This window comes from Tamlana sp. 2_MG-2023 (assembly GCF_030548465.1).
Classification (GTDB): Bacteria; Bacteroidota; Bacteroidia; order Flavobacteriales; family Flavobacteriaceae; genus Pseudotamlana.
This window is the reverse complement of sequence record NZ_JAUOSF010000016.1, coordinates 1-49,571: the sequence shown is the minus strand read 5'-3', so window position 1 is coordinate 49,571 and position 49,571 is coordinate 1. Positions and strand designations below refer to the sequence as shown.

Genomic DNA, 49,571 nt, shown 5'->3' with positions numbered 1-49,571 from the left:
ATAGAACAAGCTTTACAACAGAAAGCACAAGAACACTCAGAAGAAGGGTTTTGGAAGGCTTATGATCGCTTACGAGAGGAAGGTAATCTATGGAACCACAAACGCATGCATAGGGTCTATGTCTCGTTGGGACTTCCTTTGAGGAGAAAAATAAAGAAACGTTTACCTACACGAGTTAAAGAACCCTTGGAAGTGCCAAAAGAACTCAACCATACTTGGAGCATGGATTTTGTAACTGATGTATTAGAAAACAAAAGGCGATTCCGAGCCTTTAATATAATTGATGATTTTAACCGAGAAGCCCTTCATATAGAAATAGATTTTTCACTGACCAGTAATCGGTTAGTTTGGGTGCTTAACCACTTAATAAATAAGAAGGGAAAACCTCAGAAGATACGAATGGATAATGGTCCTGAATTTATCGCTAATATTACCAAAGAATGGAGTGAAATGCATGGAATAGACTTTAAATATATTCAACCAGGAAAACCAACTCAAAATGCTTTTATAGAACGCTTCAATGGAAGTTATAGACGAGGAGTACTAAACAAATACATATTCGAGGATCTTAATCAGGTTAGAGAACAAACCCAAATATGGATTGATGACTATAACAACCACAGGCCACATGATGCCCTAGGAAAAATTCCTCCAATTAAGTATGCAAAAATTAATTCTCTTGGGGCTAGCCCCAAGAGAATTAAAAACAGTAATTTTAAACTAGTTTTAGAAAATTAAGCAGTTCTAATATGGGGAAGCTCACATACCCTTATTACTTTCATAGATAAAGTCTTTTAGATTTTTACTCGTATAGCTTGAAAAATCGCCTACGATAATTAAAGGCATTTTATATTGAGTGAATTTTTGAAGTATATCTCCCGCTATCTTCGTTTTTAAATCAAAAAATGCTGGTGTCATATTTTTTTGATGTAAAATTATTTTATCAAAACCTTGATAATAGATGTTACCCATTAAATCCAAAGCATCTTCTGTGGTTTGGATTATAATTTCATTTGAAATGATTTCAGCAGTTTTTAATCCATTGATATTATGTTCTTCTATTTTCATCTTATTATCAATCATTGTTGACTAAGTGCCTTTGAAACGGCATAACTATCTTCAAGCAAACGATATTTTGTGATTAGGTTGTTTTCAACAATCATTACAATACAAAATAAAGAGCTTACAATCTTGCCTGTTTGCAGCATTTTAGTTGAAAACTCACCTGTAATTACTGCATTTTCATGATCAATAAGTATATTACTTATTTGTGCTGAAATAGGTTCTGTACTGCTCCATAATAAATCATAAAATTGCTCAACCTCTTTTCTACTGCTTCTTTTTCCAAGCCATGGTGCTTTAGTTTCGTCACCTGGTATAAACCAATCCACTTCATTAGAAAAAAGTTTGGTGATTTGGTTTAAGTTTCTTATTGAAAGAAATTTGAGAAAGTTTTCAATAGTTGCTTGTGTTTGTGATGTGAGTTCAGTCATAATTGAGTGTTGTGTGTTAAATCTCATTTAGTTTTGTCTGCTCTTTAGTGAGTAGTTTTATTTGAGCAGTTGGAACTTTTTGGTCAGACATTGTTTGCGGTACATTGTTTTTGAGTTTTAGCTATAATCATTTTTTTGAGCGTATTGCTTTTATTTTTTTCAAATTCTTGTCGGCAGTGTACTTTTCGTATTCAGGTGTTTCCATTCCATAAATTGCAATTTTCCCATTACTGTCAAAATGAATTCCGAAGCCATACCTTTTGGGTAAAGATGAAGCTCTTAAACAAGCTTGTCCCTTTGAGAAAAGTTGTTCCCTTGCTTGTTTATATTCAGCTTTAGTCAAATCATTTCGATCTGTAAAAACCTGAAACAATATATCGTCAGAAGTATATTTGTATGGATTTTTTACTATCAATTCATACTGCATTTCTGCAATAGTCTTCTTTTCTTTAGTTGGTGGTTTTGTCCCGCTGTCTGCTTTGGTGTCTTCTGCTACTTCGATAAAAGTGTCAAAATAATTTGTAGTATGAACCTTCATTATCCCAAATTGTAAAAGTGATTTTCCTGAATGATTTTACCTTCCTTCCATCTCTGAACCGACATTTGTTTGTAATCAAGTTTCCCAAATATTTTATTCGTAAAGACGTAGTGCCAATGAGCAACCGATAAATTTTCTTCAACAATAGTCGAAAGCAATTCGAGTTTTTCAACTTCTGAATTAGCAATAAAATTCTCAACCAATTTTCTAAAATTTTCTATGCCTTTTGTCGGTTCACTATTGTTGTCTGTTGAAATGATGTTTGGGTCGTAAAATTTGTCAACCGCTTCAATGAACTTGTTCTTTTGAATCAAAGAATAAAACTCTTCTACCGTGTCTTTGAAATTTTTCATTTTATTTGTTTTAGATTGATAATTTAGGTGTAAAAAATTGGTGTGGATTAATTAAAAGGATAATCCATATTCTTGTCAAAATTAGTTCTTGGATTCATTTAATTTAGCCTGTTCTTGAATCAGTTGCTTAAATTCTACTTCTGGAACTTCTTGATTAAACTTTATCTGAATGGTCTTTTTACCTGTTTTATATCCTTTTTCTTCTAAAATTTCACGCATTTCTTCGGTTAATGAATCGATACCAAAGCTCACGTGTTTTTTAGCTAAAGAAAAACCAGCAAGAATTCCGTTGTATTTATAAATGGGCACATTCCAACTTATTCCACTTTCTGCATTTGACGCTGTGGTTTCAATGAGCTTTTTGAGTTTGATCATTACTTCTTGTGCTTCCTCTGGAGACAAATCAATAAACTCATCTACAGTTTTTGGTTTTAAATCAGCCATATCTATTGTTTTTCTAATTTTCTGTTTGCAGGTCTAAAATACCAAGAAACAATTGTAAGAACTAAAAGTAAGGTAGGACCAAAAAGCGTTATTAATTCATCTCCAACTGCTACATGTGAAATAATAGCACCCGACATTACAAAGAAAAACCCTGCATACGCCCACTCTTTAAGTAATGGGAATTTAGGAATTAAGATGGTTATAACTCCCAGAATTTTCCATATCCCTAGAATACTTAGCAAATACATAGGATACCCTAATAGTTCCATACTTTGAATATTCTCTTCTAATTGTAACAATTGTACAATTCCGGTAGATAACATTCCTAAAGAAAGCCAAATGGTTGCAATCCAATAGATTATTTTGTTTCTTTTATTCGTTTTCATTTATTTTAAGCTTGTTAGTATTTGTTCTAATTTATCGTGAGCCATATTTAAACCATAAGCAAATGGTAATTTTAGTTGCTCAGCTCGGTGTTTTTCTGATTTATAGATTATCTGAATGGTTAATTTGCTTTTGTCTGCCGTAACTTTTTCAAAATTCAAAAACTCCAATTGTACACCTATGGGCATATTTTCCATTTCAAAAGTTCGTACTATTTCTTGGTTCGGAATAAGCTTGTGTATGGTTCCATTTGCCTTAAACATGACATTTCCTTCGTGTGAGGTTTCGAACTCATAACTCCCGTGATTTTTGTTTTCTAGCTTTAGTACGTTGGTCCCCATCCATTGTGCTATAAATTCAGCCTCGGTATAGGCTTTATATACCAATTCTACTGGAAGGTCAAAAGCTCTGGTAATGGTTAGCTCTTGCTTACCTTCTTGGGCATCAATTTTTGTTTTCTGTTCCATTGTTTATTTTGTATTTGATTGATGTTTTTTACTAATTTCTTATTCACTTTATTTTTTATTTTCGTGAATCTTCGATTTCATAACAGCTTCTAAGGTATTGAAACGGTCATCCCACATTTTTCTAAAAGGCTCGATAAAATCAGCTATTTCCTTCATTCCTTTTGGATTTAATTGATAGTAAATCTCTCTTCCTTTTTGTTCCTGTTCCAAAATTTCACATTCGGTAAGAATTTGAATGTGTTTGGAAATGGTTTGTCTGGAATAGTCGAAGTTTTCGGCAATAGCACTTGGTGTCATTGCACTTGCTGCGACCAATGTGATAATAGTTCTTCTTGTTGGGTCGGCTATGGCTTGAAAAACGTCTCTTCTTAATTTCATTACGCAGTTATTTGACTGTAAATATATATGCAGTTATTTGATTGCGCAAATTTTTTAAATAAAAATATGCTTTGAAAAAATGTATTCCATTAAATTAGATGACAAAAAAATGAATAGTGTTATGGAAATATTTTTGGAAGCGACTCCAGATGCAGGTAAACAGTTTTATCAAAATTTTAAAGGTAAAGGGGAAATTGTAATGCTTAATTTGTTAAAATTTAAAGAAATAGCTGACTATACCAATTTAGAACATCTAAGACCCGAACAAGAAATTAGTGGAGAAGAAGCTTATCAGTTATACCTTCATACTACTAAACCACAATTTCAAAAAGCAGGTAGTAAAATTGTATATTATGGAAAGGGAAGGGATTTTTTAATTGGTCCTGAAACTGAAAAATGGGATGCTGTTTTATTGGTTAAACATCAATCAGTTTTAAAATTTATGGAATTTGCACAAAGTGAGGATTATCTAAAAAATGCAGGTCACCGTAAGGCTGCTCTTAAAGATTCACGACTGTTACCAACTACAGAAATGAAAGACCAATTGTAGAATGGTGTAATCTTCCCCGAAAAAGGGGAAGCCTACAATCTCTTTTGCTAATTAATCTGTAAGTTCATTGTGATGTTTCTGAAAAAGTATTGTTAGAATTCTAGGAATATTCGTTCTATTGTCTTCATCAAAATACTCTTCCATCAACACAATTTTAAAACCGTTTGTTGATGCTGCATTGCAATAGTCAGAGAGGTGATGCGTAAAACAAGTTACCATTTGTACTCCACTTTCTGTCTCAAAGCGGGCTTTACTACCGCTATATTGTTTAAACGGGTGTAACTCACTCAAATACACATATCCATTGGGTGTAATAACTTTACTTAATTTTTCAAAGATACTATTCAAGTTTTCAATATGCTCTAGTACCAAACTAAACGTTGCTAGATCAAATTTTTCTTGATTTGCAAAATCCCAATTCTTGTTAATATCCGCTTGTATAAATTTTACTTTTTCAGAAAGAATTTTGCTTTTGGCTTTTGCTAACATAGCTTCAGAAAAATCCACTGACACTATATTGTTTCCTTTTGTATGCAACCATGTCGTATTTTTGCCTGTACCACAACCAATTTCCAGGCAATTTGTAAAACTGATATTAGAGAGAGTGTTTTTTAAAGCAACACCCTCAAGATCTCTTGTTTTGTTGTTATTACTGTCATATTGGCTTGCCCAAATATTGTATGCTTCTCTAACTTCCATTTTTCTAACGTTTTATTCTTTTATATTTTACCAAGGCATTTCTCCATCTGAATTCAAAAATTTCCCAGTTGGCCCATCATTTCCAGTAGTCGCATACTTTACAATAACTCCAGCTGTTTCTTCTGGATTTTTATCGCCTCTATGATTATTAAAATCGGTGGCTGTATGTCCTGGATTTACGGCATTTACTTTTATATTAGTTTCTTTAAGTCCGAAAGCCAACATAATCGTGTAACTGTTTAAAGCAGTTTTAGAAACGCTATATCCTGCGGATTTGAACGGATAATATTTCCAAGTCGGGTCATTATGAAGTGTCAGCGAAGCAAGGTCGCTCGTAACATTTACAATTCGTCCTGCTTCTGACTTTTGAAGCAATGGCAACAATTCTTGAGTAACTTCTATGGTACCGAAAAAATTGGTGTTGAATATGGTGCGGATTTCTTCCACATTTGTCGATACCGCAGGTTGTGGAACCGTTCCTAAAATTCCGGCATTGTTGACTAAAATATCGAGAAGTCCGAATTTTGATTCGATGGTGTTTTTTGCCTTTTTAATCGTCTTGGATTTTGTCAGGTCGATTTCTATTACCTCTGTGTTTTTAAGTCCATTTTTGTGAAGTTCGTTAACTGCTTTTTGACCTAAGTCTAAGTTGCGGCAACCTAAATAAACGTAATGCCCTAATTCGGCTAATTTTTTAGCCGTTTCAAATCCTATTCCTTTGTTTGCTCCTGTGACTAATGCGATTTTCATTGTCTTATTTTTATTTGTGAGCCACAAAGGTTGTCATTGGGTTTTCTATTGCGTTGGTCAAATCACTTTTATGACCCGACAAATCTTGAATATTTTCCACAAATTCGGTAATGCTTTTCCCTGTTTTCTTTTTAAAAAGTTTAGAAAAATAAGCAGGATCGGAAAACCCCAATTCAAAAGCTAATTCCTTTACCGAAGTTTCAGCGTAATACAATTTTCGTTGCGCTTCTAAAATCAATCGATTTGTAATAAATTCTTTAGGGGAAAGTCCTGAATACTTTTTTACAATGTTATAAAGGTAATTGCTTGTAACAGCTAATTTAACAGCAATACTCTGAATACTATTTTGTTCCGTCAATTCTGTTTCCACAATATGTTTGAACTCGATAAATTTTGAAATATTACTATTGGTAGAAATATCTTCTTTGGTGTTTATAAAATAGGAATGATTACATTCTGTAAGCAACGTATTTAGGTTTGCAAGAATTAATTGTGTGTTATTGTTTTCGGTTTGCAAGAGTTGAGCTAGCATTTCAAAAATCATTTTTACCCGTTGTATGGCATCTTTATCTAAAGTGATTACTTGTTGTTTATTTAGTGGATTGATTAAAAACAGCAAAGGTTTGGGAAGTAGTGACAGACAAGTATTATCAAAAGCAAGTTTAAAATATTCAATATCATTTTTCTTTGCAGGCAACAAGTGTATTTGGTGCGGTAAAATAAATAGAATTTGACCTGCCGCAATGGTTGTTTCTAGTAAATCAACGGAATGTGTTGACTGACCTTTTATGAGAAAAACAAAAAAATAATGCTGCTTACGGTGTGGTTTTAAAAGTTTCTGATAAACTTCCTTTGGTAATTGAACACTATTATTTGAGCTAACTCTTATGGTCAACTTGTCGTGCTGTGTTACATTTTCGAGTATGTCTTTTGTGTCAATCATTGTATTTTTACAAATCACTAATAGATTTATGGTCGATGGCGTTTTTTAAGTTGTCTAGCGTTACAAATTAATTCTGTGCTATTTCAATTATGTTTCCTTCAATGTCCGTGAAGTAAAAAAAGAGTCCGCCAAAAGGTGGTTCTGTGGGTTCTTTTAATATTTTTACTTTGTTTTTTAGTTGGTCATACAATTTTAAAACTTCTTCTTTACTATTTACATTGTAGCCAATTGTCACAGAACGAAAACCTTCTCCTTTATGGTCAATTCCAATAAAATCAGCAAGCATTTTCTTGTCGCAAATGCTCAATAAAAAACCATTGAGCTTATAAAATGCTATGTCTTTGTTTTCTGCAACTGTTGTCCAACCTAAAACTTTGCTATAAAAGTTTTTCATTGCGTTTAGGTCATCTGCTCCAATAGTTAATACACTTATTCTTTGTTCCATTTATTGATTTTGTAATTACTGTTTATATTAGGCTATTCATTGTTTTTCTTGAACTTTTTTCCTTTTACAATCGCAGAAGATATTTGTCCGCAATGATGCGTATTATGATTAAGTAGAATTGAAAATAGTTTTATTCGTGCTATTTTACCAAACCAAGTTGTCTCAATTTCTTCAAGCCATTCTTGGTCTGAGGTATTGGCAATTAATTTATCAAGCGTATTATAGCCATTTTCAAAATACATTCTACTAGTTTCAAGGTCAAACTCAGTTTCTGTATCTTTTTTCCCTATGGTTGTTCCTTCTATATCAGTATTGTGACCAAAGAATTGTCCAATTAAATTTGTTGTTTCACCGATATGTCTATAAATAAACCCTACAGAGGCTGTTTCCGCTGTTAAGCGATAAGCTGAGTTCTCAGTGTTTATATTTTTACAGAAATGAGAACAGTCCTTTTTGTTTTGTTCAAATAATTGTGATAGAATTTCGTTTTGCATTTCTAAGGTATTTTAGTCTTTTTTAGTATTTAAAATAGTTTCCAAATTTTGGAGTTTACTATTCCAAAATTCATCAAAATGGTTAATCCAAGCTTTTAGCTCATTAAATCCTTGCTGATTTAAAATACAATGTCTTTCCCTGCCTATTTCTTGAATTGATATAAAGCCTGCTGATTGCAATATTTTAATATGTTTTGATACGGCCGGTCTGCTCATTTCAAAATTTTCTGCTAAAGCATTTATATTATAGGTGTTTTTGGTAAGCATATCCAAAATTTGCCTACGGCTTGGGTCTGCAATTACCTGAAAGGCATCAAGAGTGGGTATTGACATATTAGTGCGGGGTTAAATTCGTAAACATTTTTTGAATGTTTTTGTCCCAACCATCAAACATGGCAGTAAGAATAGAGCTATTCTCTTCTTTAAATCCGCTGTGAACAAGGGTTAATTCAGTTCCATGATCTTTAGTTTCTAAAGTCCACTCCACAATGGTTTCAAGTGTTGGATTATTTTTGCTCAAACCACCGTTCCAACTATAAACAAGTTTTTTTAAAGGAACAATTTCTAAAACTTTGCAATAAAAGGTTCCGTCAAGGTTTAAGCTTGGAATTGGATTCGTTGTAAACTTAAATTCATATCCCAATTTTAGCTTAAAATCATTGGGCATCAACCATTTTTCTATTAACTCCGACTTTGTGAGATATTCCCAAATTTCTTCGGGAGATTGATTATAAAACCATTGGTGTTTAATTTCTGTTTTCATTGTTATGTAACTTTAAGGTTACGTAAATATATAAGTAACTTTCAGGTTACGCAATGTTTTTTTAGAAAAATTTTTATCTTCTCGATTTTAGGTGCCAGCAACCATTACGCTTATACAATGTTATGTGCATACTCTTTTTTGTTGATTTAGAAATATTTTTTTAATTTTGTCGCTATGAGAATGACCGTAATGCTATAATATTCCTTTCAAGCTTAGTCTTAAGCAATACGCTTTATTTATACAAAGCGTGGTTTTCTATTATTCACTCATTTTATTAAAAATCTTAAAACCAAGCCCTACTTGTTCACAGGATTTGTTTCTGTATGTGGTTGGTTTTTTAAACAAAAAAAATATGTCAGATATACTAAGTAAAAAGGAAATTGAGCATTTTATCCATAACGGTTTTATTCGTCTTGATAATTCATTTTCCAAGGAAACAGCAGATGCTGCTTTAGATATTCTATGGAATGACCTTCCTTGCGACAGGTCAAACCCTTCAACTTGGATTGAGCCTGTAATTCGTTTGGGAATGTACACAAATGAACCATTTGTTAATTCAGTAAATACTCCAAAGTTACATAACGCTTTTAATCAGTTAATAGGTAAAGACAAATGGATTCCTTGTCGGAACGTAGGAACATTCCCTGTCAGATTTCCATCTAGCCAACAACCTAATGATACTGGTAAACACGTAGATGCAAGTTTTCCGGGAAATGACCCGAATAATTTTCTTGAATGGCGTGTTAATGTCAAATCGAAAGGAAGAGCACTATTAATGTTGATTCTGTATTCAGATGTCAGCGAAAATGATGCTCCGACAATCATTTATGAGGGTTCGCATATTGATGTTGCAAGCGTATTATATAAAGAGGGAGATTCAGGTATTTCTTTTATGGAACTTGCAGGCAAGTTAGACGAGTTGCCCAAAAGAAAAGAAGTGTTTGCAACTGGTAAAGCGGGTACAGTTTACTTATGCCATCCGTTTTTGGTTCATTCAGGACAACCACACAGGGGAAGTACGCCTAAATTTATGGCACAACCACCTTTGTTGTTAAGGGGCGAATTGTCTATTTCAGATTCTGATATCGGATATTCCCCCGTTGAAAAGGCTATTCGCTTAGGAATAGATTAGCCATAAAAATAGTCATATTAAAAGAGGTTGTTTTTTAGCAACCTCTTTCTTTTTAAGGTTAGTATATCTTGAAAAGTAGGCGGTTGCGAAGTACAGAACTTTCCGAAAAGCACAAAGCTTGATAGAAGTAAAAACCCTTGAATTTAGTGATATTTCGCCTATTATTTATATATATATTTGTTAGCCGTTCGTTGCTTTATTCATCAAGTCTTATCATACAGGTTACAACTTCTTTGTCAGTTGCATACTGCTCTACGCAATACCCTTTTGGGTCAAGATTCGGTTTTTTAAGCAGTTGTTGAAATGCCCTGTCTATACTCATTACATCTTTTCTAAAATCATTCCAAAACTCATACAAACAGACATTACGATTGAGACGGTAAGATTAATACAAAATTTAGCTTGACGTTCAGTTAGTTTCATTATCCAAAAAATTAGATATTTCGGTAAACAAACTCTTTGTTGACTTCGAATTAATATCGGTTAAAGGCCAAACGTGTGTAACATTTTCAAATTCCAATAGAAAAGATTTTGACTGAACATTTTTTAATTTTTTATTAAAATCTTTACTGTCTTGCAACAAAACTTCATTTTTTCCAACTGCAACCAAATTTGGTGGAAAACTTGGAAAAGATAAATTTGAAGGACTTACATTCTTTAAATCTGAATTTCCGATATATAAGTTGGCATATTTAACCAACTCTTCTTTCTTTATAATGGGGTCATTTTCTTTGTTAAAAAAATAGCTTTCTGAATTGCAATAAAGATTTAACCAAGGTGAAATAAAAATCACACCATTAGGCTTCTGAATTTTCTTGTTTTGTAGTTTGCCCATAGATGAAAGAATGATACCACATCCAGCACTATCGCCACAGACAAATATTTTTTTATTTTCATTTTTAGATTTTAGTCCCTTATAAACTTCAAAAAAATCATTGACACCATTAGGAAAAGGATTTTCAGGAGCTAATGCATATTCGACAAAGATAATTTTTGTTTGGGTAGTTTTAGCTAAATGTGTCATCATTGCTTTATGCGACTCAATTCCACCAAGAGCGAAAGAACCACCATGAGCATATAACACTAACCTTTTATTATTAATATTTGGAGGAGTAAAAGAATAACATACTATTCCAGAAATGATTTCTTGACCTTGTTGAACTTCAACATCAGGTTTATAAATTTTACCCAATCCATTAAAAAATTCTCGTGTACTTTTAAGTTCTTCTGTAGAAATAATTTTATCCATTTTCTTTGTTTTCTTAACTGCACAACTCACAGTTGTTATGATTATAATTAGTAAAATTAATTTTTTCATATTTTTGTTTGTAAAATAAATATATTAACTTCATATTTACAAGTAGTTATAATTTTATGAATTAGTAACATAATATGTAGTTTTATTGATTATCAATTATATATGTAATGAAAAAAAATAAAATAATTTGTCCAGTTGACTATTCTATTGATTTGCTGTCTAAAAAATGGACGTTACCAATTATTTATGCTTTGGTACAAAAAAGCCCTAAAAGATTTAAGGAATTGGAACGTGAAATAATCGGAATTTCGCCTAATATACTTTCAACAAGACTTAAAGAATTGGAACACAATTATCTTATTACAAGAGAAGTTTTTCCAACTATTCCACCAACAGTTGAATATGGACTGACTAAACACGCAGATGGACTAAAGCCTGTAATTAACGAACTTGAAAATTTTGGATTATACCATCAGAAAATAAAGAAATAACTACTACCAACACCAGCTAAACTTAATGCGAGTTACTAAGTCGCAAAATCTTGTTGATTTGGCTTTGTGAAAACCAAAGAAACAAAACCAAACAAAAAGCTTCGGCTTAGTCCGTGTTCGAAAAAATAGCTAACAAAGAAATAGAAATCAAGGTTTATCTCTTCCAATAAAACGTTCCTTACCTAACAAAAAGTTGATAGCTCTTGTTATGTTATAATCAACACTTTTTTCTGTTTTCAGATATGCAATATACCTTACTATTTCTTTTCGTAGGGAAGGAGATATTTTATCAAATTTAATTTTAGCTTCTTTATTCTTATTTAGAGCTTCTATCAATTTTGGATGGGGAACAATGGTTCTATCTACTGGGTCATATTCAATAGTCAAGGCAATAGTTTCACCAATACGTTTTGGAGAATCTTTAAGCATTGTTGTATTGATGTAGAGTCGCCACAAACCACTGTATTTTAGCAAGGTTTGAGTGTACGGTTGTTTATTAACAGTTCCTTTGATTGGAATGTGTCCTTTGTTTTTACCCGCTTGCACAAAAATTTGTTGTAAAATAGTTTCAGGGATTTGTACATAAGGATTGATTCCTATGATTTCTATAATTGCTGTAAAAGAATGACTTTTCATTTTATATTAGAATATTAGTTGTTAGTATCCTTATGTGAATAATTTTCGGGTAAACTAACTATGGTTTTCCATCTTTCATTTCCATTTCCTAATCTCTTTTTTTCAAAGTTTCTAAATAGTGTTTATTGGTCATGATTCCGAGAACGTTTCCAAATGGGTCGATTACAGAAGTGGTTACAAAAACCATTTTTCCACCACTTCTGTCAATAATTGGTTCAAATAATTTAGCTCCTTTAGAAATCAGTAAATCGAGTGTTTTTTCTAATTCGTCAACGTGCCAATAGGCGATTGCTCCACCAACTTCTTTCGTTGAATTCTTCGGTGCATATTTACCGTCAATAATTCCGAGTTCGTGCTGATCATCTCCAAGTCGAAATTCCGAATAGCCTGGTACATTAAAATAAGGTTCCATTCCCAAAATTTCGCTGTACCATTTTTTTGCTTCTTCGTGGTTGTCTGCATAAAAACTGATGGTGGCAAGTCCTCGTAATTTGATATTTTCCATTCCTATTTTTTTATGAATTAATTCTGGTTATTCATTTATTTTCGGTTTACTCAATTATTATTCGCAGCAAATTCTATTTCAATTTTTGTTAGCCTGTCAGACCAATTCTTTAGTATGTTTTTTCTTTCTTCTTCAGTTAATCGTTCTGTTGAATATATGACTTCTGGTTTTAAAGCTTTAAAACCAAGAAATTCAAAAATACCACGATGTATAGGAAATAAAATTGAATTTATATCTCCATATTTATCGGCTGTATAATTATTTCTAGGTCCGCCAGTTGTTAAGGACATAAGGGCTCTTTTTCCAACCGAATAGCCATTTTCATAAATTCTTCCATTGTCATAAAATTTTCCCATCGTGAAAACTTTATCAACCCAACCTTTTAATATTGCTGGGACTGAAAACCAATATAATGGAAAATGCCAAATCATTATGTCGCACCATTCTACTTTTTCTTGTTCTAACACAATATCATCTAAAAAAGTATTATTCTTTACGGCAAATAACTCTTCTGTTTGTTGTTTAAAGAAATTAGGGTTTTCCAATTTACTAAAGTTATCTTTTCCGCTCACAGGCTGAAAATTCATTTTATACAAATCAGAGGACTTTACTTCATGACCAACGTTTTCTAATGTATTAATTGTTGTATTAAACAAGGATGCGTTGAAACTTTTTTCTTCGGGATGTGCAAGAATTACAAGAATTTTCATTTTTATACTATATTTATTTTAGTTACAAAACTAATTTTAGTAATTTTCTTCTGCAATACCTATCAATATGGATAGGTTTAAATAAGTTAAAAATGAATACAGAATGTATTGGTGATTGTGTAAAATTAAAAGGAAAAGTGTATCCCTGTACCATTAGTCTTACCTTAGATTTGGTGGGTGGAAAATGGAAAGCCGTAATACTTTACCATTTAAAAGATGAAGCAAAAAGATATAATGAACTTCGTAAGGAAATGCCTATTATTACAGAAATGACGTTAAGTTTACAGCTAAAAAAATTAGAGAAAGACGGCTTGGTATCAAGGAAGGTTTATGGAAAAAAGCCGCCTATAAAAGTTATTTACAGTTTAACCGATTTAGGAAAAAGTTTCGTTCCGGTTTTAGTAGCAATTACGGAATGGGGGAATCAGGTTGTTAGTGAAAATGGGGAATTTTTGAATAATTTGTCATAGAGATAGCTTTATTACTATCTGTTTTTCCCAATAAAGAATGATAGTAATTATTTTTTGATAATTTTAGTTTCTATCCTAAAGACTACTTGCTCTTCATTATTGAGACAATACTTTCTAAGTCATTTTTTCGGCTTATTGCTATCGATTTGTGTAAGGCGAGTAAGTGTGCTTTGTGGTGTCATAGTTAACCAAAACTTTATTATACTAACTATAGTTTTCTTTGTAATTCATTCTTCCCCATTTTGATAATTCATTCAGGATATTTTCTAGTGATTTACCTTTTTCTGAAAGTTTATATTCGACCCTTGGTGGCACTTCAGGATATGCAATTCTTTCTACTAGGTTATCAGCTTGTAATTCTTTTAGTTGAGAAATCAGCATTCTTTCAGAAATCCCTTCGATTTTTCGCTTTAACTCACCATATCTCAGTTTTTTATTAGCCAATAGATACCCTATTATACTTAATTTCCATCTCCCGCTAAGTATGGCTATGGCGTAAGCCATTCCGCAGCTTGATTCTAAATTTTCTTTATTTAGCGTATTTGTTGAATTTTCTTTTCTCATTTCTTACTTTAATGTTAGTACATACAATTTTGTAGGTACTTGCTCAATTCAAAAGTACTGAGTTTCTTTGTAAAAGAAAATTTAAAACATAAAAAATAATGAGAAAAATATTTATTACAAGAGAGTATCTTGATAATTACAGTTCAAAGGGAATATTGATATTAAGGTTGGTTGCAGGCTTTACTTTATTTATGCACGGCTTTCCAAAGGTTTTTTTCCCAACATCCTGGATGGGTGATTCCATTCCGGGGTTACTTCAACTATGTGCTGTGTTTTTTGAGGTAATTGGTGGTTTGGTACTTATTTTTGGTTTTTTTGTTCCTATTGCTTCTTTAGGTATTGGAATTACAATGGCAGTTGCTGTTGTTTTTCATATTACATCTTCAGATCCGTTATTAAGATTGACTGTTAGAGGTACTTCCGAAGGAATTGGTTCTAAATATTTATTTTTCCCTGAATGGTTCGTTTTAGCTGATGGCAGAAGTGCTTTTGGTTCAGGTTCTTCCGAACTCGCTTTGTTATTTCTGACTATCTCAGCTTGTCTATTTTTTACTGGGGCTGGAAAATATTCTTTAGATTATTATTCTGGTAGAGTTAGAAAAATCACTCTCTAAGACATTATACCTAATAACAGGTGTTTAGAAGGAACTTTAAACTAAAATGACGGCACACAAAGCCGTCATTTTTTACTATGCAAAACATAATTCCTTATTAAATAAGTATGAAATTATATTTACCTTTCTCCCACCCAATGCGGATAAATTAGTTGTTGTTTAGAAATTTCGTTAAGTTGTTTTATATGCTCTTCTGATAAATGCCATCCTACAGAATCCAAGTTTGAGAGTAGCTGTTTTTCATTTCTTGCTCCAATAACTATATTAGAAACACTTTTATTTTGAAGTACCCAATTGATCGCAATTTGTGGTATAGATTTTCCAATTTCATTACTAATTTTTTCCAAAACATCCACTACATTAAATAAGAATTCATCATCAACTGGTGGAGCCCCAATATCTCCACCAGACTTTATCCTACCACTTTTCATTTCCATTCCTCTTTTTATTTTCCCTGTCAATCTTCCCCAACCTAATGGACTCCACGCCATCAATCCCATATTTTGGTCTTCCAAAAGGGGCATTAATTCTTGTTCGTAATCCCTACCGATTAGCGAATAATAGCCTTGATAAACAATATATTTTTCCAAATTTAACTTCTCTGAAATAGAAAGTGATTTCATCAATTGCCAAGAAGCAAAATTTGAGCATCCTATATATCTTACTTTTCCACTTTTTACCATATTATCAAGAGTTCTTAATGTTTCTTCAATAGGTGTGTTTTGGTCGAAACCATGCATTAAAAACAAATCGATATAATCTGTATTCAATCGTTTTAAACTATCGTCAAGCGCATTCATTAAGTGATATCGAGACGAGCCTTTTTCATTGGGATGCTCGCCCATTTGAAAAGTAGCCTTGGTAGAAATGATTGTTTTATCTCTTTTGGCTTTCAATGCTTTACCTAAAACAATTTCTGAGTCGCCATTAGAATAGACATTGGCTGTATCAAAAAAGTTGACTCCTCTTTCAATACAAATGTCAATAAGTCTAGTAGCTTCTTTTACATCTGTTTGACCCCAACGCTGAAAAAATTCGTTGGTTCCTCCAAAAGTACCTGTTCCAAGGCTTAATATAGGTACTTTTAATCCTGAATTTCCTAAATTTCTGTATTCCATTATTTCTATTGTTTTTCTATTCAGCAAAGTTGAAATATGAAAAGCTCAAATCACAGGAGGATTATCACAGATATGATGTGAGAAATGTCACACTAAGCATGCAGGAGACGACTAAGTGTTTCTCTAGAAACGCCTAAGTATGAAGCAATCATAGTTTTAGGAATGCGCTGAATCAAATCAGGATATTGTTCCAATAAATAATGATACCGGTCGCTTGCTTTACTGCTGATCAGGCACATTATCCTTCTTTGTAAGGCGATGTATCCAGCAGTTGTTTTCTTACGAAAGAAGTATTCCATTTTTTGCAAATCACGACACATTCTTTCCTTATTCTCAAGTGTTAGAGCAAAAACACTAGTGTCTTCTAAGCAATCTATAGACATGCTTGCTTTAGTACTATTATGAAAAGCTTCGGAATCGGTGATCCACCAGTTTTCCATGGCAAAATGCATGATGTGCTCTTTACCTTCATGAGTGATCTGAGCGGCCTTCATCAATCCTTTGGCCACAAAGTACTCCTCTCGTACATCATCTCCTTGTTGAATAATGAGATGATGTTTTTTAAACACCTTTGGTTTGAAATATAATAGTACGTGTTCAAACTCGTCATCAGTGAGCGTGATGGTTTGTTCTATGTGATACCTAAGTTTTATTTCCAATCTCATAACTGATAAATTTACGTTTAGACCGATTAAAGTTATTTAATTTTGAGGAGTATATTAATTGATTTTACATTTTTCAGTATCAGGAAATATGAAAAGCGGTTCGATTTCTTACCAAACCGCTTTGATTTAATATTTGTATTCTATCAACATTCAAAGAAGGTAGTATTGAATTAGTCGTAGAATTTTTTGCTCCTTTTGTATCATACTTTTTCTACAGGAATACAAAATTCTATGATAAAACTTCCATCTTTTGGTGCCTCTGGATAATTTTGATAAGGAATTTGGTCAATAGGGTGATAACCTGCTGAAGGAATTCCTTCGCCATATATCCAATTCCAGGCCTGACCGATTTCTTGAGGTTTAATCTTAAACTTAGCAATATAATACTTCCCTCCTGAAATTACAGTTTTCCCAATTTCACCATCTGTTTTGGTGTTTTCTGGAATGGTAATACAAACACTCATTCTTTGTTTTTCGTCAGGTGTCACATCCGGGTCATCATGATGAATTACTATTGATTCAGGATTATGTTTTAGTAAATCATTTTTGCCCGCCCATTCAAATAATTGACCAAATAGTTTTTCGTAAACTCCTGCACTTTGCTTATAAGAGCCCACGTGCTTTATATAAGCAATAGCTTTTTCTGGCATTGATTTAATGTTTGCTTCTACTAATTGTTCCATTTTGTTATATTTTTTAAGTTCAGAACAAAAGTATTTAGCTTTGAAAAAATTGTTTGACTAATATTGCTCTTTTGTATTTTCTGCTTTCTAAATGCAGTTGGTGAGGTTTTAAAATGATATGTAAATTGACGTGAAAAAACGGATAAATCATTAAAACCACTTTCATAAGCGATTTCAGTTATCGTTAGATTTGGTTTTAACCTTAATAAGATATTTGCTCTCTCTAGTTTTATTCTTTGAATAAATTCAAAAGGTGTTTCACCAACCATAGCATTAAATACTCTGGAAAAATGAAATTTTGAGAAATTAGAGGTTTTTGATAAATCGTCAAGATTAAACTCTGATTCAATGTTTTCGTCTATGTAGTCAAATACTTTATTAAGACGCTCTATATAGTGATTTCTATTTTTATCAATAGTACTACTCATCTAAGTTAAAATGTCTGCTGTCAACTAGATTATCTGTATAAGTTTCTTTCCATTTGCCTTTTTCTTTAGCAATTTCTATAAATTTTAGTCCGTTCTCAGTCATCAACCCTTGCTCAATCATTCGTTCAGCACGTTCAATATTCCTATCGCTCCAATTGCTCCTCTTTATATTTCGAGGCGTGAATGTCAAGTAATAACTTTCTTCATCACGTTTCTTGCAAAGGCTATCAATCCAACCGAAGCATACCGCTTCTTCAGTAGCTTCAATTAAATTTACACACTCTTTTTTACTATTCTTTTTATGAAGAATTAGCCAAACTGTTTTTTCTGTTTCACAGTTTTCACTTAACCACTTTCGCCACTCTTTTCTTGTTTTACAGTATATGGCTGGTTTTCCATCTTTCATTTCCATTTCCTATTCTCTTTTTTTTAAAGTTTCTAAATAGTGTTTATTGGTCATGATACCAAGAACGTTTCCAAATGGGTCGATTACAGAAGCTGTTACAAAAGCCATTTTTCCACCACTTCTGTCGATAATTGGTTCAAATAATTTAGCTCCTTTAGAAACCAGTAAATCGAGTGTTTTTTCTAATTCGTCAACGTGCCAATAGGCGATTGCTCCACCAACTTCTTTCGTTGAATTTTTCGGTGCATATTTACCGTCAATAATTCCAAGTTCGTGCTGATCATCTCCAAGTCGAAATTCCGAATAGCCTGGTACATTAAAATAAGGTTCCATTCCCAAAATTTCGCTGTACCATTTTTTTGCTACTTCGTGGTTGTCTGCATAAAAACTGATGGTGGCAAGTCCTCGTAATTTGATATTTTCCATTCCTATTTTTTTATAAATTAATTCTGGTTATTCAATTATTTTCGGTTTACTCAACTATCAATAGCGTCCTAAATGTTTTAATTTAATGTTTAAGTAAATCTTGTGAAGAAGCAACTAACTGCATTACTTCAATTTGCGGTAAAACTTCCAAACCGCTCTCATCCCGATGTTTTTGGAAAGAAAGAAATGAGGGAATCTGAAGCAAATGCTTTTGAATTCCCTCATTTTTATAATGTGATAGATGGACAAAGGTTTTTCCGTCTCCACATAAATAGGATACATATTGAAAGTCGTTTGTACTCAATTTTTTAAAATCAACCATAAACAAATTAATGTTTTCTTGGTTTTTCTGAACGAATTCAGGTTTTACGGTGTAAGTTACTTTTACGGTTATCATTTTGTTTGTTTTAAATCAATAGGTTCCTAAACGTTTTGATTTTGTGTGAGTTTTTTCTTACTCAAAAAGTGAATTATAAAATCATCATCGGCAAATAATTAATTCACTTAATCTTCATATTTTTATTTATTAGCCTCTGCGTATCAAGAGTCAATTTCCGAAACTTAATTGATAAAAACACTACCGAGTTATCCAAGGGTTTGTTTTCATTTTTACGAAACTCAACTTTTGTGTGTGCATTTATAACTGTTTTGTAATTTTCTTTTATAATGTTAGGATGATTGTATATTTTTTCGAAAAGGGATCTGAAATTATTTTTTTGTTTAAAAAACATAAAATATTGAGTTTCTATTATCTTAAAATTGGAGTGGGTAAACATTACACTTTATTGTAAAAAAGGTCTCTAAGTTCTTTAGTAAACAATTCAGGAACATCAAGAGCTGCAAAGTGACTACCTTGATCCAAAATATTAAATCGTTTAACATTTACTTTTCTTTCTACCCATTCTTTAGGAAAAGGAGCTTCTCCGGGAAACAAAGTTACGCCAGTAGGAACTTCAACTTTTTGTTCAGACTTTAAACCTTCTTGCCAAGAGGCATGACTTTCTTCCACATAGGTACGAATAGAGGAATTGATTGTTTGCGTAATCCAATAGATCATCACATTGGTGATGAGTTCGTCTTTAGAATAATGTTCGTCAAGGTTTTTGGGTTGTCCAGACCAAGCATGAAATTTTTCTACTATCCAAGCCGCTAAACCTACTGGAGAATCATTCAATCCATAACCTAAAGTTTGGGGTTTTGTAGATTGTATCATGTTGAAAGCACCTTCTCTAAAAAACCACTGTTGTATAAATTGTCCAAATTCCTGTTCTTCGGATGACATGGAAGCCCAATCTTCTTTGCCATTTGGGTAGCCCACATCAGTTAAATGAATTGCAGAAATTAAGGATGGATATTGGTTTGCTAAAGATTTGCTAATCGTTGAACCTATATCTCCACCAGCGGCAAAAAAAGTTTGGTAGCCTAAAACTTCTGTCATCAATTTCATCCATAACGTTGCCGTTTTATCACTGCTCTGTGGTTTTTTATCGGAGAAACCAAATCCAGGTATTGAAGGAACTATTACATCAAATGATTCGTTTTCATTTCCGCCATAACTCAACGGATCGGTGAGCATTGGAATTACCTTATGAAATCGATAAAAGCTATCTGGCCAACCGTGTGTTAGTAAAAGGGGTTTAGGATTTTTACCTTTTCCTTTCACATAAATAAAGTGGATAGATACGCCATCTATTTCCACCGTATACTGTGGCAATTCGTTAAGTATGGTTTCGTGTTTTCTCCAATCGTATTCATTTTGCCAATAAGAAACTAATTCTCTTAGATAAGTAGGATTGATTCCATAATTCCAATCGGCACTTTGGGGTTCATCAGTCCATCTAGTTTGTTTTAATCGTGTTGAAAGATCATTCAACACGTCTTGAGGTACTGCAATTTTGAAAGGTTTCATATATTTTCTATTTAATTTGTTTGATACAAAATTCAAACTATTACGATTCTTTTCATTGTAAAAAATTTACCTTTTAGTTTTAATATCAAAAAATCAGATAATTAATTGTAGGTCTTGTGGTTGTAATATCATATCGGGAACCAAACTATTTTCTTCTAATAGGATTTGAGATTTCTGATAATCGGTTGGTTTTGAACCTGAAAAATGACTAAAATCTTTGATTAAATGAGCTTGATCATGATAACCAAATTTTTCGACCAAAAAAAACCAGTCAATTTTTCCTTTTTGTATCTGAATTGCTTGTGTTAATTGGTTAAATCGGTCGATCCTTTGTAAATATTTTGGCGCAAAACCAGTTTGTTTTTTTAATACTTGAATAATATGCTTCTGTGAATAACCAGATTTATGCACTAACCAATTGATGTTTTTCTCTAAATTTTTTATTACAAAAGGAACAATATTATTTTCTCTGCTTTGACTAATAGTATACTTTTCAAAATATGTTTCCAGCACCAAAAATTTATTAAAGATTATTTTTGTATTTAAAAGCTGTTGGTACAAATCTCTAAATGAATTTCCTAAAACGGTTTCCGCTTCAATGCCATTTTGTTTTATTAACGATATTGGAATACCGGTAAGTTGGTAGAACCCACCAATAGTAAAACGAATACTTATAATTACAGAATTTGGATTGTTTTCATAAAGAATGGCCTGCTTTTGCATTCCTGAAATCCAAGCATGTTTTATTGCTTTTTTGTTCTTTAAGTTGGAATCCTCATAAATGGTGTTTGTTGTGTTTTCATTGAGCTCAATCACTAAATTTGTACTACCTTCTGGTAGTTCTTTAATGTAAGAATTAGAAGAATTCCCTCTTATATATACCATATGTTTGATAAAGCTATTTAGAGGTTCTTGAGGTATATAATGTTGTATATTGATCATTACTCCAACTTTTTTTTCCAATAAATGTACTTTTTCCTAACAAATATGTAATGGCTCTTTCTATTATTCTATCTCTACTTTCTTCGGTCTTCAATGAGGTAATGTAACGCACCATCTCTTTTTTCGCAGATGGAGACAAATTATCAAATTTTGATTTTGCTTCTAGGTTATTTTTTAATGCTTCTAAAAACTTAGGGTGTGGTGCTATTGTTCTATCTGAGGGATCAAACTCAATAGTAATATTAATTTCTTCTCCGATGCGTTTTGGTGAATTTTTTAGCATTGTTGTATTGATATAAAGTCGCCATAGCCCACTGTATTTTAGCAAGGTTTGAGTGTAGAGTTGTTTATTAACAGTTCCTTTGATTGGGATATGTCCTTTTGTTTTACCCGCTTGCACAAAAATTTCTTTTAAAATAGTTTCAGGGATTTGTACATATGGATTGATTCCTATCATTTCTATAATTGCTGTAAAGGAATGACTTTTCATTTTATATTAGAATATTAGTTGTTAGTATCCTTATGTGAATAATTTTCAGCTAAATATTTTTTCCGTTGGATTTCACCATATTCCTCCATTGTCATTTTGTGTGGAGTAAAATTTTCGGGTAAACTAATAATGGTTTTGATTCTATCTATTCTAAAGTTTCTAAATTCATTTCTCAATCTACACCAAGCTACTACAATCCAATCTTCTGAAAAACTATGGTAAATAGCAAAAGGTTCTATGTCTCGAGGAATGGGTTCTAAGTCAGTTTCTTTTTTATAGGTAATTTTTAAAACATTAAAATTTGTTAACCCACGTTGTACTACAGAAAGAAAATTACTTGTTTTTTCATTTTGCCAATTCTTTCCTATAAACGTTCTATTGGCTAAAAAATCGGCTTTTGATTTCTCTTCACTTCGCAATACTGCTTTTACTTTATCTATGGCATTATTAAATTCATTTATCAGAGATTCGTCTTTGGTTTTTGCCATCATCTTTTGGGCAAAAATGAGTGCATTTGCTTCCGTTTCGGTAAACATTACAGGAGGAATTTTGTATCCATCCATTAATGTATACCCTTTCCCCTCTACAGCCACAATAGGGACATTGGCTTGTTCTAAAGCCAATAAATCTCTATAAACAGTTCGTTTGCTAATATTAAACTCTTTAGATAATTGTGCTACAGATACGTATAAATTGGATTGTAATTTTAAATGAATGGCTGTTAAGCGGGAAAGTCTTGAAATATTGTCTGTATATGCCATTACAATAGTATTTTAAACGCTTAATATAGCAATTTCATCCGTTAGAATTTCAATTTCAAAATCCTGTTTTTGAACGATTTTTATAATAGCATCATTTTCTAATGCTTCGTTAAAAGTTTCGATTCTTAAAATATGATCACAATCCTCAAGATCAAAATTAACACCGTAATTAGGAAACTTATTTTTTATTTGTTTCTTTATAGCCTTTGCTTGTTTCTTTTTTAAGATATTAGTTTTATATACTTCTATCATTTTATAACCATTATTAATTTTATACAACAAAGAAAACTAGGAGTTGTGACAACCCTTTGACAGCCTTTTTTAATTATTTTTTAAAAAAATTAAACACAATGTGACAATAAATTGATTGTAGCTCCATTGGGATCTTTTACAAAAAATCGTCTTACGCCCCAACTTTCATTGGTTATTGGATATACGATTTCAATTTTATGCTTTTTGGCACGTTCAAGCCAGTTGTCTATGTCCGAAACTTCCATTGATAAAAATATTGCCGAGTTATCTAAAGGTTTGTTTTCGTTATTGCTGAAAATTGAAATTTGCGCAGTTGTGTTTTCTTTTGACACGAAAGTCAAGACCCAACCCAAATCCATCGCTAAGTCCATTCCTAAAAACTCAGTATAGAACTGCTTACTTTTCTCTATGTCGTTTGAATAAATATTTGGAACAATTCTTCGCATGATTACTTTGTTTTTCGTTGTATGAATTTGATTTTAGTGTTTTTTAAAATCTGATTAAGTTCAAACCCCAAATTGTCTTAAATGATGGTCTGTATGTTTGTAAACTAATATTCCTATTTGCTTTTTGGTCATTTTGCCAAAGAAATCGTGAATAAAATTTGGGTTATTATAATTTTCATAATTACCTAGCAAATCAATCCATTTCAATTTTTCCGACTCTAAATCGCCAACTTTGGCTTGTGGTTTAAATTGATCTGAGGTAGGGATATTTTTGTCAAATGGTTTGTCGTCTTTTATCATTCTTTTCATCGCTATTTTGCCGAATATTTTACCCATAAAAGCTTGCTTGTAAGTATGGTCTTCTGTTCCAAGTATCCATCCATTCCAATACGTATTGTGTTTTAGCATTTGGTAAACATTCATTTTACCCCATTGCCCTTTGTTTTCATTGTTTAGTTTCTCAATTCGACCGATTAACTGCGCTCTTGTATTTATATCAAAAATGGTTTTCATATTTATAATTTAATACAGTATGACGTTATTGCTTTTATTTTTTCGCCCTTTGCTCTTTGAAAGACATAAAAATCTGAAAATGCGTAATGCTCTCCGTTTACCATTACCATCATTCCATTGGCAGCTCCTTCTTTACCATGAGTTAGGATTTGGTCAATTCTCAATTCAGATGCTTTTACGGATTGCATTTTTTCTAATTCAGCCGTGAAAGCTTTTATTCCTTCAATTTTTTTATCCCCGATGACATTCCATACTATGTCGTCAGTTACTCCTTCGGTTAAGAACTCAACATTCCCTTCTGCAAAAGCGATATTAAATTGTTTTAAAAATTCCATTTTGGGTGAGTTACCGCAATTGGGACTAGCTATTATTTTGGTCATCTTTATCGTTTTTAAACTCACATATTATCATTATACAATAGGTTAAACTTATGCCCGTCTGGGTCGGTAAAAACACAAACATAAAAGCCATTATCATCATAAAAAGCTTTCCTGTCTTTATTAGAGTCGAATAAAATTTCACCGCCTGCCTTATTTATTTCAGTAACCCAATGGTTGTATTCTTCTTTGCTTTCTGCTGCCATAGAAAACATCACTTCATTGCCGTTTTTTAAATCAGCAGATTGACCTTCCAAACTTGATTCTAACTTTTCTTTTTTGAAGAAGTGAATCACAAAATTATCAGGGCCAAAAAAGAAACTGACCAAATCATCTGATGGACTTCCATTTAGCTGAAAGCCCAATGATTTAAAAAAATTTTTAGTTCGCTCTATGTTTTCTACACCAAGGTTTGCCCAAATTTGTTTTGTTTTCATACTATTTTATTTATCTACTACAGTTTAACCGTTAAAACTTTTCTCTAACAAATCTTTAGGAATTAAACCTAACTGCTGAAAAAACATCAACTTATCAGGCATTGCAATACTATTTATTACTTTACCATTCTTCAACAGATAAACACTTACCCCTTTAACTTTAATATTGTTTCCTGTAGATGCAATGTTCTTATAACCCCTTTTATGTGTTCCCGTCCAATTATAAAAAGTAACGATATTATCATTGTCTCCGTATATATTTTCTATTTCAAATAAAATATCTGGGAATGATTCAAAGAGTGTTTTATTTGCATCATTAAATTTTGAAAGATATTCATTATCGATATATTTGTTAGCTTTTCCTTTTTCCTTTCTGTTCAGAATTACATCATACATCTCCTTGATTATTTCTTTATTTTGTAATTGTTTCATCTCTTTGATTTGAATGAGTTATAAAAGTTAAATATTTTGTTTTTAACTACACCCACAGTCCGAACTTGTTACCTTTTCTTTGTTTAGGTATTGAAGAATGTATGTTGACATCTCCTTTTTTTCTAACTCTTTTTTTGGCTCAAAATATCCTTTTAACAAAACCTCTATCAACATTTCTTTTGTGGGTTCAGATGTTGTTAAGCCATTCCAAGTCCATTCTCGTTTTTCAGATTTATCGGTTGCGTGATTAGGGTAAAAATCAAGGTTACCCACTCTTATCGTTGGAGAAGCTACGATTTGTACTTTTTCAGCTTCCTCAATCGTCTTCACTGATGTTGATTTGAAAAAGATTTCGCAATCCAAATTATCAAATAGTTTTTGTACTTCCAGAATTGCAGAAACTAATTTGCCTTGAACTGTATCGCAAGCTGAACAAGAATTATTATCATTGCTAGGCATCTCTACTTGAATGAATTCTACTTTTAATACCTTTTTTGTTTCCATTTTCTTTTTGATTTAAATTAATATTTACCTCTAAGACTTTAGAAACATCAAAAAGACGCAATAATTTGTTTTTTATTTTAAACAACAGGTTTTGGTTATATGGTATGACAATAACTGATGCTCTGATGCTTCAATCTTACCACACTCTTCAAACTTTTCTTTTAACATTTTTCTTGCCCTTTGAATTCTTGACTTGGTTGCTGTTAAAGTTAAACCCAATTGTGCTGCGACTTCTTTTTGAGGTAATTCTTTAATATCCGAAAGGTATAATGGCAAAGCATATTTCTTTGGTAGTCTGTTCATAAAATTATGCAGCCATACAAAAATATTTTCATCATACGCTTGGTGATTAAGTAAGTCTAGACTCTCAAAGCTCACTTTTGATGTTGTTTGATTCGACTTTTTATAATAGTCAATAATGGTATTTTGAGTGATTTTGTAAAGCCAAGCTTTTATGTGTGTAACATTGTTTTTATGCGTACAATAGTTGGTTACTTTTATAAGTACCGATTGTACAATGTCATTAGCATCTTCTGTATTTGACACACGTTTTTGTACATAAGCTTTTAAATCCTTTTGGTAGGTTTCCCAAATGGTATAAATATCACATTTCATATTGTTTTTTTTATTTTAAATCTATCCCAAATTCAATTGCCAAGAAACCCCGAATCTATCCTCTACAAATGCAAATTGTTTGCTAAACCCATAATTATCTAAAGGCATTTTTACCTCTCCATTTTCTGAAAGTTTTGAGTGGAAATACTCAATTTCTTCTTGGGTTTCACATTCCACCCAGTTAGATACCGCTGGCGTAAAACCCCATTCGTGTTGAATAAAACTGTCGCTACAAATAAACTGTTTACCATTCAGTTCAAAAATGGCTTTTATAACTGTTCCTTCTTTACCAGGCCCCTCTTTTCCGTAGCGTTGTATTTCAATCACTTTTGAACTATCGAACAAGTCGATATAAAAATTCATCGCTTCTTCAGCGTTGTTTTTTTGAAATGTTAGAAAAGTGGTAATTTGTTGTTTCATAGACTTATCATTATAAATTGATTTAGTTTTCGCAATAATTTTTCAATCGAAATAAAAACATAGCCCAATTGTAATTACACCATCTGTAAAAGTCGGTTCTTTCTCGCCAATTAAAGTGTTTAAGAATAACAGTTGTTTTATTATCTTTCTCAGTAAGTTCAAAAGACACTTTGGTACCTACCCATTCTTCATCTGAAGCGATGCATTCCCAAACGATTTTACTGTTTTCTACAAGTTTAAGAATCTTAAATTTCGTAATATAGCCTTCATCAAATTCAAATTCATTGATAAAATCAACTTCAGGTTTCACTTTAAGCTTTTTTGTCCAAACGTTTCCTAACCCTTTTTCAGTAGTTAAAGTATTATAAACAACACCGATTGGAGCTTTGATGTAGTTGACATGTTCTATGCTTTCCATAATCATCAATTTAATTCAACGAATGAAAACCTATTGAGTTCCCTTCTGTATCTTTGATAATGGAAATAAAACCGTGTTCTCCTATAGCCATTTTTGGTTGAATAGTTTCAGCTCCATTTTCAACAGCTCTATTTTCTAATACTTTACAATCCTCACAACCAAAATAAACAAGACTACCGTTAGTAGAAGGTTTAACCGCTTTCATTTTCACTAAAGCACCAGCTGCACCATAATTTTCCATATCGCTTGGAAAACATTTCATTTGAATAGAATTATTTGTTGGATCGCCCATATCTTCCAATGTTGTTTGAAGTACTTTTTCGTAAAAAGTTGTAGCTCTATCCATATCGTTTACATAGATTTCGAACCATACCACAGGATTATTTTTTTTCATCTTTTGAATCTTTTAAAGAGTTAGTTTAACAAAAGTGAAAAAAGTAAAGCAATAAAATCTTGTCTTATGGCAAGTTCTCGGTTTAAATTAGGACTTGTTTCTCAATCTATTTAAAGTAGGTCGGCAATTACTTTAGTTTTGTGTTATGATTCTATTGCTCTTAAATGTTTCCGTAATACACCTTAACATTAATAATTCTCCCACCTAAGATTTTAAAATATTCTGCATTTTCAATTTCACGTTTATCATACAATATTGCTTTATAGCTTAGAAAAGCTTCATTCGTATTTTCTATGAACTTCAAGATTTGATACTGTTCAACACTTTTGTTAAATCCCCAACACTTTTCCAAATATGAAGATTTATCCAATTTGTTGTCATGAGGACTACTGATTTCAAATCTGTTATCAAGAATGTTTTCTAATGTTTCTTTATCACTTTTTTCATAACAAGAAAAATAAGTTTGAATTATATCTTGAATTTTCATTTCGATTGTACCTCTTTAATAGTATTTAACCCGATTATATTCTCTAATTGATAAACGTGTCTTTGGGTGTGATAGATATTGAACCAAATCCATTCAAACCTTGTGAATTCGCCATATTCTGGAATTGAAAAATCAATACAGGTTGCAGATAAATCTTTGATTTTTATAACTTCTTTAATTTGCCCAATTCTATCTTCTAAGTCCTTGATTAAATCTTTTTTGATGATTTTTTCCGTAAATGGCAAAATTTCCTGTGGCGAATCCATTTTGATAGAATTATCCAAAAACAGGGTTTTAATAGGTTCTAATTTTTGGTCAATTGGTCGATTTGTTTTTCTTGTTTTGCCCTTCAATGTCTCAACAGAAGCATACGATTTTAAAAGGTGTTCTCCTAATTGACCTGCTGACCATCCTTTTTTTGGATAAATGTTTATTTGCTCTTCTGATAAGGTGATAAGTGTTTTTAATAACCTTAAAGTTGTTTTATCAAATTCATTAAATGTTTTTTGTTTAATATCAGTCATATCTCCTTCTAAATAAGTGTTATTAACAAATTTCCAAAAAAGAAGTCAATAAAATCTTATCTTATGGCAAGTTCTCGGTTTGAGATAATATTTCTTTTCTTATCCTACTTAAAGAGGTATCCGTAATTCCTAAATAAGTAGCAATGTATTTTAAGGGGATTTCTTTGATTATTTGTGGGTTCTGATTCATTAGTTCTAAATAACGTTGGGAAGCACTTTGTGTATGCATAGTAACGGCACGGTGTTTTGCCATAAAAAGTTGATGAGACATCCAGCTGCGACCCCATTCTGTAAAACCATCTATAGTGCTATACAGGTTTTGAAAATTATTAAAATCAATTTTATAGACTTCGCAATCCGTTAAAGCTTGGATGTTTTCTTTTGAAGGTGTACGAAGAAATAATGAAGCTACTTCGATTAAAATCTCGTTGGGTCCAAAAAAATCAGTAGTAATTTCATGACCTTTATAATCGATAACATACGAGCGAAACAAGCCTTTTTTAATCAAATAATATTCATTGCTTATTTTACCTTCTTTAAGGATGGTGTCATTTTTACGAAACTCAACTTTAGTATGTGCATCTATAATCGTTTTATAGTCTTCTTTTTTAATATTAGGATGATTGTATATTTTTTCGAAAAAGGAATCTGACATTGTTCTTTATTTTGTATAAAGCTAAGCAAAAAGAGGAACATAAATGCCTAAACGACGAGCTGTTAAATCTTCGGATTCTGTGAAAGTTACATTGTTCATGTCAATTCCATTTGGGGCGATACAAAATGTCTGTCCCCTAATCTTTATTTATTATTTCAACTTCATACGATGCCCTTTTCAAGTCATGTTGAAATTAAGAGTATCAGACCAATTAATAAAAGTCCAAAATTTCTTTGTAAAATCAAAGATCAACTCAATATTTATGAGAGTAATAATAAAATTGAAGACTCTCTAGTGCAAAAATTATATTGATTGGAAGTATATCTATCATTGTTGGAAAAATATCCATGGTTCCAGTTGCTGTTTTTTTGGGTAATTAGTAACATTCCACCATGTGTCGCAACCTACGCTACTAAAGATTTAAAATAATAAATTACGAAGTATAAAAATAATATTAGAATTTTAAATCTAGGAAAATAGTAAAACTCATTTTTTTATAAAGATTTCTTAACCTAAGGTTGATAGCCCATTATTATTGCGCATATACCTTTGTTGGTTTATAAAATTAAATGAATGTTTAAATCTATAGGGTTTTTAAGAATTTTTATGGTAACGGGTGGTGTTATACTCCTTGGAATTCTTCTTTCGTTCAATTCTCAAAAGGATGAGCTCTTGCAAAGTGATGATTTTGTTAGGAACGAACTGCTTAAAACCTATAAGGTTTTCTCTGAAATGGAGGCTATTTCAGAAATGTATTTAAGCGGAACTGTTACTATTGAAGATTTGAAAAAAGCTGTCTCTAAGTCGAGATTACAGTACAAAAGGATTGAGTTCTATTTAGCATATCACTATCCTGAATATATTAAAAAACACATTAACGGTGCGCCATTATTACGTTTAGAGTTTGAAAATTCTACTTCAATATTAGAGCCCGAAGGGCTACAAGTTTTGGATGAATTAGTCTATTCAGAGGAGGTTTTAAAAAATGTCCCTTTAATTTATGACCTTAACAAACGATTAAAAAGTAAATATTTAACATTATTTGATCGCCTCTATAACGACCCCATTAAAAAAAAGAACAGCATAGATGTTATGCGTTTGCAATTGGTAAGGCTTTACACGCTAGGGCTTACAGGTTTTGATACACCAGGGTCTCTAAATGCTATAGAAGAAACAAAAGCTTCATTAGAGGCTATGCAGTCTTATTTTAAAAGTTTGTATTTGCCTCAACAATCAGTAGATAACTATATCACATGTATAACGCTTTTTAGTTCATCCATCAAATTCTTAAATGGTAAGAACGATTTTGAAAATTTTGACAGATTACAATTTCTAAAAGACTATATGGATCCTTTATATAAGGAGTTGAAATATTTTCAGGCAGAAAATTTAGACAAAAATTTAGAACAGATAAGTGGGTGGAATAGATCCAGTGAATCTATTTTTGATGTTAACTTTTTAAACCCTTACAGTTATACAGAACTGACAAAGAGTGAAGATAGTGAAGCATTAAAAAATCTTGGAGAAAAACTTTTTTATGATGCAGGTATTAGTGGCCAAAATAATATGAGTTGTGCGAGTTGCCATCAGCCTGATAAAGCATTTACGGATGGGCTTCCAAAATCATTGAGTAGTATTCAAGGAAAAACAGTTTTAAGAAATTCACCAACACTACTAAATGCCGTTTATGCCGATCGCTATTTTTATGATTTAAGAGCTTATTCCTTAGAGCAACAAGCTGAGCATGTTATTTTTAACCCTTCAGAATTCAATACGGGGTATAGTTCTATTTTAGAGAAATTGAAAACAGAAGACAATGGATATCAAAAAGATTTTGAAAATATTTTTGGAAAAAAAGGTATTACACGTCAAAATCTTTCTAAAGCATTGGCATCGTATATAGTGTCCTTAAGTGCTTTTAATAGTGAATTCGATAAATATATTAGAGGTGAAACTGAAAATATATCAGAAAGAGTTAAGCAAGGCTTTAATTTATTTATGGGGAAAGCCAATTGTGCTACTTGTCATTTTGCACCAACATTTTCTGGTCTTGTACCACCTTTTTATAATGAAAATGAAAGTGAAATTCTTGGTGTCTTAATTGAAGAAAACGTGCCTGAAAAGGGTGTCGATACCGATAGAGGTAGGGTTCTTAACGGCATTTATAAGGAAGAAGCTTGGATTTATGAGAAATCCTTTAAAACAACTACAGTTAGAAACACTATGTACACAGCGCCATTTTTTCACAATGGTGCCTATACTTCATTAGAAGAGGTTGTAGAATTTTATAATCAAGGAGGAGGTGCTGGATTGGGACTAGAGGTAGTAAATCAGACCTTGCCATCGGCTCCTTTGTTGTTAACAGATCAAGAAAAAGAAAATTTAGTGCTATTTATGAAGGCATTGAGTGATAATCCTGCTGCTTTAAAATAAAAGATGAAGTTCTCTTTTAAAATGTTGCAAAAACCGCTTTGTTTCCTAATTATACTAGGAGGTATAGGTTTTGGACTGCTTGGGTATGCTGATGAAGGGTATAACACCGATGAAGTAAATGATTCCGATCCTTATTACAAGGCTTTTATCGATTCGGAATTAAAAAAAATAGAACAGCAAATTGATGTTTTAAATGCAGCTGCTATAAACTTAGAGGCATCTAAGGAATCAATTAATAACGTTCGAGAGCAAATCCTTAGCACTAGAAAAGCCTTTAAACGGGTAGAGGGCGTCTTGACGTATTATTTCCCTGAACATATTAACGCGTATATCAACGGAGCCCCATTAGATCATGTGTCTCCGCTATCCACGAGTCGGGATTTTGAAAGAGGAAATTACTATCTGGGATCTATAGAAAATTATAAAACTTCTTTACCACTAGATATGTTAGAAGCAGGGCACTACAGTGGTGAGAAATTCAGCATATTGGCACCTGTTGGTTTGCAACGTATTGACGAATTACTGTTTTCAGAAGAAGCATTTACAGCTAAAGAGGAATTATTAAAACTCACTTCACAACTTAAAACTACTTTTAAAATATTAAAACAAACAATCACATTAAGAAAGTATTATTTTAATTTCGAAATTATTGAGGCCTCTAGATTAGAACTAATTCGAGTATTAAGTAGAGGTATTACAGGTTTTGATACCCCAGGTTCTCTAAATGCCATAGAGGAAGCCTCTTTTTCTTTATTTGGGGTAGAAGAAATATTATATCCCTTAATTAATTCAAGTAACAGGCATAAGGTGTCTATTGAAAAATTATTTAAAGACGCACAACGATTTCTTAACAAACATCAGGATTTTGAAACATTCGACAGATTGGTTTTTATAAAATCGTATTTAAATCCAATTTATAAAGAACTATTATTTCTGCAACAGGAATTAGATATACCGACTTCTGCAGAAAAATTTAATGAGACACCATCGTGGAATGCTTTAAGTGAAAATATTTTTTCTAACGATTTTTTGAATCCTTATTATTATAGTCTTCTAAAAAAAGAAGAAGATAGTCCTGAATTAAGACGGTTAGGAGAAAAATTATTTTTTGATAAAACCTTAAGTAATAATAATAGAATAAGTTGTGCATCTTGTCATGTTCCAAGCCTTGCCTATGCAGACGGCGAAAAAACATCCAAATCAGGTATTGTTGGGCAATGGTTAGACAGAAACTCGCCAACTTTAATAAATGCTGTTTTTTCAGATAGATATTTTTATGATTTAAGAGCATTTGATTTGGAAAACCAAGCAGAGCATGTTATTGATAATCATTTAGAGTTTAATACCAGCATTACAGATATTGTAAATAAATTAAATGCAGATAAAGTATATCGAGATGGATTTAAAGATATTTATAATTCAGAATTCATAAATAGATATCAATTTTCATCAGCTTTAGCGTCCTACGTTATATCCTTAAGGTCTTTTAATAGTGATTTTGATAAATATATACGTGGTGAAAGTTCTAATCTTAATGACGATGCAAAAAGAGGTTTTAACTTGTTTATGGGTAAGGCAAACTGTGCAACCTGCCATTTTGCTCCAACCTTTAGTGGGTTAATTCCTCCATTATATCAAGAAAATGAAAGTGAAGTATTAGGTGTTTTACAAGACCCTGGAACCTTTATTGTGGATTCAGATTCTGGGCGATTAGAGAATGGTTTAAGTAGAGATCGTTATCAAATTTTTAACAAATCATTTAAAACAACTACAATTCGAAATGCGGCATTAACTGCTCCATATTTTCACAATGGCGCTTATAATACATTAGAAGAGGTGTTAGAGTTTTATAACCTGGGTGGTGCGCAGGGCATAGGTCTAGCTTATGAGGTTCCAAATCAAACATTATCGCCAGATCCATTGAATTTAACTCAAGATGAAATACAAGATGTTATAGCTTTTATTAATTCTTTAAATGATGTTCCTCAAGAAGGAGCTTACTAATTGTTTTATTGTAAATTAATCATTAAGAGAACTTAAATCTACCTTAATCTAGTCTTTATGTTTTTTAATTAGGCGGAAGTGTAAGTTGTTGTTTCATAGTTGTTTGTAGTTTTTGTCTACTTTGTTCTTCTTATGATATCCTCTTTTTTTTTGTATTCGCAATATTTAACTATTAAGTAACTGTTAAGTAGACGGTTATCTTTAACAATCAAATTACGTTTACTTAAAATTCAAAGAGTCCCTTCAATATACTTTTGAGCAAAAATTCAAAAATTCAAAAAAATTAACACAACCAAAATGAAAAAAAGTTTACTATTTATTTTACTGTTTTTTTCTCTCTGTATGAGTTTTGAGCTTAAAGCGCAAACAGTCATACCTGGAGATTCTTTAGTATTTGGTCCTATGTTTAGTCCTGTTTATGAAAATAAGGTTAGAGTATGGGTGCTTACTAAGGGTAACACAGGATCTGGAGATGCCCTGTCTTTAACTATGACGGGTTCTCAAGCTCAAGCGACAGAGCTAAGTGGCTCAGTTTTTAATTCAGATGACAGGTTAGGATATTACCTTAGGTCTTATGAATTTAATAATTTAACGGAAGGTGAAACATATACTGCTAGTTTACAAATTAACGGAAATGTATCGTCAAGAACATCCTCTATTACAAATGACCAAAATGTTATTGACAATTTTGAGTTTTTGGCAGGTGGATGCGGAAGAATATATGATACGTCACGTTGTGTTGATACACCAGAATCGTTAACGCATATTAATGGTAATCCAGAACTATTTAATCATATGGCTGCAGAAGATGCAGATTTAATGGTTTGGTTAGGGGATGCCACTTACCTATTAGGATTACAACATGCAAATGGAGAATGTCCTGATGCTATAGATGATTGGGCAAATAAAGATATGGCGTTTGATCGATACATGTTTTATAGACAGTTTCATGATCAGTTAACCATGGCTATGCCACAATTAGCAATAACAGATAACCATGACACTGGACCAAATGAGTTCGATAAAACAATGGCTACGTTACCAGAAATGCGTGATATATTTAAGGATTGGTGGCCAAATCCTGAATATTTGGACACGGTAGAAGGAGAGGGTATGCATTCTTCCTATGTATATAAAGATGTAGAGTTTTTCTTAACAGATAACAGAAGCTACAGAGATGGTACAGCAGACCATTTTGGTGATGAACAATTAGAGTGGTTAAAACAAGGTTTACTTAATTCTAAAGCAACGTTTAAGGTTATTATTAATGGTACTCCAACCTTTAGAGAAGTTGGTGGTAGAAACTTTAGTGTCAGTAATCAAGCTGATGAATTTTTACAATTTATCCAAAACAATAATATAAACGGCGTTGTATCTTATTGTGCCGATATACACGACCAACGTTTTATGGTACGTGAAAGCGATACAAAATATCCGATGTACGATATTATGTCTGGAAATATTAATTCTGATATTGGTGGAAATGGTGAAGTAGGGAATTATAATGTAAATTATAGCGCTTCCAATGATATTCTTACGGGTGTGAAGCATGGTTATGTACGAACAAATGTGTATGGAGAAGAAGGAGATAGAAGAATAAAGTTCGAATATGTAGGTTTTGATGGGACCACATTTTTTGAAGAAGTGGTTCACCAAGATATGTTAACGAGTCAAAATTCTGATGCGCATAATTTATCTTTAGATTTCACAAATGCCGTTGTGGATAATTCTGACTATAGCCATATATTAGAAGCCTCTAACTATAGCTTGGGTGCAGATAAAGATGATAATGTTAATAGTGCTTTAGTATTTTCTAAAAATACAACTCTTACTATTCCTGTTTCTACAGCATTAAACTTTTATGATAAAGCATATAGCTTAAGTTTTTGGATTAACCCAAGTAGTTTACCTTCTAATGGATCAACAATAGTTTCTGATGCTACTGCGACTACAGGAGTTTCTTTTGGGATTTCAAAGAATGGGAACTTAAATTATAAAGATCACGCTACAGGTGTAACTCATGAGAGCAACTATAGCGTTTTAGAAAATGACTGGTCATATATCACTTGGAAATATGACAACGTAAGAAAAAAATTAACGTTATACTATAATGGATTTTTAATTCAAACATGGAATAATGTGTCATCTCCTACAGCGTCTACCTCAGATTTTAGAATAGGAAATAATATTGAAGGTAAACAGTTTTTAGGAAGTATCGATAATTTAGAGTTATATGCGAGGTTAATTTCTGATAACGATATTTTAGAAAATGCTCAGGTAGAATCTAATCGTGGAGATATGTTAACCTTATCTGGCGCTCAGCAAACCGCAATTCCATCTGATATTTCTAATGCTTTATTTTCAGATAATTTTACAGTTCAATTTTGGGCAAAATTAAATGCAGATCCTGCAAGTAATGCTTCTATTTTTTCTACTCACGGTAGAGTTAACAACAATTCTACAGGACTTTCTTTTGAGTTTTCATCAGAAAATAAATTAAATGTAGTCGTAGGAACTAATGGCTCTGGATGGAATAAAATTGATAATAAAGGCGATGCTTGGACTATTGGAGAATGGAATCATATAACCATTTCGGCAGAAGTAGGAGGGAGTATTAAATATTATCTTAATGGAGAGTATGTTACAGAAATGGCATATAACGGATATTCCCCTAATACGTTTGGGTTAGGATTAGGATACAGTCCTAATTATGGAAGTGCGATTCAAGGTGATATCGATGATATGCGAATTTGGAGTAAAGTTTTATCTGCCGATGAAATTTCAAGGTCTTTACATTACTCATTAGCAGGAGATGAAACAGATTTAGCATTGTATTACAACTTTGCACCAACATCTGAAACGGCAACAACTATTACTAGTTCTGGTAGTATAAATTATGAAATGGATATTACTTCTGCTGCATTAACATCAGCAACTTCCCCTTTAGGGAATATTCCTATGACATATAGAGATTTTGTTTCAGGGAAATGGAGTAAGAACAATAGCAGTCTTAATCATGGTTTAAGTTTTTCTAACGATATAGCCTTATTTACAAGTAATATTATTGCAGGTAAAATAAATGATACAGATATTTCAGAAACACCAAACATGTCTGGTGTTCAATATTTACAAGGTGGTTGGAAAATAGATCCTTTAAATACACCATTTGCCACCTTCAAATTTAATTTGGAAGCTACCGTTGGTGCAGCCGCCAGTTCTATTTCTGCAGCTGCAGGGCATTATTATTTACTGAATAAAAATGAAGGAGAAACAGACTTCTCTATGGTAGATGAAGGGACGTTCGACGGTACAAGCATTAGTTTTTATAATGTAAATATTGAAGAATCTGTATACTACTTAGCATGGGAAGAAGGCGAATTTGTTCCAGGAAGAGGAGGGGCTTTAGCCTTGGTAAATGATCATGATGTTAAAATTCCATATACTTCAACTGAAAATATTTTAGAAGGCGCTCATACATTGGAGCTTTGGCTAAATTTACCAGATGATCCTAGTGATAAAACAATACTTTCTAATCATGGAAGAATAGATGGGAACTCTACAGGATTTACTTTAGAGTTGGAAAGTAATAACACCTTAAGTGTGGTTTATGGAACAAATGGTGATGGTTGGACGAAAGTCATTTCAACAACAGCTCTTCAGATTGGTGAATGGAATCATGTTGCTATAAGTACCACACCAGAAAGTGAGGTTCAACTTTATATTAACGGACAATTAGAAGGAAGTACAGCATTCTCAGCTTATGCGCCAAATAGTACTTGGGATTTTGCTTTTGGACGTAGTTTGAATTATGGAGGTCAAGTCCTTTTTGTAGTCGATGAATTTCGCTTCTGGTCGGAAGCACGAACTCAAGAAGAAATTGTTTCGGGTATGCATAGTGTATTAGATATTACTGATGAAAATCTGCAGTTTTATTATGCGTTTGATCAAGAAGATAATGGACTGTTAGGTAATAATGGCATTCAAGTAGATGATGTTAATTATACCAACGCATCTATTATTGCTGCTTCGACTCCTGTTGCAGAATCTGTAGTAGGTTTTGATGATATTATATCAGGAAGTTGGAGTTACTCAGCTGAGAACTCTAGTGGTATGTATGTAGAAGGAACCATCAGTAGTTTTATAGAAAATATCGTGTTTGGTAGAGACAATAATAAAACAATATTAGATTTACCTAATGCAGAAGAAGAAGAAGAAGATATGTATTATATAGCAGGGGGATGGAATGTTAATACCATGAATATTACCACCACTGATATTACAATTGAATTATCTTCTATTTTTGAAAATGTAGGAATGACAGCTGCAACTGTTGGAGAGTACATCTTAATTAAAGGAGATCCACAAGTAGCTTATGAAGTTGTGGCTTCTGCAACAACAGCAACAGACAATGTAGTCACTTTTAATGATGTTGAGATTGGTAACGGTATTTATTTTATTGCTTACCTGGAGGATAATACAGCTGCAATTCTTGCTCAAGGCGGAGCTTTTAATCTTGAAGGAGGTCATCAGGTACAAATACCTTCTAATACAATTGAATCTATTTTAGCAGGAGATTTTACAATAGAGTTGTGGGCTAAATTAACGTCAGATCCAGGAGAGAATGTACCTTTATTATCTAACCACGGTAGAGTCGATGGTAATTCTACTGGTTTTTCATTAGAATTCCCTAATAATAATTCTGTTAATGCTGTGTTTGGTAATAATGGTTCTGGATGGAATAAAGCAGAGTCAAGAGATGCATTAACAATTGGAGAATGGAATCATATTGCGGTTACTGTGTCTCTAATAGACCATGAATTAAAGCTGTATGTTAATGGTGAATTAAAAGCGACAAATGCTTTCGATGGTTATGCATCTAATAGTACTTGGGATTTTGCCTTAGGTAGAACCATAAATTATAATGGTCAATCAAATTCAATAATGGATGAATTAAGAATTTGGACTAAAGCTAAAACTCAAGAAGAGATTATTGCAGATATGCACCAAACACTTCTTGATACAGATGGAGATTTAGCATTCAATTATACTTTTAATCAAGATGATAGTGGGTACCTCGTTAATTCTGGTAACACAGTTCTGGAAGTCGCTTACACGAATGCTGATATTGTTCCAGCTACAAGTCCAGTACGTATTATTGAAGCTCCTTTTAATAATCAAGTTGTAGGAAGCTGGAGTCTCAAAAATGATAACTCTAATGGAATGTATTATGCAGAGGATATCGCTGATTTCAATAGTAATATTATATTTTCAAAGGAACCTGGAGATGAGGTGTTGCCTACTGCAGACGCTTCAGAAACAAATGTTTTATACTTAAATAGCCGATGGAAAATAGATCCTTTGTTTATTAATTCGGGATCAGTTATGGTAGATGTTTCAAAAATATTTGAAAACTTAAATCAAGTTGAACTTATCGCTAATGAGTATTATTTATTATCTGGAGAACCTTCAACAGCTGTTGAAATAGCAGCATCGGGATTAAAGGAAAACAATATTATTAGCTTTACTAATTTAGACTTTAATGAAGAAGAGCCACTGTATTTAGCTTGGAAAAACATTAACGAATATCCCACAGGAAGCTTTCCGATTGTATCGGGTGGATTATGGAAATACAATGACTTAGGGCAAGATTTAGGAACCGACTGGAAAGAGTCAGCTTTTGACGATAGTTCTTGGCTGTTTGGAAATGCAATACTCGGTTATGGAGATGGAAAAGAAAGTACAACTTTAAATTTCGGTACCGATGCTTCTACTAAATATCCAACCTATTATTTCCGTCATATTTTCAATGTAGAAGATGTCGCTGCAATTGGTAATTTACTTTTCAATGTAATTTATGATGATGGTGTTATTGTTTATGTGAACGGTAGCGAAGCTTTTAGGTTAAATATGCCTGAAGGTGAAGTAACTTATGATATGTACGCTGTAGAAGAAGTAAGTGGAGATGCTGAAAGTGTTTGGACAACCATTAAAACGGCTAATTTGCTTCAAAATGGCGAAAATGTTATCGCGGTAGAATTACATCAAAATAACGGAACGAGTTCAGATGTTCAGTTTGATATGGAAGTAAATTATGAATTACCTCCCCTTGAAGTTACAAAATACCCTATCCTTAAAGATGAGCAGTGGTATGTTTTAGATCAAGGTACTGATATGGGAACAGATTGGCTAGCTTTAGACTATAATGTGATTCCATGGAATAGAGGTTTTGCGCCATTTGGCTATGGGGATCCTGTTAATACAGAAGTGTCTTACGGTTCTGATTCGAATAATAAATACATTACCACATATTACATAAAAGATATTGAAGTGTCTTTAAGTGAATTAACTGATATGGTAGAATTAGGTCTACGAAGAGATGACGGTGCTATTATTTATATTAATGGTGTAGAAGCGCTGCGTAGTAATATGCCAACAGGAACGATAGATTACCAAACCCCTGCTATTAATGCTGTTGACGGTATTAATGAAAATATTTACTTTACCTCTACGGTTGCAAAAGGTATGTTTGTAGAAGGTATCAACCGTATTGCTGTTGAGATTCATCAAGCCAATGTGTCAAGTTCAGATACACGATTCGATTTGTATATTCAGAATACACAAGATTTAGCGATAGATTGTGAGGGTGAGCATATTGGTTGTTTGACATCTATTACGCCTACGTCACAAACAAGTAATTTAATTTTGTCTCCAGAGTATGATTTTCAAGTTGTTATGAAAGAAGGAGAGTCGTATTCTTTAGGAGGAGGAAATATGCCTGGAACAAATGACTTTACGGCTTATGTGGCTATTGAGGGTAGTAGTGAAGAAGGCTATTTGTCAGTAAATCATGAAAACACTCCAGGAGGTGTATCTATTTTAGATATTCGTTTAAATACCACAACACAACTTTGGGAAGTTGAAGAAAGTCAGGCTGTAGATTTATACAGTACAGATTTAGTAACAACAACACGTAATTGTTCTGGAGGTATTACACCTTGGGGAACCGTAGTGACAGCAGAAGAAAGTACAAATTCTGGAGATGTTAATGGAGACGGTTATCAAGATGTAGGATGGTTTGTAGAAATTGACCCAGTTACTGCAACTGTTTTGGATTATGATAACGATGGTAAAAAGGATAAATTATGGGCAATGGGAAGAATGAATCATGAAAATGTTGTCATTTCAGATGACGGAACAACAGCCTATTACGGAGAAGATGGAGGAACTCATTGTTTATATAAATATGTCATGGATACACCTGGCGATCTTACAGAAGGTACGGTATACGTTTTGAAAATGGATATAGCATTATCAGGAAACGACCCGAGTTCTTCTAAAGGGACTTGGATTGAAGTTCCTAACGACTCACAATCGGATAGAAACAACTTAAATGTTATTGCTAGTAGTCTTGGAGGTACAGCCTTTAATGGTGTAGAAGATGTTGAAATTAATCCAATTACTGGTAAAATTTATTTTGCTGCAAAAGGTTTAAGTCGTGTATATAGATTCAGAGATAATGAAGAGACTGTAAGTGATTTTGAAACCTTTGTGGGTGGAATGAATTACGACATTTCCTCAGAAACAGGAACACAATCAGAAGCATGGGCTAATGGTAATGATAATTTAACATTTGACGATAAAGGAAACCTTTGGGTACTTCAAGATGGAGGTAAAAACTATATTTGGATAGTGCGTCCAGATCACACACAAAGTAATCCAAACGTAGAGCTATTTGCATCAATGCCGTCTGGGGCCGAGCCTACGGGGTTAACCTTTACTCCAGACTATAAATATGGTTTCTTTTCTGTGCAACATCCAAGCGGAAGTAATACATCTCAAGTAGATGCTAGTGGAAATGAGGTTACGTTTAATGCTTCCACAACTATAGTATTCGCATTAGATGATAATATTGGAGAAAAGACATTAGGTATTATTGATCAACAATTAATTAAGGGTGTTAGATTATATCCTAATCCTACAGATGGAAATATAACGCTACAATTTAGTGGTTCTATTAAGAATAAGGAAGTTTCTGTAGTGGTTAATGATATTTTAGGACGAAATTTGGTTAACTATAATAATTTGAAACTAGATGGAAACCAAAACTTATCATTAGATTTAGGAGAATTTAAAGGACAAAATCAAATACTTTTATTAACAGTTGAAGTGAATGATGAGAAGCAGCAATTTAAAGTGCTGATGAATTAAAATAAAATCAAACACATTAATAATTATAGAAGCAGACAATTTTGTCTGCTTCTATTTCTTTATACAAAACCATGATACGTTGTACGTTTTTAATTGCAGTCTTTAGTTTTTTCTTTGGTGTTCACGCCCAAAACGCTAATCCTAAAAAAATTAGAGTTTTTAATTCTATTGATTTAGCCAAGGAGCAACCAAGTAGTGTTAAACAACTAAGTTTTAGAGATCAGCATCTATTTAATATGCCTAAAGAGATAGGAGATTTTGAAGTACTTGTTTTTTTGAATATGATGGGTAATAGTTTAGAATCATGGAATTACGACATATTTAAGTTAAAGCAATTGGAAGTATTAATTGTAAAACAAAATGATTTAAAATATATTCCAAATGAAATTTCAAAATTTAAAAAACTCGTAAGATTTAATATATCAGCAAATAAAATTACAGCAGTACCAAAATCAATTGATCAGCTGCTTAATCTTCGGTTTTTACATATGTCGTTTAATGATATCACTTCCTTGCCAAATAACATAAGTGGTTGTGAAAATTTAGAAGTCCTTGAATTGGATCATAATCAATTGAGATTCCTGCCGAAAGAACTTTCTAGTTTAAAGAAATTGAATACGCTTAATTTAGGCTACAATCAGTTTTACGAATTTAATTCGGGTTGGTTGTTACTTAATAATTTAAAGACGCTTAATTTGGAGCATAATAGTCTTAAAGTTCTTCCAGTAGAATTACATAAGCTATCCAATTTAGAAACCCTAATTATAAATGATAATAACCTTACAGAATTACCTACAAGCATTGTTTCTCTTTCAAACTTAGAGTTATTAATTCTATCTAATAATGAGCTTAAAAGATTACCTAATGATATTTCAAAACTAGAACATCTAAAAACCTTAATCTTAAAAGGGAACCGGTTCTCTATAGAGGAAATAGAAAAAATAAAAAAAAAGCTACCTAGGTGTAAGGTGTATTATTAAAAATATTCACCAAGTTCTATATTGTAGTGTGGATAAATTTCAGTGTCTATAAGATAAATATTTAGAAAAGTAGGGCTTTTCAGTATTCAGACTCACAATAAGAGACAATACCGTCCTTTTTTGACGTCAAAAATACCAGAGCTCAGCGTTGAACGCCAGTAAATCAGGTTCATAATTCCGATTTTTTGTTTCGTGTTATTTCATCTGAATATGGTTAGACTTATAATCCTAATCCAATTCTTGCCAATTTTTTTTAAATTATATTTGTTTTGGTCATATCATAGGACAGCTCTTGATCTATTTTTTTGCTCTGTATTCGGTTAAACAGTTTTTAAAGACTGGAAATAATTTATGGGTTTGATTTTTACTTGGCATTTTTAAGATCTCAATATATTCTGATTGTGTAAATTCCAATTGAATTTTTTCGGTTGAGCATTTGCAGTACTCTTTAATCAGTTCAGGATTCAACATTTCTTTTGATTCAGAAATACATTTATCTAATAAAATTTTTGCGCTTTCTGCCGTCCATCTTTCGTTTTTATCTTTTATTATAATATAAATTCCATATCCAGAAATCAAAATTATTAAAATATTCAGCAAATGTTTTCCATACATTTTATTCTTTTTTATAGGTCTTGACATGTATCGCATAGATGTTTTTTAGCCTCTATCTTATATCGCATTGATTCTGTAAGTTTCACTGGGTTGTACGGAACACTTTGGGAGTTCTTATTTATCAATTTTTTTTCAGTATGTTTATGAGTCTAAGTGTTTTTTTGATAATTATAAAGATAACTCTCTGTAGTATAGTATGCAATACTCTTTCACAATGATGTTCTAAATATTTACATCAAATTTTCACGCTGTTCGCGTAATTTCAGAGACTGCCTTTTTCTAAATATGGCTACATTAAAAATAAATTTAAGCTGTAATTCATTTTTTATTTTTGTTACTATAAAGTCTAAAAATAAATGTAATCTGACGTCGTTCCCTTAAAAACAAGAAACATCTAGCCCCATGTTATTAGTGTTTTTTTTCGTGTTATTATTCGATTTTACCTTTGAATGTCGCATAGATGGCCATTGCATGTCCGTGTCCTAATTCGAATTCTTCTTTTAGCCAATTCGTGATTTCAGAAGCTTTTATTTCAGGTAAAAGGTTTCCGTTACTCAAAAAAACTTTTTCTTCTGCGAGTTTTTTAAAATCGTCAGGTGTCTTACCTGTTTTCTCTTGAATGTTGTCGATGTAAGCTTGAAAAAACATAATATTTTAACTTTTGTTAGAATTTAATCTATGATGATAGATATAGGAAACGATTAAAACCCCTAAAATAGCTAAAGGGAAAAATGTTTGTCCATTTATTCCGTTCACGGCTGCGTGACTTATTGCAGCGAAAATAAAATTGAAGGTAAAACCAGCATAAGCCCATTCTTTTACTCGTTTAGGAACTTTTGGAATTACCAATGCTAAAACACCTAAAACTTTAAAGACAACTAAAGCTTTTCCAAAATATTCGGGATAACCCAAATGCCTAATTCCTTCTTTTGCTAATTCCGTTTGAGATGTTAATATAGGCATTACTCCTTCAAATAATGCGATTATTATAGTCGCAGTCCAAAATATAATTTTACTCTTTTTCATTTTTCAGTTGATTGTTTTTGTTATAATTTAAAATCCAATTGTTTCCAAATTTATCGATTAAGCTCCCCAATAAGGTACCCCAAAATGTGGGTTCGATGAGCTGATAAACTTTTCCATTTACAGAAAGTTTATCAAAAATATCCCTGATTTCAACTTCACTTGTACAGTTAATCATTATTGAAATTGAATTGCCTTTTACAAGTCCTGTTTCAGGTGTCATATCTGTACCCATTAATACAAAGCTTTGTGTTGTCAATGTAGCATGTAAAATACATTCTTTCATTTCCGTAGGCATCTTGCATGCCATTGGCGAATCCTCAATTGGTTGCAGCATTAAGTTACCACCAAGGCACTCTTTGTAGAATGTCATTGCCTCATGGCAATTGCCATTGAATGTGAGATAAGGATTGATTTTCATTTAATGGTTTTCTGTATAATTCTTGAAATTTGTTAATATTGCTTGCCAACCCTCTTGTTGCATTTCTATAGGATTTTCTTCTTCAGGGTCAAATGTTATTATGACTTCTGTTTGTCCTCCCATGTCATTAAATTCTACGGTAGCAGTTCTTCCTCCAAACTCATAAGTAAAGCTTTTGCCTTTTGAAATTTCTGTAAAAACTGCTTCAAAGTCAAAACCAAAACTACCATCTTTGGCTTCCATTCTGGCTTTATAAGTACCACCTACACTCAAATTGTTTTCTGCCGATGAGCAATGCCAACTTGGGTCGGCAAAGTTCCAGTTTACAATATGATTGGGTTCGTTGTAATAGGTCCAAACTTTTTCTACTTCTGCGTCAATGAATTCTTGAATCCTAATTTGTGAATTGCACATAATATTTTTTTTAAAATTGATATTACAAAGATGCACAGATACATAGTTAGGATTGATGTCTAAAAATGACAACAAAAGGGGGATTTACGACAAAATAAAATTTATCTTTATTTTTTACTTAAAATGGATTGAATATGAAGAAAGTCAGTATTCTTGTTCCTGAAAATTCTGTTATGCAGGCCATAGCAGATCCACAATATTTGTTTTCGGCAGTCAATCAATTTATGGCTGTTAGTGGCAGAAAGCCATTGTTTGATGTGCAATTGGTTGGTTTAAAAAGGGAAGTTAAATTAAACGAAGGTTTGTTTTCTGTAAACACTTCCCAACTTCTAAAGGATGTTGAAACAACAGATTTAATAATAATCCCTGCCCTGTTCGGCGATATGAAAACTGCTATTACATCAAATAGCAACCTTTTACCTTGGATAAAGGACCATTACAAAAAAGGTTCAGAAGTTGCCTCGTTATGCGTGGGTGCATTTCTATTGGCTTCCACGGGTTTGCTAAACGGTAAAAAATGTTCAACACATTGGGGTTTTCAAAATGAGTTTCGTGAAATGTTTCCGGAAGTTGAAGTTGTAGAAGGGCATATTATCACTGAAGAAAATCGACTTTACTCAAGTGGCGGTGCAAATTCCTATTGGAACCTATTACTTTACTTGACAGAAAAATACACGGATAGAGAAACGGCCATATTGGCTTCAAAATATTTTGCGATAGATATTGATAGGGATAGCCAAGCCACTTTTGCAATGTTTCAGGGGCAAAAAAACCATACTGATGAATTAATTAAACGAGTACAAGAATTTATTGAAAATAATACTCAAGAAAAAATAACGGTTGACGAATTGGCCGATTTGGTGTCATTGGGCAGGCGAAGTTTTGAAAGAAGATTCAAAATGGCCACTAACAATTCTGTATTGCAATATATTAATAGAGTTAAGATTGAAACTGCCAAACGGTTTTTTGAAACCAGTCGCAAAAATATTAATGAAGTAATGTATGATGTCGGTTATACTGACACAAAAGCATTTCGTACTATTTTTAAGAAAATTACTGGGCTAACACCGATTGCGTATAGGAATAAATATAATAAAATGTACGTCTAATAAAGTTTCTGCTGGTATACACAAAAAACCAATATAAGACTTCTCATTAACGACTTCCAAAAGGATTAGTAGGGAAGAAGATTGACTGATTTCGAATACGCATAAGCCGCAACTTTTTGCTTGATTAAGTCATGTCAGTAAAATTTGAGAACTTAGTTAATATGGACAATATAATGAACAAGGACCAAACTTACATTAAATTTAGCTGTTGCTGTGTTTTCTTTTTTCTATTCTGAATCCAATTATTAATCGCAATAACATAGATAGAATAGAAGGTAGGTTCCAAATGCATTTAGCGAAATTTGGAACTGTAAATTTGGCAAATTATACCAACATTAATGTGAATGAAATTATTCCAAACTAGCTAACATTTGAGGAATATTAAAAAAACAGCTTTTGCTGTATTGAAATTAAAATTACCTTAGACACGATCCTAAAAACTATGTATTGTATTTAACTTCGTTAGGCTTTTAACTAAGTTCTTTGTTGTTAAAACTTTAAAACTGTTCTATCCTTTGGTAGATTTTCTTTTTAGAGCTCTCAAATATTTTGCCACCAAATTCTTCATTATCCAATGAGACTATAGAAATGTCATTTATTCCCATAATTCCAAAAACGAATTTCAAGTAGGTTGTTTGAAAATTCATATGTTCGTTTTTCTCACTTTTTCCATAACCTGTGTCACCACGACTTGAAAGAATGAACATTTTTTTGTTTTCTAGAAGTCCAACATAGTCTCCATCTGGTTCGCCTGAGCGGAATTTCCAAGTTTCGTTAATTCTCATAAGGTGGTCGATGTAAGACTTGAGTCCGCTTGGTATTGACCAGTTGTACATTGGTGTTCCCAAAACATAGATATTATGCTCCTTAAATTCTTTTACCAATTCGTCACTAAATTTAACACTCGACTGGTTTTCATTTGTTCTTTCACTTGGTATGATAAATGCACTAGCAATCCACTTATCATTTATGGGTGGGATTTCTTCTAATCCAACTTCTCGATAAGTGAAAATATCGTTGGGATTTTTCTTTATCCAATTATCTTCAAAAAGTTGAGTTAGTTTTCTACTGTGAGATTTTTCATTTCTTACACTTGCATTGATAATTAATACTTTATTCATATTCATAAATTTTGATTATGAAACAAAGTTCCGAATTGTGAGGGCTAAAAAAATTGATGTAGTTTAAGATAATTTGATTTTTTTACGTATTCTACTCAAAAATTCGGCAGTAATTCCTAAATAAGAAGCAATTAGATAGTTGGGGGCTTTCTCTGAAATTTTTGGATAATTTTCTAAGAAATCTGAATACCGTTGTTCTGCGTCAAGAATGTTGTTTAAGATTATTCGTTTTTGTAAACTGCCAAGGTAATTTTCAAGGATGATTCTGAAAAAACGTTCAAGCTTTGGAATTTGCTTTAGCATTTCTTGAAAAGAGTCGTGATGGATTTGTAATAGTGAAGTATTTTCAATGGCTTGAATGTTGTAAATCGAAGGTTTTTGTTTTTGAAAGCTCTCAATATCCGAAGCCCACCAATTTTCTATAGCAAAATATAATATTTCTTCTTTACCTGTTTTGGAGTTAATGTAAAAAGCCTTTAAAATTCCATTAATTACGAAATTATCAGTTCGGCAAGTTTCCCCGTTTCTCAAAAGATAATCTCCTTTTTCAAGGGTTTTCTCTGTCCAAAAAGCCTTAATTAAGTTTTTTTCTTCGGGACTTAATTTAATGTGTCTTGAAATGGAGTTAATTAGTTGTTCTTTCATTCAAAATTGTTGCCAACGTGTATATAAGGTTAGTTGCTTATTTCAGCACCTAATTTAGTAAATACATACCGAATGGAAATCTGAGAGGCTTTCGTATGTAGACTTGCACTAACAATTAATTTTATACAGCGGCTCGTTCTTATGTATTTTTATTTTTTAGTTGCATTTTTCGTTCCCCATTTAGACATTTCTATTAAAATACTTTCTAATGACTTACCTTTTTTGGAAAGTTCATATTCTACTCTTGGTGGAACTTCGGGATGAGAAATCCGATTTATCAAGTCGTCCGCTTGTAATTCTTTAAGTTTTACTATTAGCATTCTTTCCGAAATTCCGGTTAATCTATTTCTTAATTCACTATACCTTAATTTTTTTTCATCCAATAAGAATGCTAAAATACTAAGTTTCCATCGACCGCTTAAGATTGAGTTTGTATATGCAATTCCACAATTTGCTTCTAATTGCTCCTTATTAATTGTATTTGTAGATGCTGTCTTTCTCATATCTTACTTTTTTATTAGTATCCTACAATTTTGTATGTACTTTCAATTTGTAAATATAACTATTACTTTTGAACAAAATTATAATAGATATGAAGATTTTAGTACAAGTAGTCCATTGGATTTCATATGGGTATTTAATTTATGCATTTGGTTATGCAAGTCTTTTCAAAGTTTTTCAAAAGGAAAGTATGATGGAAAATATGAGCAATTTTGGTTTTGGGAAAATATGGACTCTATTAATTGGTTATGGTGAATTGGTGGGTGTAATTGGTTTAGTTGTTGGGTTCTGGTTGCACCAAGTTAAAAACATTTCAACTTTATGGCTATTACCATTCGCAATTGGTGCATTAATGGTTCATTTCGCACATAATGATTATAAATACTTTTACACAGCTTTGTATTGTTGTATTGCTGGTATTATTTTACTTGTTACGGATAAAAATTTCAAAGCAATATTATAATGATTTAAACTCCGAAATTTTGAATGAACGTACGATTTTAATTCTGACTAACGTAAAAATATGTTGCTAAAAATCAGTCATTTAAAAATATTCAAATTTCTCATATCCTCTTAAGTTTTGAAACTCAATTTTACGTTAGCCTACGTACTGAGGAGTTTTGGGTTTCTATGGGGGATGTCTCGTCCTGAAATATGGCTACAGGTTAAAATTGAAATTAAGCTGTTAATTTATATACCATTTCAGGTGTTTTA

The 49,571-nt window shown here is 32.3% G+C and carries 65 protein-coding genes; 12 read left to right on the top strand and 53 right to left on the bottom strand.

Going from position 1 to position 49,571, the window contains the following annotated elements; translation table 11 throughout:
• The coding region (locus Q4566_RS16095; RefSeq protein WP_303423419.1) for an IS3 family transposase at window positions 1-738 on the top strand (738 nt) is incomplete at its 5' end.
• A 21-nt stretch (window positions 739-759) separates the two neighbouring features.
• Here the strand turns inward: Q4566_RS16095 and Q4566_RS16090 are convergent.
• The 8 genes from Q4566_RS16090 to Q4566_RS16055 form a co-directional block, all read right to left on the bottom strand.
• Window positions 760-1,068, bottom strand: a complete 309-nt coding sequence (locus tag Q4566_RS16090; RefSeq protein WP_303423417.1) for a DUF4180 domain-containing protein — start codon at window positions 1,066-1,068, stop codon at window positions 760-762.
• An 11-nt stretch (window positions 1,069-1,079) separates the two neighbouring features.
• Complete coding sequence (locus Q4566_RS16085; RefSeq protein ID WP_303423415.1) at window positions 1,080-1,493, bottom strand: nuclear transport factor 2 family protein; 414 nt, start codon at window positions 1,491-1,493, stop codon at window positions 1,080-1,082.
• Window positions 1,494-1,620: 127 nt separating this feature from the next.
• Entirely contained in the window at window positions 1,621-2,031 is a 411-nt protein-coding gene (locus Q4566_RS16080; protein WP_303423413.1) for a DUF6157 family protein, read from the bottom strand.
• Window positions 2,031-2,384: a nuclear transport factor 2 family protein gene (locus Q4566_RS16075; protein WP_303423411.1), complete on the bottom strand. Its 354-nt coding sequence runs from the start codon at window positions 2,382-2,384 to the stop codon at window positions 2,031-2,033. The genes Q4566_RS16080 and Q4566_RS16075 overlap by 1 nt, the downstream gene beginning before the upstream one ends.
• A gap of 81 nt (window positions 2,385-2,465) precedes the next feature.
• A complete protein-coding gene (locus tag Q4566_RS16070; protein ID WP_303423409.1) occupies window positions 2,466-2,828 on the bottom strand; it encodes an iron chaperone in 363 nt (120 codons plus the stop codon).
• A 2-nt stretch (window positions 2,829-2,830) separates the two neighbouring features.
• Complete coding sequence (locus Q4566_RS16065; protein ID WP_303423408.1) at window positions 2,831-3,214, bottom strand: DoxX family protein; 384 nt, start codon at window positions 3,212-3,214, stop codon at window positions 2,831-2,833.
• Window positions 3,215-3,679, bottom strand: coding sequence for an SRPBCC domain-containing protein (locus Q4566_RS16060; protein ID WP_303423406.1), 465 nt, complete (start codon window positions 3,677-3,679; stop codon window positions 3,215-3,217).
• 48 nt (window positions 3,680-3,727) lie between these two features.
• Window positions 3,728-4,057 carry a helix-turn-helix transcriptional regulator gene (locus tag Q4566_RS16055; RefSeq protein WP_303423404.1) on the bottom strand — a complete coding sequence of 110 codons (330 nt, stop codon included), beginning with the start codon at window positions 4,055-4,057 and terminating at the stop codon, window positions 3,728-3,730.
• Window positions 4,058-4,136: 79 nt separating this feature from the next.
• Here Q4566_RS16055 and Q4566_RS16050 point away from each other — a divergent pair, with 79 nt between their 5' ends.
• Window positions 4,137-4,607, top strand: coding sequence for a DUF1330 domain-containing protein (locus Q4566_RS16050; protein ID WP_303423402.1), 471 nt, complete (start codon window positions 4,137-4,139; stop codon window positions 4,605-4,607).
• 51 nt (window positions 4,608-4,658) lie between these two features.
• On the opposite strand, the gene Q4566_RS16045 is transcribed toward Q4566_RS16050, so the two are convergent.
• The 7 genes from Q4566_RS16045 to Q4566_RS16015 all read right to left on the bottom strand — a co-directional run bounded on the left by Q4566_RS16045 (window position 4,659) and on the right by Q4566_RS16015 (window position 8,701).
• Window positions 4,659-5,306 (bottom strand): bifunctional 2-polyprenyl-6-hydroxyphenol methylase/3-demethylubiquinol 3-O-methyltransferase UbiG, encoded by a 648-nt coding sequence (locus Q4566_RS16045; protein ID WP_303423400.1) that lies wholly within the window; start codon window positions 5,304-5,306, stop codon window positions 4,659-4,661.
• A gap of 27 nt (window positions 5,307-5,333) precedes the next feature.
• On the bottom strand, window positions 5,334-6,056 hold the full coding sequence (locus Q4566_RS16040) for an SDR family oxidoreductase (protein WP_303423398.1): 723 nt from the start codon (window positions 6,054-6,056) through the stop codon (window positions 5,334-5,336).
• A 10-nt stretch (window positions 6,057-6,066) separates the two neighbouring features.
• Window positions 6,067-6,999 (bottom strand): helix-turn-helix domain-containing protein, encoded by a 933-nt coding sequence (locus Q4566_RS16035; RefSeq protein WP_303423397.1) that lies wholly within the window; start codon window positions 6,997-6,999, stop codon window positions 6,067-6,069.
• Between the two features lie 67 nt (window positions 7,000-7,066).
• Window positions 7,067-7,444, bottom strand: coding sequence for a VOC family protein (locus Q4566_RS16030; protein ID WP_303423396.1), 378 nt, complete (start codon window positions 7,442-7,444; stop codon window positions 7,067-7,069).
• A gap of 32 nt (window positions 7,445-7,476) precedes the next feature.
• Entirely contained in the window at window positions 7,477-7,938 is a 462-nt protein-coding gene (locus tag Q4566_RS16025) for a DinB family protein (RefSeq protein WP_303423395.1), read from the bottom strand.
• Window positions 7,939-7,950: 12 nt separating this feature from the next.
• Window positions 7,951-8,271, bottom strand: a complete 321-nt coding sequence (locus Q4566_RS16020) for a helix-turn-helix transcriptional regulator (protein WP_303423393.1) — start codon at window positions 8,269-8,271, stop codon at window positions 7,951-7,953.
• A gap of 1 nt (window position 8,272) precedes the next feature.
• Window positions 8,273-8,701 (bottom strand): SRPBCC domain-containing protein, encoded by a 429-nt coding sequence (locus Q4566_RS16015; RefSeq protein WP_303423391.1) that lies wholly within the window; start codon window positions 8,699-8,701, stop codon window positions 8,273-8,275.
• A gap of 352 nt (window positions 8,702-9,053) precedes the next feature.
• Here Q4566_RS16015 and Q4566_RS16010 point away from each other — a divergent pair, with 352 nt between their 5' ends.
• Window positions 9,054-9,833: a hypothetical protein gene (locus Q4566_RS16010; protein WP_303423389.1), complete on the top strand. Its 780-nt coding sequence runs from the start codon at window positions 9,054-9,056 to the stop codon at window positions 9,831-9,833.
• A 409-nt stretch (window positions 9,834-10,242) separates the two neighbouring features.
• On the opposite strand, the gene Q4566_RS16005 is transcribed toward Q4566_RS16010, so the two are convergent.
• Complete coding sequence (locus Q4566_RS16005) at window positions 10,243-11,151, bottom strand: alpha/beta hydrolase fold domain-containing protein (RefSeq protein ID WP_303423387.1); 909 nt, start codon at window positions 11,149-11,151, stop codon at window positions 10,243-10,245.
• Between the two features lie 107 nt (window positions 11,152-11,258).
• Between Q4566_RS16005 and Q4566_RS16000 the strand changes: the two genes are divergently transcribed.
• On the top strand, window positions 11,259-11,582 hold the full coding sequence (locus Q4566_RS16000; RefSeq protein ID WP_303423385.1) for a helix-turn-helix domain-containing protein: 324 nt from the start codon (window positions 11,259-11,261) through the stop codon (window positions 11,580-11,582).
• A gap of 147 nt (window positions 11,583-11,729) precedes the next feature.
• Here the strand turns inward: Q4566_RS16000 and Q4566_RS15995 are convergent, their stop codons facing one another.
• The 3 genes from Q4566_RS15995 to Q4566_RS15985 all read right to left on the bottom strand — a co-directional run bounded on the left by Q4566_RS15995 (window position 11,730) and on the right by Q4566_RS15985 (window position 13,433).
• Entirely contained in the window at window positions 11,730-12,218 is a 489-nt protein-coding gene (locus Q4566_RS15995) for a YdeI/OmpD-associated family protein (RefSeq protein ID WP_303423382.1), read from the bottom strand.
• 88 nt (window positions 12,219-12,306) lie between these two features.
• Window positions 12,307-12,723 carry a VOC family protein gene (locus tag Q4566_RS15990; RefSeq protein ID WP_303423380.1) on the bottom strand — a complete coding sequence of 139 codons (417 nt, stop codon included), beginning with the start codon at window positions 12,721-12,723 and terminating at the stop codon, window positions 12,307-12,309.
• A 50-nt stretch (window positions 12,724-12,773) separates the two neighbouring features.
• On the bottom strand, window positions 12,774-13,433 hold the full coding sequence (locus tag Q4566_RS15985; RefSeq protein ID WP_303423378.1) for an NAD(P)H-dependent oxidoreductase: 660 nt from the start codon (window positions 13,431-13,433) through the stop codon (window positions 12,774-12,776).
• A 92-nt stretch (window positions 13,434-13,525) separates the two neighbouring features.
• On the opposite strand from Q4566_RS15985, the gene Q4566_RS15980 reads away from it, so the two are divergent.
• The gene (locus Q4566_RS15980) at window positions 13,526-13,903 is read left to right on the top strand and encodes a helix-turn-helix domain-containing protein (RefSeq protein ID WP_303423376.1); all 378 of its coding nucleotides are present in this window, start codon (window positions 13,526-13,528) and stop codon (window positions 13,901-13,903) included.
• 204 nt (window positions 13,904-14,107) lie between these two features.
• Here the strand turns inward: Q4566_RS15980 and Q4566_RS15975 are convergent, their stop codons facing one another.
• Window positions 14,108-14,467: a helix-turn-helix domain-containing protein gene (locus Q4566_RS15975; protein ID WP_303423374.1), complete on the bottom strand. Its 360-nt coding sequence runs from the start codon at window positions 14,465-14,467 to the stop codon at window positions 14,108-14,110.
• Window positions 14,468-14,565: 98 nt separating this feature from the next.
• Between Q4566_RS15975 and Q4566_RS15970 the strand changes: the two genes are divergently transcribed.
• Window positions 14,566-15,081: a DoxX family protein gene (locus Q4566_RS15970; protein WP_303423372.1), complete on the top strand. Its 516-nt coding sequence runs from the start codon at window positions 14,566-14,568 to the stop codon at window positions 15,079-15,081.
• 119 nt (window positions 15,082-15,200) lie between these two features.
• Here Q4566_RS15970 and Q4566_RS15965 read toward each other — a convergent pair whose 3' ends face one another.
• The 25 genes from Q4566_RS15965 to Q4566_RS15845 form a co-directional block, all read right to left on the bottom strand.
• Window positions 15,201-16,199: an aldo/keto reductase gene (locus tag Q4566_RS15965; protein WP_303423370.1), complete on the bottom strand. Its 999-nt coding sequence runs from the start codon at window positions 16,197-16,199 to the stop codon at window positions 15,201-15,203.
• Window positions 16,200-16,291: 92 nt separating this feature from the next.
• Window positions 16,292-16,864 (bottom strand): Crp/Fnr family transcriptional regulator, encoded by a 573-nt coding sequence (locus tag Q4566_RS15960; RefSeq protein ID WP_368506604.1) that lies wholly within the window; start codon window positions 16,862-16,864, stop codon window positions 16,292-16,294.
• Between the two features lie 200 nt (window positions 16,865-17,064).
• Window positions 17,065-17,547 (bottom strand): GyrI-like domain-containing protein, encoded by a 483-nt coding sequence (locus Q4566_RS15955; protein ID WP_303423368.1) that lies wholly within the window; start codon window positions 17,545-17,547, stop codon window positions 17,065-17,067.
• Window positions 17,535-17,975 (bottom strand): AraC family transcriptional regulator, encoded by a 441-nt coding sequence (locus Q4566_RS15950; RefSeq protein ID WP_303423366.1) that lies wholly within the window; start codon window positions 17,973-17,975, stop codon window positions 17,535-17,537. Before Q4566_RS15950 ends, Q4566_RS15955 begins: the two co-directional genes overlap by 13 nt.
• Complete coding sequence (locus Q4566_RS15945; protein ID WP_303423364.1) at window positions 17,968-18,387, bottom strand: YdeI family protein; 420 nt, start codon at window positions 18,385-18,387, stop codon at window positions 17,968-17,970. The genes Q4566_RS15950 and Q4566_RS15945 overlap by 8 nt, the downstream gene beginning before the upstream one ends.
• Before the next feature lie 3 nt (window positions 18,388-18,390).
• Window positions 18,391-18,807 (bottom strand): VOC family protein, encoded by a 417-nt coding sequence (locus tag Q4566_RS15940; RefSeq protein WP_303423362.1) that lies wholly within the window; start codon window positions 18,805-18,807, stop codon window positions 18,391-18,393.
• An 82-nt stretch (window positions 18,808-18,889) separates the two neighbouring features.
• The gene (locus Q4566_RS15935; RefSeq protein ID WP_303423360.1) at window positions 18,890-19,204 is read right to left on the bottom strand and encodes a hypothetical protein; all 315 of its coding nucleotides are present in this window, start codon (window positions 19,202-19,204) and stop codon (window positions 18,890-18,892) included.
• Window positions 19,205-19,582: 378 nt separating this feature from the next.
• The gene (locus Q4566_RS15930) at window positions 19,583-20,716 is read right to left on the bottom strand and encodes an epoxide hydrolase family protein (RefSeq protein ID WP_303423358.1); all 1,134 of its coding nucleotides are present in this window, start codon (window positions 20,714-20,716) and stop codon (window positions 19,583-19,585) included.
• A 93-nt stretch (window positions 20,717-20,809) separates the two neighbouring features.
• On the bottom strand, window positions 20,810-21,679 hold the full coding sequence (locus Q4566_RS15925) for a DUF6597 domain-containing transcriptional factor (protein WP_303423356.1): 870 nt from the start codon (window positions 21,677-21,679) through the stop codon (window positions 20,810-20,812).
• The gene (locus tag Q4566_RS15920; protein WP_303423354.1) at window positions 21,615-22,148 is read right to left on the bottom strand and encodes a YdeI/OmpD-associated family protein; all 534 of its coding nucleotides are present in this window, start codon (window positions 22,146-22,148) and stop codon (window positions 21,615-21,617) included. Before Q4566_RS15920 ends, Q4566_RS15925 begins: the two co-directional genes overlap by 65 nt.
• A gap of 14 nt (window positions 22,149-22,162) precedes the next feature.
• A complete protein-coding gene (locus Q4566_RS15915; RefSeq protein ID WP_303423352.1) occupies window positions 22,163-22,909 on the bottom strand; it encodes a YafY family protein in 747 nt (248 codons plus the stop codon).
• A 12-nt stretch (window positions 22,910-22,921) separates the two neighbouring features.
• Complete coding sequence (locus Q4566_RS15910) at window positions 22,922-23,161, bottom strand: hypothetical protein (protein WP_303423350.1); 240 nt, start codon at window positions 23,159-23,161, stop codon at window positions 22,922-22,924.
• An 89-nt stretch (window positions 23,162-23,250) separates the two neighbouring features.
• Window positions 23,251-23,607 carry a VOC family protein gene (locus Q4566_RS15905; protein WP_303423348.1) on the bottom strand — a complete coding sequence of 119 codons (357 nt, stop codon included), beginning with the start codon at window positions 23,605-23,607 and terminating at the stop codon, window positions 23,251-23,253.
• A 60-nt stretch (window positions 23,608-23,667) separates the two neighbouring features.
• Entirely contained in the window at window positions 23,668-24,120 is a 453-nt protein-coding gene (locus Q4566_RS15900; protein ID WP_303423346.1) for a DUF1569 domain-containing protein, read from the bottom strand.
• Between the two features lie 2 nt (window positions 24,121-24,122).
• Window positions 24,123-24,500, bottom strand: a complete 378-nt coding sequence (locus Q4566_RS15895; RefSeq protein ID WP_303423343.1) for a nuclear transport factor 2 family protein — start codon at window positions 24,498-24,500, stop codon at window positions 24,123-24,125.
• A gap of 17 nt (window positions 24,501-24,517) precedes the next feature.
• Window positions 24,518-24,934: a VOC family protein gene (locus tag Q4566_RS15890; protein ID WP_303423341.1), complete on the bottom strand. Its 417-nt coding sequence runs from the start codon at window positions 24,932-24,934 to the stop codon at window positions 24,518-24,520.
• A 24-nt stretch (window positions 24,935-24,958) separates the two neighbouring features.
• The gene (locus tag Q4566_RS15885; RefSeq protein ID WP_303423339.1) at window positions 24,959-25,366 is read right to left on the bottom strand and encodes an ester cyclase; all 408 of its coding nucleotides are present in this window, start codon (window positions 25,364-25,366) and stop codon (window positions 24,959-24,961) included.
• A gap of 42 nt (window positions 25,367-25,408) precedes the next feature.
• Window positions 25,409-25,870: a DUF2703 domain-containing protein gene (locus Q4566_RS15880; RefSeq protein WP_303423337.1), complete on the bottom strand. Its 462-nt coding sequence runs from the start codon at window positions 25,868-25,870 to the stop codon at window positions 25,409-25,411.
• Between the two features lie 72 nt (window positions 25,871-25,942).
• Window positions 25,943-26,485: a sigma-70 family RNA polymerase sigma factor gene (locus Q4566_RS15875; RefSeq protein WP_303423335.1), complete on the bottom strand. Its 543-nt coding sequence runs from the start codon at window positions 26,483-26,485 to the stop codon at window positions 25,943-25,945.
• A gap of 21 nt (window positions 26,486-26,506) precedes the next feature.
• Window positions 26,507-26,905, bottom strand: coding sequence for a VOC family protein (locus Q4566_RS15870; RefSeq protein ID WP_303423333.1), 399 nt, complete (start codon window positions 26,903-26,905; stop codon window positions 26,507-26,509).
• A gap of 22 nt (window positions 26,906-26,927) precedes the next feature.
• The gene (locus tag Q4566_RS15865) at window positions 26,928-27,323 is read right to left on the bottom strand and encodes an SRPBCC domain-containing protein (RefSeq protein WP_303423331.1); all 396 of its coding nucleotides are present in this window, start codon (window positions 27,321-27,323) and stop codon (window positions 26,928-26,930) included.
• 10 nt (window positions 27,324-27,333) lie between these two features.
• On the bottom strand, window positions 27,334-27,717 hold the full coding sequence (locus Q4566_RS15860; RefSeq protein ID WP_303423329.1) for a VOC family protein: 384 nt from the start codon (window positions 27,715-27,717) through the stop codon (window positions 27,334-27,336).
• A 160-nt stretch (window positions 27,718-27,877) separates the two neighbouring features.
• Window positions 27,878-28,204, bottom strand: coding sequence for a hypothetical protein (locus Q4566_RS15855; protein ID WP_303423327.1), 327 nt, complete (start codon window positions 28,202-28,204; stop codon window positions 27,878-27,880).
• The gene (locus tag Q4566_RS15850) at window positions 28,201-28,728 is read right to left on the bottom strand and encodes a DinB family protein (protein WP_303423325.1); all 528 of its coding nucleotides are present in this window, start codon (window positions 28,726-28,728) and stop codon (window positions 28,201-28,203) included. Before Q4566_RS15850 ends, Q4566_RS15855 begins: the two co-directional genes overlap by 4 nt.
• A 61-nt stretch (window positions 28,729-28,789) precedes the next feature.
• On the bottom strand, window positions 28,790-29,383 hold the full coding sequence (locus tag Q4566_RS15845; protein WP_303423323.1) for a Crp/Fnr family transcriptional regulator: 594 nt from the start codon (window positions 29,381-29,383) through the stop codon (window positions 28,790-28,792).
• A gap of 573 nt (window positions 29,384-29,956) precedes the next feature.
• On the opposite strand from Q4566_RS15845, the gene Q4566_RS15840 reads away from it, so the two are divergent.
• The 4 genes from Q4566_RS15840 to Q4566_RS15825 all read left to right on the top strand — a co-directional run bounded on the left by Q4566_RS15840 (window position 29,957) and on the right by Q4566_RS15825 (window position 43,008).
• A complete protein-coding gene (locus Q4566_RS15840) occupies window positions 29,957-31,816 on the top strand; it encodes a cytochrome-c peroxidase (RefSeq protein WP_303423321.1) in 1,860 nt (619 codons plus the stop codon).
• Window positions 31,817-31,819: 3 nt separating this feature from the next.
• Window positions 31,820-33,820: a cytochrome-c peroxidase gene (locus tag Q4566_RS15835; RefSeq protein ID WP_303423319.1), complete on the top strand. Its 2,001-nt coding sequence runs from the start codon at window positions 31,820-31,822 to the stop codon at window positions 33,818-33,820.
• Window positions 33,821-34,117: 297 nt separating this feature from the next.
• The gene (locus Q4566_RS15830; RefSeq protein WP_303423317.1) at window positions 34,118-42,028 is read left to right on the top strand and encodes a LamG-like jellyroll fold domain-containing protein; all 7,911 of its coding nucleotides are present in this window, start codon (window positions 34,118-34,120) and stop codon (window positions 42,026-42,028) included.
• 71 nt (window positions 42,029-42,099) lie between these two features.
• A complete protein-coding gene (locus tag Q4566_RS15825) occupies window positions 42,100-43,008 on the top strand; it encodes a leucine-rich repeat domain-containing protein (RefSeq protein ID WP_303423315.1) in 909 nt (302 codons plus the stop codon).
• A 297-nt stretch (window positions 43,009-43,305) separates the two neighbouring features.
• Here the strand turns inward: Q4566_RS15825 and Q4566_RS15820 are convergent, their stop codons facing one another.
• The 5 genes from Q4566_RS15820 to Q4566_RS15800 all read right to left on the bottom strand — a co-directional run bounded on the left by Q4566_RS15820 (window position 43,306) and on the right by Q4566_RS15800 (window position 45,481).
• Complete coding sequence (locus Q4566_RS15820; RefSeq protein WP_303423313.1) at window positions 43,306-43,650, bottom strand: hypothetical protein; 345 nt, start codon at window positions 43,648-43,650, stop codon at window positions 43,306-43,308.
• 402 nt (window positions 43,651-44,052) lie between these two features.
• A complete protein-coding gene (locus tag Q4566_RS15815; protein ID WP_303423311.1) occupies window positions 44,053-44,271 on the bottom strand; it encodes a DUF4287 domain-containing protein in 219 nt (72 codons plus the stop codon).
• Between the two features lie 6 nt (window positions 44,272-44,277).
• Window positions 44,278-44,649 carry a DoxX family protein gene (locus Q4566_RS15810; RefSeq protein ID WP_303423309.1) on the bottom strand — a complete coding sequence of 124 codons (372 nt, stop codon included), beginning with the start codon at window positions 44,647-44,649 and terminating at the stop codon, window positions 44,278-44,280.
• Complete coding sequence (locus Q4566_RS15805; RefSeq protein WP_303423307.1) at window positions 44,636-45,067, bottom strand: VOC family protein; 432 nt, start codon at window positions 45,065-45,067, stop codon at window positions 44,636-44,638. Before Q4566_RS15805 ends, Q4566_RS15810 begins: the two co-directional genes overlap by 14 nt.
• On the bottom strand, window positions 45,068-45,481 hold the full coding sequence (locus tag Q4566_RS15800) for an SRPBCC domain-containing protein (RefSeq protein ID WP_303423305.1): 414 nt from the start codon (window positions 45,479-45,481) through the stop codon (window positions 45,068-45,070). It abuts the gene before it with no gap.
• 134 nt (window positions 45,482-45,615) lie between these two features.
• On the opposite strand from Q4566_RS15800, the gene Q4566_RS15795 reads away from it, so the two are divergent.
• A complete protein-coding gene (locus tag Q4566_RS15795; RefSeq protein WP_303423303.1) occupies window positions 45,616-46,590 on the top strand; it encodes a GlxA family transcriptional regulator in 975 nt (324 codons plus the stop codon).
• A gap of 497 nt (window positions 46,591-47,087) precedes the next feature.
• Here the strand turns inward: Q4566_RS15795 and Q4566_RS15790 are convergent, their stop codons facing one another.
• The 3 genes from Q4566_RS15790 to Q4566_RS15780 form a co-directional block, all read right to left on the bottom strand.
• Window positions 47,088-47,711: an FMN-dependent NADH-azoreductase gene (locus tag Q4566_RS15790; protein ID WP_303423301.1), complete on the bottom strand. Its 624-nt coding sequence runs from the start codon at window positions 47,709-47,711 to the stop codon at window positions 47,088-47,090.
• Between the two features lie 63 nt (window positions 47,712-47,774).
• Entirely contained in the window at window positions 47,775-48,356 is a 582-nt protein-coding gene (locus tag Q4566_RS15785; protein ID WP_303423298.1) for a Crp/Fnr family transcriptional regulator, read from the bottom strand.
• A 149-nt stretch (window positions 48,357-48,505) separates the two neighbouring features.
• On the bottom strand, window positions 48,506-48,859 hold the full coding sequence (locus tag Q4566_RS15780; RefSeq protein ID WP_303423296.1) for a helix-turn-helix domain-containing protein: 354 nt from the start codon (window positions 48,857-48,859) through the stop codon (window positions 48,506-48,508).
• Window positions 48,860-48,948: 89 nt separating this feature from the next.
• Here Q4566_RS15780 and Q4566_RS15775 point away from each other — a divergent pair, with 89 nt between their 5' ends.
• Window positions 48,949-49,320 (top strand): DoxX family protein, encoded by a 372-nt coding sequence (locus Q4566_RS15775; RefSeq protein ID WP_303423294.1) that lies wholly within the window; start codon window positions 48,949-48,951, stop codon window positions 49,318-49,320.
• The last annotated feature ends 251 nt before the right edge of the window (window positions 49,321-49,571 follow it).

Excerpts from the sequence above, each read along its gene's own strand:
- Q4566_RS16090 (WP_303423417.1), bottom strand. The coding sequence starts at position 1,068 with ATGAAAATAGAAGAACATAATATCAATGGATTAAAAACTGCTGAAATC.
- Q4566_RS16085 (WP_303423415.1), bottom strand. The coding sequence starts at position 1,493 with ATGACTGAACTCACATCACAAACACAAGCAACTATTGAAAACTTTCTC.
- Q4566_RS16080 (WP_303423413.1), bottom strand. The coding sequence starts at position 2,031 with ATGAAGGTTCATACTACAAATTATTTTGACACTTTTATCGAAGTAGCA.
- Q4566_RS16075 (WP_303423411.1), bottom strand. The coding sequence starts at position 2,384 with ATGAAAAATTTCAAAGACACGGTAGAAGAGTTTTATTCTTTGATTCAA.
- Q4566_RS16070 (WP_303423409.1), bottom strand. The coding sequence starts at position 2,828 with ATGGCTGATTTAAAACCAAAAACTGTAGATGAGTTTATTGATTTGTCT.
- Q4566_RS16065 (WP_303423408.1), bottom strand. The coding sequence starts at position 3,214 with ATGAAAACGAATAAAAGAAACAAAATAATCTATTGGATTGCAACCATT.
- Q4566_RS16060 (WP_303423406.1), bottom strand. The coding sequence starts at position 3,679 with ATGGAACAGAAAACAAAAATTGATGCCCAAGAAGGTAAGCAAGAGCTA.
- Q4566_RS16055 (WP_303423404.1), bottom strand. The coding sequence starts at position 4,057 with ATGAAATTAAGAAGAGACGTTTTTCAAGCCATAGCCGACCCAACAAGA.
- Q4566_RS16050 (WP_303423402.1), top strand. The coding sequence starts at position 4,137 with ATGTATTCCATTAAATTAGATGACAAAAAAATGAATAGTGTTATGGAA.
- Q4566_RS16045 (WP_303423400.1), bottom strand. The coding sequence starts at position 5,306 with ATGGAAGTTAGAGAAGCATACAATATTTGGGCAAGCCAATATGACAGT.
- Q4566_RS16040 (WP_303423398.1), bottom strand. The coding sequence starts at position 6,056 with ATGAAAATCGCATTAGTCACAGGAGCAAACAAAGGAATAGGATTTGAA.
- Q4566_RS16035 (WP_303423397.1), bottom strand. The coding sequence starts at position 6,999 with ATGATTGACACAAAAGACATACTCGAAAATGTAACACAGCACGACAAG.
- Q4566_RS16030 (WP_303423396.1), bottom strand. The coding sequence starts at position 7,444 with ATGGAACAAAGAATAAGTGTATTAACTATTGGAGCAGATGACCTAAAC.
- Q4566_RS16025 (WP_303423395.1), bottom strand. The coding sequence starts at position 7,938 with ATGCAAAACGAAATTCTATCACAATTATTTGAACAAAACAAAAAGGAC.
- Q4566_RS16020 (WP_303423393.1), bottom strand. The coding sequence starts at position 8,271 with ATGTCAATACCCACTCTTGATGCCTTTCAGGTAATTGCAGACCCAAGC.
- Q4566_RS16015 (WP_303423391.1), bottom strand. The coding sequence starts at position 8,701 with ATGAAAACAGAAATTAAACACCAATGGTTTTATAATCAATCTCCCGAA.
- Q4566_RS16010 (WP_303423389.1), top strand. The coding sequence starts at position 9,054 with ATGTCAGATATACTAAGTAAAAAGGAAATTGAGCATTTTATCCATAAC.
- Q4566_RS16005 (WP_303423387.1), bottom strand. The coding sequence starts at position 11,151 with ATGAAAAAATTAATTTTACTAATTATAATCATAACAACTGTGAGTTGT.
- Q4566_RS16000 (WP_303423385.1), top strand. The coding sequence starts at position 11,259 with ATGAAAAAAAATAAAATAATTTGTCCAGTTGACTATTCTATTGATTTG.
- Q4566_RS15995 (WP_303423382.1), bottom strand. The coding sequence starts at position 12,218 with ATGAAAAGTCATTCTTTTACAGCAATTATAGAAATCATAGGAATCAAT.
- Q4566_RS15990 (WP_303423380.1), bottom strand. The coding sequence starts at position 12,723 with ATGGAAAATATCAAATTACGAGGACTTGCCACCATCAGTTTTTATGCA.
- Q4566_RS15985 (WP_303423378.1), bottom strand. The coding sequence starts at position 13,433 with ATGAAAATTCTTGTAATTCTTGCACATCCCGAAGAAAAAAGTTTCAAC.
- Q4566_RS15980 (WP_303423376.1), top strand. The coding sequence starts at position 13,526 with ATGAATACAGAATGTATTGGTGATTGTGTAAAATTAAAAGGAAAAGTG.
- Q4566_RS15975 (WP_303423374.1), bottom strand. The coding sequence starts at position 14,467 with ATGAGAAAAGAAAATTCAACAAATACGCTAAATAAAGAAAATTTAGAA.
- Q4566_RS15970 (WP_303423372.1), top strand. The coding sequence starts at position 14,566 with ATGAGAAAAATATTTATTACAAGAGAGTATCTTGATAATTACAGTTCA.
- Q4566_RS15965 (WP_303423370.1), bottom strand. The coding sequence starts at position 16,199 with ATGGAATACAGAAATTTAGGAAATTCAGGATTAAAAGTACCTATATTA.
- Q4566_RS15960 (WP_368506604.1), bottom strand. The coding sequence starts at position 16,864 with ATGAGATTGGAAATAAAACTTAGGTATCACATAGAACAAACCATCACG.
- Q4566_RS15955 (WP_303423368.1), bottom strand. The coding sequence starts at position 17,547 with ATGGAACAATTAGTAGAAGCAAACATTAAATCAATGCCAGAAAAAGCT.
- Q4566_RS15950 (WP_303423366.1), bottom strand. The coding sequence starts at position 17,975 with ATGAGTAGTACTATTGATAAAAATAGAAATCACTATATAGAGCGTCTT.
- Q4566_RS15945 (WP_303423364.1), bottom strand. The coding sequence starts at position 18,387 with ATGGAAATGAAAGATGGAAAACCAGCCATATACTGTAAAACAAGAAAA.
- Q4566_RS15940 (WP_303423362.1), bottom strand. The coding sequence starts at position 18,807 with ATGGAAAATATCAAATTACGAGGACTTGCCACCATCAGTTTTTATGCA.
- Q4566_RS15935 (WP_303423360.1), bottom strand. The coding sequence starts at position 19,204 with ATGATAACCGTAAAAGTAACTTACACCGTAAAACCTGAATTCGTTCAG.
- Q4566_RS15930 (WP_303423358.1), bottom strand. The coding sequence starts at position 20,716 with ATGAAACCTTTCAAAATTGCAGTACCTCAAGACGTGTTGAATGATCTT.
- Q4566_RS15920 (WP_303423354.1), bottom strand. The coding sequence starts at position 22,148 with ATGAAAAGTCATTCCTTTACAGCAATTATAGAAATGATAGGAATCAAT.
- Q4566_RS15915 (WP_303423352.1), bottom strand. The coding sequence starts at position 22,909 with ATGGCATATACAGACAATATTTCAAGACTTTCCCGCTTAACAGCCATT.
- Q4566_RS15910 (WP_303423350.1), bottom strand. The coding sequence starts at position 23,161 with ATGATAGAAGTATATAAAACTAATATCTTAAAAAAGAAACAAGCAAAG.
- Q4566_RS15905 (WP_303423348.1), bottom strand. The coding sequence starts at position 23,607 with ATGCGAAGAATTGTTCCAAATATTTATTCAAACGACATAGAGAAAAGT.
- Q4566_RS15900 (WP_303423346.1), bottom strand. The coding sequence starts at position 24,120 with ATGAAAACCATTTTTGATATAAATACAAGAGCGCAGTTAATCGGTCGA.
- Q4566_RS15895 (WP_303423343.1), bottom strand. The coding sequence starts at position 24,500 with ATGACCAAAATAATAGCTAGTCCCAATTGCGGTAACTCACCCAAAATG.
- Q4566_RS15890 (WP_303423341.1), bottom strand. The coding sequence starts at position 24,934 with ATGAAAACAAAACAAATTTGGGCAAACCTTGGTGTAGAAAACATAGAG.
- Q4566_RS15885 (WP_303423339.1), bottom strand. The coding sequence starts at position 25,366 with ATGAAACAATTACAAAATAAAGAAATAATCAAGGAGATGTATGATGTA.
- Q4566_RS15880 (WP_303423337.1), bottom strand. The coding sequence starts at position 25,870 with ATGGAAACAAAAAAGGTATTAAAAGTAGAATTCATTCAAGTAGAGATG.
- Q4566_RS15875 (WP_303423335.1), bottom strand. The coding sequence starts at position 26,485 with ATGAAATGTGATATTTATACCATTTGGGAAACCTACCAAAAGGATTTA.
- Q4566_RS15870 (WP_303423333.1), bottom strand. The coding sequence starts at position 26,905 with ATGAAACAACAAATTACCACTTTTCTAACATTTCAAAAAAACAACGCT.
- Q4566_RS15865 (WP_303423331.1), bottom strand. The coding sequence starts at position 27,323 with ATGGAAAGCATAGAACATGTCAACTACATCAAAGCTCCAATCGGTGTT.
- Q4566_RS15860 (WP_303423329.1), bottom strand. The coding sequence starts at position 27,717 with ATGAAAAAAAATAATCCTGTGGTATGGTTCGAAATCTATGTAAACGAT.
- Q4566_RS15855 (WP_303423327.1), bottom strand. The coding sequence starts at position 28,204 with ATGAAAATTCAAGATATAATTCAAACTTATTTTTCTTGTTATGAAAAA.
- Q4566_RS15850 (WP_303423325.1), bottom strand. The coding sequence starts at position 28,728 with ATGACTGATATTAAACAAAAAACATTTAATGAATTTGATAAAACAACT.
- Q4566_RS15845 (WP_303423323.1), bottom strand. The coding sequence starts at position 29,383 with ATGTCAGATTCCTTTTTCGAAAAAATATACAATCATCCTAATATTAAA.
- Q4566_RS15840 (WP_303423321.1), top strand. The coding sequence starts at position 29,957 with ATGTTTAAATCTATAGGGTTTTTAAGAATTTTTATGGTAACGGGTGGT.
- Q4566_RS15835 (WP_303423319.1), top strand. The coding sequence starts at position 31,820 with ATGAAGTTCTCTTTTAAAATGTTGCAAAAACCGCTTTGTTTCCTAATT.
- Q4566_RS15830 (WP_303423317.1), top strand. The coding sequence starts at position 34,118 with ATGAAAAAAAGTTTACTATTTATTTTACTGTTTTTTTCTCTCTGTATG.
- Q4566_RS15825 (WP_303423315.1), top strand. The coding sequence starts at position 42,100 with ATGATACGTTGTACGTTTTTAATTGCAGTCTTTAGTTTTTTCTTTGGT.
- Q4566_RS15820 (WP_303423313.1), bottom strand. The coding sequence starts at position 43,650 with ATGTCAAGACCTATAAAAAAGAATAAAATGTATGGAAAACATTTGCTG.
- Q4566_RS15815 (WP_303423311.1), bottom strand. The coding sequence starts at position 44,271 with ATGTTTTTTCAAGCTTACATCGACAACATTCAAGAGAAAACAGGTAAG.
- Q4566_RS15810 (WP_303423309.1), bottom strand. The coding sequence starts at position 44,649 with ATGAAAAAGAGTAAAATTATATTTTGGACTGCGACTATAATAATCGCA.
- Q4566_RS15805 (WP_303423307.1), bottom strand. The coding sequence starts at position 45,067 with ATGAAAATCAATCCTTATCTCACATTCAATGGCAATTGCCATGAGGCA.
- Q4566_RS15800 (WP_303423305.1), bottom strand. The coding sequence starts at position 45,481 with ATGTGCAATTCACAAATTAGGATTCAAGAATTCATTGACGCAGAAGTA.
- Q4566_RS15795 (WP_303423303.1), top strand. The coding sequence starts at position 45,616 with ATGAAGAAAGTCAGTATTCTTGTTCCTGAAAATTCTGTTATGCAGGCC.
- Q4566_RS15790 (WP_303423301.1), bottom strand. The coding sequence starts at position 47,711 with ATGAATAAAGTATTAATTATCAATGCAAGTGTAAGAAATGAAAAATCT.
- Q4566_RS15785 (WP_303423298.1), bottom strand. The coding sequence starts at position 48,356 with ATGAAAGAACAACTAATTAACTCCATTTCAAGACACATTAAATTAAGT.
- Q4566_RS15780 (WP_303423296.1), bottom strand. The coding sequence starts at position 48,859 with ATGAGAAAGACAGCATCTACAAATACAATTAATAAGGAGCAATTAGAA.
- Q4566_RS15775 (WP_303423294.1), top strand. The coding sequence starts at position 48,949 with ATGAAGATTTTAGTACAAGTAGTCCATTGGATTTCATATGGGTATTTA.